At 41.2% G+C, this 57,671-nt stretch carries 49 protein-coding genes and 7 tRNA genes (1 of these 56 running past the window's edge); 15 read left to right on the forward strand and 41 right to left on the reverse strand.

Annotated elements, in window-relative coordinates:
* Nucleotides 1–46: 46 nt before the first annotated feature.
* From ACIPUA_RS10790 to ACIPUA_RS10810, 5 genes are all read right to left on the reverse strand, one after another.
* A tRNA-Lys gene (locus tag ACIPUA_RS10790) sits at nucleotides 47–122 on the reverse strand.
* A 34-nt stretch (nucleotides 123–156) separates the two neighbouring features.
* Nucleotides 157–232: transfer RNA gene (locus ACIPUA_RS10795), tRNA-Lys, on the reverse strand.
* A 38-nt stretch (nucleotides 233–270) separates the two neighbouring features.
* Nucleotides 271–346: transfer RNA gene (locus ACIPUA_RS10800), tRNA-Val, on the reverse strand.
* A 34-nt stretch (nucleotides 347–380) separates the two neighbouring features.
* A tRNA-Val gene (locus tag ACIPUA_RS10805) sits at nucleotides 381–456 on the reverse strand.
* A 25-nt stretch (nucleotides 457–481) separates the two neighbouring features.
* A tRNA-Val gene (locus ACIPUA_RS10810) sits at nucleotides 482–557 on the reverse strand.
* A gap of 428 nt (nucleotides 558–985) precedes the next feature.
* On the opposite strand from ACIPUA_RS10810, the gene gltX reads away from it, so the two are divergent.
* The 3 genes from gltX (at nucleotide 986) to ACIPUA_RS10825 (ending at nucleotide 2,972) form a co-directional block, all read left to right on the forward strand.
* A complete protein-coding gene (gene gltX / locus ACIPUA_RS10815; protein ID WP_042844589.1) occupies nucleotides 986–2,407 on the forward strand; it encodes a glutamate--tRNA ligase in 1,422 nt (473 codons plus the stop codon).
* A 364-nt stretch (nucleotides 2,408–2,771) separates the two neighbouring features.
* Nucleotides 2,772–2,847 (forward strand) — tRNA-Ala (locus ACIPUA_RS10820).
* Nucleotides 2,848–2,896: 49 nt separating this feature from the next.
* A tRNA-Ala gene (locus ACIPUA_RS10825) sits at nucleotides 2,897–2,972 on the forward strand.
* 119 nt (nucleotides 2,973–3,091) lie between these two features.
* Here ACIPUA_RS10825 and ACIPUA_RS10830 read toward each other — a convergent pair.
* Entirely contained in the window at nucleotides 3,092–3,844 is a 753-nt protein-coding gene (locus ACIPUA_RS10830) for an SDR family NAD(P)-dependent oxidoreductase (RefSeq protein WP_129466120.1), read from the reverse strand.
* A 123-nt stretch (nucleotides 3,845–3,967) separates the two neighbouring features.
* Here ACIPUA_RS10830 and ACIPUA_RS10835 point away from each other — a divergent pair, with 123 nt between their 5' ends.
* The gene (locus tag ACIPUA_RS10835) at nucleotides 3,968–4,384 is read left to right on the forward strand and encodes a MarR family winged helix-turn-helix transcriptional regulator (protein ID WP_042844593.1); all 417 of its coding nucleotides are present in this window, start codon (nucleotides 3,968–3,970) and stop codon (nucleotides 4,382–4,384) included.
* A gap of 10 nt (nucleotides 4,385–4,394) precedes the next feature.
* Here ACIPUA_RS10835 and ACIPUA_RS10840 read toward each other — a convergent pair whose 3' ends face one another.
* From ACIPUA_RS10840 to zipA, 4 genes are all read right to left on the reverse strand, one after another.
* Nucleotides 4,395–4,610 carry a DUF3820 family protein gene (locus ACIPUA_RS10840; RefSeq protein WP_042844595.1) on the reverse strand — a complete coding sequence of 72 codons (216 nt, stop codon included), beginning with the start codon at nucleotides 4,608–4,610 and terminating at the stop codon, nucleotides 4,395–4,397.
* Between the two features lie 133 nt (nucleotides 4,611–4,743).
* Complete coding sequence (locus ACIPUA_RS10845) at nucleotides 4,744–5,928, reverse strand: NupC/NupG family nucleoside CNT transporter (protein WP_042844596.1); 1,185 nt, start codon at nucleotides 5,926–5,928, stop codon at nucleotides 4,744–4,746.
* Between the two features lie 278 nt (nucleotides 5,929–6,206).
* Nucleotides 6,207–8,222: an NAD-dependent DNA ligase LigA gene (gene ligA, locus ACIPUA_RS10850; protein ID WP_048607826.1), complete on the reverse strand. Its 2,016-nt coding sequence runs from the start codon at nucleotides 8,220–8,222 to the stop codon at nucleotides 6,207–6,209.
* A gap of 59 nt (nucleotides 8,223–8,281) precedes the next feature.
* A complete protein-coding gene (zipA, locus tag ACIPUA_RS10855; protein WP_048607828.1) occupies nucleotides 8,282–9,277 on the reverse strand; it encodes a cell division protein ZipA in 996 nt (331 codons plus the stop codon).
* A gap of 218 nt (nucleotides 9,278–9,495) precedes the next feature.
* Here zipA and cysZ point away from each other — a divergent pair, with 218 nt between their 5' ends.
* From cysZ to crr, 5 genes are all read left to right on the forward strand, one after another.
* Nucleotides 9,496–10,260, forward strand: a complete 765-nt coding sequence (cysZ, locus tag ACIPUA_RS10860) for a sulfate transporter CysZ (RefSeq protein WP_042844599.1) — start codon at nucleotides 9,496–9,498, stop codon at nucleotides 10,258–10,260.
* 244 nt (nucleotides 10,261–10,504) lie between these two features.
* Entirely contained in the window at nucleotides 10,505–11,458 is a 954-nt protein-coding gene (cysK, locus tag ACIPUA_RS10865) for a cysteine synthase A (RefSeq protein WP_048607831.1), read from the forward strand.
* Nucleotides 11,459–11,811: 353 nt separating this feature from the next.
* Entirely contained in the window at nucleotides 11,812–12,069 is a 258-nt protein-coding gene (ptsH, locus tag ACIPUA_RS10870) for a phosphocarrier protein Hpr (protein WP_004264876.1), read from the forward strand.
* A gap of 142 nt (nucleotides 12,070–12,211) precedes the next feature.
* A complete protein-coding gene (gene ptsI / locus ACIPUA_RS10875) occupies nucleotides 12,212–13,939 on the forward strand; it encodes a phosphoenolpyruvate-protein phosphotransferase PtsI (RefSeq protein WP_042844601.1) in 1,728 nt (575 codons plus the stop codon).
* Between the two features lie 48 nt (nucleotides 13,940–13,987).
* Nucleotides 13,988–14,497 carry a PTS glucose transporter subunit IIA gene (crr, locus tag ACIPUA_RS10880; protein WP_004264878.1) on the forward strand — a complete coding sequence of 170 codons (510 nt, stop codon included), beginning with the start codon at nucleotides 13,988–13,990 and terminating at the stop codon, nucleotides 14,495–14,497.
* Between the two features lie 81 nt (nucleotides 14,498–14,578).
* Here the strand turns inward: crr and cysM are convergent, their stop codons facing one another.
* The 8 genes from cysM to ACIPUA_RS10920 all read right to left on the reverse strand — a co-directional run bounded on the left by cysM (nucleotide 14,579) and on the right by ACIPUA_RS10920 (nucleotide 22,245).
* Nucleotides 14,579–15,463: a cysteine synthase CysM gene (cysM, locus tag ACIPUA_RS10885; protein ID WP_042844602.1), complete on the reverse strand. Its 885-nt coding sequence runs from the start codon at nucleotides 15,461–15,463 to the stop codon at nucleotides 14,579–14,581.
* 375 nt (nucleotides 15,464–15,838) lie between these two features.
* A complete protein-coding gene (gene cysA / locus ACIPUA_RS10890; RefSeq protein ID WP_071548204.1) occupies nucleotides 15,839–16,927 on the reverse strand; it encodes a sulfate/thiosulfate ABC transporter ATP-binding protein CysA in 1,089 nt (362 codons plus the stop codon).
* 2 nt (nucleotides 16,928–16,929) lie between these two features.
* A complete protein-coding gene (gene cysW, locus ACIPUA_RS10895) occupies nucleotides 16,930–17,790 on the reverse strand; it encodes a sulfate/thiosulfate ABC transporter permease CysW (RefSeq protein ID WP_042844605.1) in 861 nt (286 codons plus the stop codon).
* Nucleotides 17,790–18,620, reverse strand: a complete 831-nt coding sequence (cysT, locus tag ACIPUA_RS10900) for a sulfate/thiosulfate ABC transporter permease CysT (protein ID WP_042844606.1) — start codon at nucleotides 18,618–18,620, stop codon at nucleotides 17,790–17,792. The genes cysW and cysT overlap by 1 nt, the downstream gene beginning before the upstream one ends.
* Entirely contained in the window at nucleotides 18,620–19,642 is a 1,023-nt protein-coding gene (locus tag ACIPUA_RS10905; protein ID WP_042844607.1) for a sulfate ABC transporter substrate-binding protein, read from the reverse strand. The genes cysT and ACIPUA_RS10905 overlap by 1 nt, the downstream gene beginning before the upstream one ends.
* 334 nt (nucleotides 19,643–19,976) lie before the next feature.
* Nucleotides 19,977–20,876, reverse strand: coding sequence for a Dyp-type peroxidase (locus ACIPUA_RS10910; protein WP_449059662.1), 900 nt, complete (start codon nucleotides 20,874–20,876; stop codon nucleotides 19,977–19,979).
* 240 nt (nucleotides 20,877–21,116) lie between these two features.
* The gene (locus ACIPUA_RS10915; RefSeq protein WP_042844609.1) at nucleotides 21,117–21,722 is read right to left on the reverse strand and encodes an RpoE-regulated lipoprotein; all 606 of its coding nucleotides are present in this window, start codon (nucleotides 21,720–21,722) and stop codon (nucleotides 21,117–21,119) included.
* Between the two features lie 91 nt (nucleotides 21,723–21,813).
* Nucleotides 21,814–22,245 (reverse strand): GNAT family acetyltransferase, encoded by a 432-nt coding sequence (locus ACIPUA_RS10920; RefSeq protein WP_042844611.1) that lies wholly within the window; start codon nucleotides 22,243–22,245, stop codon nucleotides 21,814–21,816.
* Between the two features lie 136 nt (nucleotides 22,246–22,381).
* Between ACIPUA_RS10920 and hemF the strand changes: the two genes are divergently transcribed.
* On the forward strand, nucleotides 22,382–23,299 hold the full coding sequence (hemF, locus tag ACIPUA_RS10925; RefSeq protein ID WP_129466125.1) for an oxygen-dependent coproporphyrinogen oxidase: 918 nt from the start codon (nucleotides 22,382–22,384) through the stop codon (nucleotides 23,297–23,299).
* 158 nt (nucleotides 23,300–23,457) lie between these two features.
* A complete protein-coding gene (locus tag ACIPUA_RS10930) occupies nucleotides 23,458–24,594 on the forward strand; it encodes a M4 family metallopeptidase (RefSeq protein ID WP_210855370.1) in 1,137 nt (378 codons plus the stop codon).
* Between the two features lie 143 nt (nucleotides 24,595–24,737).
* Here ACIPUA_RS10930 and rluF read toward each other — a convergent pair whose 3' ends face one another.
* The 22 genes from rluF to trmJ all read right to left on the reverse strand — a co-directional run bounded on the left by rluF (nucleotide 24,738) and on the right by trmJ (nucleotide 52,139).
* A complete protein-coding gene (gene rluF / locus ACIPUA_RS10935; protein ID WP_048607837.1) occupies nucleotides 24,738–25,613 on the reverse strand; it encodes a 23S rRNA pseudouridine(2604) synthase RluF in 876 nt (291 codons plus the stop codon).
* 180 nt (nucleotides 25,614–25,793) lie between these two features.
* Nucleotides 25,794–27,272, reverse strand: coding sequence for a ribosome biogenesis GTPase Der (gene der, locus ACIPUA_RS10940; protein WP_042844616.1), 1,479 nt, complete (start codon nucleotides 27,270–27,272; stop codon nucleotides 25,794–25,796).
* 128 nt (nucleotides 27,273–27,400) lie between these two features.
* Nucleotides 27,401–28,573: an outer membrane protein assembly factor BamB gene (bamB, locus tag ACIPUA_RS10945; protein WP_042844617.1), complete on the reverse strand. Its 1,173-nt coding sequence runs from the start codon at nucleotides 28,571–28,573 to the stop codon at nucleotides 27,401–27,403.
* Nucleotides 28,574–28,593: 20 nt separating this feature from the next.
* Nucleotides 28,594–29,217 carry a YfgM family protein gene (locus tag ACIPUA_RS10950; protein ID WP_042844619.1) on the reverse strand — a complete coding sequence of 208 codons (624 nt, stop codon included), beginning with the start codon at nucleotides 29,215–29,217 and terminating at the stop codon, nucleotides 28,594–28,596.
* 10 nt (nucleotides 29,218–29,227) lie between these two features.
* Complete coding sequence (gene hisS / locus ACIPUA_RS10955) at nucleotides 29,228–30,505, reverse strand: histidine--tRNA ligase (protein ID WP_042844621.1); 1,278 nt, start codon at nucleotides 30,503–30,505, stop codon at nucleotides 29,228–29,230.
* Between the two features lie 216 nt (nucleotides 30,506–30,721).
* Nucleotides 30,722–31,840, reverse strand: coding sequence for a flavodoxin-dependent (E)-4-hydroxy-3-methylbut-2-enyl-diphosphate synthase (ispG, locus tag ACIPUA_RS10960; RefSeq protein WP_042844622.1), 1,119 nt, complete (start codon nucleotides 31,838–31,840; stop codon nucleotides 30,722–30,724).
* 157 nt (nucleotides 31,841–31,997) lie between these two features.
* Nucleotides 31,998–32,954, reverse strand: coding sequence for a cytoskeleton protein RodZ (gene rodZ / locus ACIPUA_RS10965; RefSeq protein ID WP_042844624.1), 957 nt, complete (start codon nucleotides 32,952–32,954; stop codon nucleotides 31,998–32,000).
* A 201-nt stretch (nucleotides 32,955–33,155) separates the two neighbouring features.
* Nucleotides 33,156–34,337 (reverse strand): bifunctional tRNA (adenosine(37)-C2)-methyltransferase TrmG/ribosomal RNA large subunit methyltransferase RlmN, encoded by a 1,182-nt coding sequence (locus ACIPUA_RS10970; protein WP_042844625.1) that lies wholly within the window; start codon nucleotides 34,335–34,337, stop codon nucleotides 33,156–33,158.
* A gap of 159 nt (nucleotides 34,338–34,496) precedes the next feature.
* The gene (ndk, locus tag ACIPUA_RS10975) at nucleotides 34,497–34,922 is read right to left on the reverse strand and encodes a nucleoside-diphosphate kinase (protein WP_042844627.1); all 426 of its coding nucleotides are present in this window, start codon (nucleotides 34,920–34,922) and stop codon (nucleotides 34,497–34,499) included.
* A gap of 279 nt (nucleotides 34,923–35,201) precedes the next feature.
* Nucleotides 35,202–37,523: a peptidoglycan glycosyltransferase PbpC gene (pbpC, locus tag ACIPUA_RS10980; protein ID WP_449059663.1), complete on the reverse strand. Its 2,322-nt coding sequence runs from the start codon at nucleotides 37,521–37,523 to the stop codon at nucleotides 35,202–35,204.
* A 74-nt stretch (nucleotides 37,524–37,597) separates the two neighbouring features.
* Nucleotides 37,598–42,637, reverse strand: a complete 5,040-nt coding sequence (locus tag ACIPUA_RS10985; protein ID WP_048607844.1) for an alpha-2-macroglobulin family protein — start codon at nucleotides 42,635–42,637, stop codon at nucleotides 37,598–37,600.
* Nucleotides 42,638–42,947: 310 nt separating this feature from the next.
* Nucleotides 42,948–43,400, reverse strand: coding sequence for an enhanced serine sensitivity protein SseB C-terminal domain-containing protein (locus tag ACIPUA_RS10990; protein WP_042844633.1), 453 nt, complete (start codon nucleotides 43,398–43,400; stop codon nucleotides 42,948–42,950).
* 124 nt (nucleotides 43,401–43,524) lie between these two features.
* On the reverse strand, nucleotides 43,525–44,820 hold the full coding sequence (gene pepB / locus ACIPUA_RS10995; protein WP_042844635.1) for an aminopeptidase PepB: 1,296 nt from the start codon (nucleotides 44,818–44,820) through the stop codon (nucleotides 43,525–43,527).
* A 173-nt stretch (nucleotides 44,821–44,993) separates the two neighbouring features.
* Nucleotides 44,994–45,194: a Fe-S cluster assembly protein IscX gene (gene iscX, locus ACIPUA_RS11000; protein ID WP_449059664.1), complete on the reverse strand. Its 201-nt coding sequence runs from the start codon at nucleotides 45,192–45,194 to the stop codon at nucleotides 44,994–44,996.
* A gap of 509 nt (nucleotides 45,195–45,703) precedes the next feature.
* Nucleotides 45,704–46,039 (reverse strand): ISC system 2Fe-2S type ferredoxin, encoded by a 336-nt coding sequence (gene fdx / locus ACIPUA_RS11005; protein WP_042844637.1) that lies wholly within the window; start codon nucleotides 46,037–46,039, stop codon nucleotides 45,704–45,706.
* A 2-nt stretch (nucleotides 46,040–46,041) separates the two neighbouring features.
* The gene (gene hscA / locus ACIPUA_RS11010) at nucleotides 46,042–47,892 is read right to left on the reverse strand and encodes a Fe-S protein assembly chaperone HscA (RefSeq protein WP_449059665.1); all 1,851 of its coding nucleotides are present in this window, start codon (nucleotides 47,890–47,892) and stop codon (nucleotides 46,042–46,044) included.
* Nucleotides 47,893–47,904: 12 nt separating this feature from the next.
* Complete coding sequence (gene hscB / locus ACIPUA_RS11015; protein WP_042844640.1) at nucleotides 47,905–48,426, reverse strand: co-chaperone HscB; 522 nt, start codon at nucleotides 48,424–48,426, stop codon at nucleotides 47,905–47,907.
* A gap of 80 nt (nucleotides 48,427–48,506) precedes the next feature.
* A complete protein-coding gene (gene iscA / locus ACIPUA_RS11020) occupies nucleotides 48,507–48,830 on the reverse strand; it encodes an iron-sulfur cluster assembly protein IscA (RefSeq protein ID WP_004264913.1) in 324 nt (107 codons plus the stop codon).
* 211 nt (nucleotides 48,831–49,041) lie between these two features.
* Nucleotides 49,042–49,428, reverse strand: coding sequence for a Fe-S cluster assembly scaffold IscU (iscU, locus tag ACIPUA_RS11025; protein WP_004264914.1), 387 nt, complete (start codon nucleotides 49,426–49,428; stop codon nucleotides 49,042–49,044).
* Between the two features lie 25 nt (nucleotides 49,429–49,453).
* Nucleotides 49,454–50,668 (reverse strand): IscS subfamily cysteine desulfurase, encoded by a 1,215-nt coding sequence (locus ACIPUA_RS11030; RefSeq protein ID WP_042844645.1) that lies wholly within the window; start codon nucleotides 50,666–50,668, stop codon nucleotides 49,454–49,456.
* Nucleotides 50,669–50,790: 122 nt separating this feature from the next.
* A complete protein-coding gene (gene iscR / locus ACIPUA_RS11035) occupies nucleotides 50,791–51,288 on the reverse strand; it encodes a Fe-S cluster assembly transcriptional regulator IscR (RefSeq protein WP_004264917.1) in 498 nt (165 codons plus the stop codon).
* A 119-nt stretch (nucleotides 51,289–51,407) separates the two neighbouring features.
* Complete coding sequence (gene trmJ / locus ACIPUA_RS11040; RefSeq protein WP_042844647.1) at nucleotides 51,408–52,139, reverse strand: tRNA (cytosine(32)/uridine(32)-2'-O)-methyltransferase TrmJ; 732 nt, start codon at nucleotides 52,137–52,139, stop codon at nucleotides 51,408–51,410.
* 123 nt (nucleotides 52,140–52,262) lie between these two features.
* On the opposite strand from trmJ, the gene suhB reads away from it, so the two are divergent.
* Nucleotides 52,263–53,066, forward strand: a complete 804-nt coding sequence (suhB, locus tag ACIPUA_RS11045) for an inositol-1-monophosphatase (RefSeq protein ID WP_042844648.1) — start codon at nucleotides 52,263–52,265, stop codon at nucleotides 53,064–53,066.
* Between the two features lie 90 nt (nucleotides 53,067–53,156).
* Here the strand turns inward: suhB and ACIPUA_RS11050 are convergent, their stop codons facing one another.
* Entirely contained in the window at nucleotides 53,157–54,173 is a 1,017-nt protein-coding gene (locus ACIPUA_RS11050) for a zinc-binding alcohol dehydrogenase family protein (protein WP_048607851.1), read from the reverse strand.
* 143 nt (nucleotides 54,174–54,316) lie between these two features.
* On the opposite strand from ACIPUA_RS11050, the gene ACIPUA_RS11055 reads away from it, so the two are divergent.
* The 3 genes from ACIPUA_RS11055 to ACIPUA_RS11065 all read left to right on the forward strand — a co-directional run.
* Nucleotides 54,317–55,222, forward strand: a complete 906-nt coding sequence (locus ACIPUA_RS11055; RefSeq protein ID WP_042844651.1) for a GntR family transcriptional regulator — start codon at nucleotides 54,317–54,319, stop codon at nucleotides 55,220–55,222.
* Between the two features lie 369 nt (nucleotides 55,223–55,591).
* On the forward strand, nucleotides 55,592–57,046 hold the full coding sequence (locus ACIPUA_RS11060) for a tagaturonate reductase (protein WP_048607853.1): 1,455 nt from the start codon (nucleotides 55,592–55,594) through the stop codon (nucleotides 57,044–57,046).
* Nucleotides 57,047–57,077: 31 nt separating this feature from the next.
* Nucleotides 57,078–57,671 carry the 5' portion of a C4-dicarboxylate TRAP transporter substrate-binding protein gene (locus tag ACIPUA_RS11065; protein WP_071548209.1) on the forward strand. Its footprint extends 411 nt past the window's final position, so only the first 594 of its 1,005 coding nucleotides appear in the window; the start codon lies at nucleotides 57,078–57,080; its stop codon lies off the right edge, out of view.

Raw genomic sequence — 57,671 nt, forward strand, 5'->3', positions numbered from 1 at the left:
GAGCTAACGACCCATCTGAATTGCTTGAATTGTTTGTTTCTTTAGATGGTGGGTCGTGCAGGATTCGAACCTGCGACCAATTGATTAAAAGTCAACTGCTCTACCGACTGAGCTAACGACCCATCTGAACTGCTTGAATTGTTTGTTTCTTTTAGATGGTGGGTCGTGCAGGATTCGAACCTGCGACCAATTGATTAAAAGTCAACTGCTCTACCGACTGAGCTAACGACCCATCTAATTTCGTATTTTTAATGCGAGTAACAAATGAAGTGGTGGGCGATAGCGGGCTCGAACCACTGACCCCCTCCTTGTAAGGGAGGTGCTCTACCAACTGAGCTAATCGCCCACTTCATGACTTATTCCACATTTTCATAAATAATTGGTGGGCGATAGCGGGCTCGAACCACTGACCCCCTCCTTGTAAGGGAGGTGCTCTACCAACTGAGCTAATCGCCCAATTATTTATTTTCATCGTCAACGGTGGTGGGCGATAGCGGGCTCGAACCACTGACCCCCTCCTTGTAAGGGAGGTGCTCTACCAACTGAGCTAATCGCCCCGTCGTCGATGGAGGTGCATTATAGGGATACTGAGTTCTGAGTCAACGATTTTTCAATAGATTTTTTTCGTTCGTTGCAAAAATAATCAAGATGTTTCAATATTCGCCATAAAAGCTGCCTTTTTAATCAATTACCTATATATTTCACCCTTATTTTATCGCTCAAAAAAGTGAAAATTGTTTTCCTCCACATTTATTTTTATTTTTATCGGCAAAATAATCATTTTCTTTCCTTCTATTTTGATAACTTGATTGAGGAATCACTACAGGATGATAGAATAGAGTCACATTTTAGCAATGCTTATAAATATCACTAGCCAGAACGTCCTGCACAAACCCTATTTAATGATGTCTTGTTTCAGTTCTTCGATTGGCTAGCGAGCAAATAAGCAATTCAAAAACAATGTTTTGCAATTAAGGCAATCTCGATGAGTAAAATCAAAACCCGTTTTGCACCTAGCCCAACTGGCTATTTACACGTTGGTGGTGCTCGTACTGCTCTGTATTCCTGGTTATTTAGTCGCCACAATCAGGGCGAATTTGTCCTGCGTATTGAAGACACCGACTTAGAACGCTCAACTCAGGAAGCTATCGATGCCATTATGGACGGTATGAACTGGTTGAATTTAAATTGGGATGAGGGTCCTTATTATCAAACTAAGCGTTTCGACCGATACAATGCTGTCATTGACCAAATGTTAGATGCAGGTACTGCATATCGCTGTTACTGCTCAAAAGAGCGTTTAGAAGCGTTACGTGAACAGCAAATGGCAAACAATGAAAAACCTCGCTATGACGGTTGCTGCCGTGATCACGCTCATAACCACACTCCTGATGAACCTCACGTTGTTCGTTTCCGTAACCCACAAGAGGGTTCTGTAATTTTTGATGATAGGATTCGTGGGCCAATTGAATTTAGCAACCAAGAACTCGATGATTTAATCATTCGCCGTACAGATGGTTCACCAACTTATAACTTCTGTGTAGTTATTGATGACTGGGATATGGAAATCACTCACGTGATCCGCGGTGAAGACCATATCAATAACACGCCTCGCCAAATCAACATCCTAAAAGCATTAGGTGCACCAGTTCCAGAATATGCACACGTTTCAATGATTTTAGGTGATGACGGTAAAAAATTATCAAAACGCCATGGTGCAGTAAGTGTTATGCAATATCGTGATGATGGTTATTTACCTCAAGCACTATTAAATTACTTAGTTCGCCTAGGTTGGTCCCATGGGGATCAAGAAATTTTTACTGTTGATGAAATGAAAGAGTATTTTACTCTAGATGCGATCAGCAAATCAGCAAGTGCGTTTAATACAGATAAACTGCTGTGGTTAAACCATCACTATATCAACACACTACCTGCTGAAGAAGTAGCGACTTACCTTGCATGGCATATTGAACAGCAAAATATCGACACGAGTACAGGTCCTCAGTTAGTTGATTTAATTAAGCTATTGGGTGAACGTTGCAAGACCCTAAAAGAAATGGCCGAATCTTGTCATTATTTCTATCAAGATTTTGAAGAGTTTGATGCTGATGCGGCGAAAAAACACCTACGCCCTGTCGCTCGTCAACCATTAGAAGTAGTTAAAGACAAACTGGCTGCAATCACCGACTGGAATGCTGAAAATGTCCATAAAGCGATTGAAGCTACCGCTGAGCAACTTGAAGTCGGTATGGGGAAAGTGGGAATGCCTTTACGTGTCGCTGTAACAGGTGCAGGCCAATCACCAGGCCTTGATGTTACTGTTCATGCAATTGGCCAAGCACGCTCTATCGCTCGTATTGACAAAGCACTCTCCTTTATTAGTGAACGCGAAGCAAGCGCACAATAATAAAAACTAAAGTTTAAAAGCTCCATGTTATTTATTAGGCATGGGGCTTTTATTTAGATATGTATTCATGTCATATAAAAAATGACTTAACCCACCCATACCAATCAATTTAATCTAGGTGCTCTACCATTACGCTCAAAGCTCTTAAATAAAAAATTAGCCTAGCGGAAATAAGGAAAAGCAGCCTATCTCATCAAGCGCTTTAAATCATAACTGCAACCTAACCGTGCCAATTAGCCACTTCAATCATTTGAATTAACTGATGTTTGCTTTATATTTAAGCAGTCAGTGTCAAAACACCATTATTTGATTGACACTCCCCCTAGCCTTGAATATCATCCCAACGTCCAAAAGAATTGTATTTGGGGCTATAGCTCAGCTGGGAGAGCGCTTGCATGGCATGCAAGAGGTCAGCGGTTCGATCCCGCTTAGCTCCACCATCTAATTCCCTGTTAGGTGGCATTAATACAACATCAAAATTATTCTATTGGGGCTATAGCTCAGCTGGGAGAGCGCTTGCATGGCATGCAAGAGGTCAGCGGTTCGATCCCGCTTAGCTCCACCAATAATTTCCTCTGATTACTCGTTTCTTCTTACTAACATCGCTTGTTTTTTCATTAATGTCGTAAAACATCAATTTACTTTTACCTCATTTGCACTCCACTATATTTAATACTTACTACATTATTGTGCTGTATAACCGCCATCAATAGGAATAAATGCGCCTGTCATAAAGCTGCTTTCATCTGATAATAAAAAGGCGACCACATTAGCAATTTCTTCCCTTGTCGCCATCCTGCCCATTGGGTGTGTTGAAGACATCCATTCCTGAGTTGCTTGCGGTAACCTCTCAATATTAGGCGTTTGTACATAACCTGGGCCAACAGCATTAATACGAATACCTTTTTGCGCATTCTCTAACGCCACAGAGCGCGTAAGCCCTAACACTGCATGTTTTGCCGCCGTATAAGGTGCAATCCCTGCGATCCCTGTCACCCCATTACAAGCAGATAAATTGACAATCGCTCCGCCTCCACTACGCAAAATACTAGGGATGCTATATTTTAAACCATGGAACGTCCCCGTGATATCTGTTGCAACCACATCATGCCAAGCCTTTAATGGGTAATCCTCTACATTGACACCATGTGGGCCAGTGATACCCGCATTATTCACCAGATAATGCAAAGCACCGTACTGCTGCTCAATTTTTTCAATCGTTGCTTTGAAATCTTGCGCATTTGCAACATCCATTTTGATAGTGCTGATGCGTTGACCCGTTGGATCTATTTCTTTCGCAGCTTGTGTTAATGTAAGCTGATTGCGCCCTGTTATAACAACAGTCGCTCCGAGGGAATGTAATTTCTGAGCAATACCAAAGCCAACGCCTGTTGATGCGCCCGTTATAAGCGCTATTCGGTCGTTAAATTTCCCCATGATGTACCTCAATTATGATTAACTAAAGTTAACTATAAACAATTAACTTTAGTTAATCAATGTATCGTTTTATCTAAAAAGTCAATGTATACTTGAGTGATTGAATATTAAGGAACATTTTTTATGTCAGATGCTCTTGAAGATGCGCTTTCATTATTACAATGTACATTAGTGGCTCGCAGAGCGAGCTTTACCCCCGAGCAAATAACTTGGGGCCAATATGATGTACTAGAAATATTAAGGCTTAAAGGTGATTTGACGCCGAGCCAATTAAGCCAATCCCTTGGACTTTCCCGCCAAAATTTATCGAAATTTCTTCGAGTCCTAAAATCCTATGATTTTGTTGAACAGTATCAATCTGAAGAAGATAAGCGGGAACTGATCACCCACTTAACAAGAAAAGGGCATGATTTCTTACAACGTGCAGCCACTGGCCGTGCTGAAAATGCCTTAAAGGTTAAAACAGTATTAACTCAACAAGAGCAAGAACTGTTTATTAATTTGAGTAAGAAAATTACTGATTCCCTAAGCCACAAATAGCCTTAGCTGCTTAACTGCGTTTAAGTGGCTTCACAAGGCCTTCAAGCCCTTCAATTTTTAACCCTAAGGTCATTTCCATTAATTGCCCTAAACGCCCCGCAGGGAACTCTCCTTTCTTATAGAACCAAAGTAAATATTCCTCTGGCAAATCTATTAGCACACGCCCCTTGTACTTACCAAACGGCATATAGGTATTTGCTATGTCGATGAGATCTTGTTTTTCCATTTGTTCTCTTACATTTTTAGTGTTGTGTCTTTGACTGCGTTTTATCTGTTCTTTTAACAGTTTTCTTTTTTATATGAAAGCAAAACGGCGCTCATTTGAACGCCGTTTTGCCAATTTAACACTTTTTTATTGATTACAAAACTAAGCCAACAACAGCTGCCGATAGGAAGCTCACTAATGTTGAACCGTATAATAGTTTCAAACCAAAGCGTGCTACTGTATTACCTTGTTTTTCATCTAACCCTTTAATTGCACCAGCAATAATACCGATAGATGAAAAGTTAGCAAAAGAGACTAAGAACACCGATAAGATACCGACAGAACGTTCTGATAAGCCACCAGCAATCGCTTGTAAGCCATCCATTGCGACAAACTCATTCGTGACCATCTTAACTGCCATGATGCCGCCAACTTGTAAAGCTTCATCCGCAGGAATACCAAGGACCCAAGCAAATGGATAAAACACGTAACCTAACATCGTTTGGAAATCAACGCCGAATACTGCAGAGAAAATACCATTAACCATCGCAATTAGGGCAATAAAACCAATCAACATAGCTGATACTATAATTGCGACTTTAAACCCAGCAAGGATATATTCGCCTAACATTTCAAAAAAGCTTTGCCCTTCATGCAAATTGCTCATTTGGATGTCTTCTTCACCTTCTGGTGGGTACGGGTTAATTAATGATAAAACAACGAAAGTACCAAACATATTAAGCACTAATGCCGCGACCACAAAGCGAGGTTCCAACATGGTCATATAAGCACCAACGATAGACATTGATACAGTAGACATTGCGGTTGCCGCCATGGTGTACATTCTGCGCTCTGACATTCTATTGAGTTGGTCTTTATACGCGATAAAGTTCTCTGACTGCCCTAACAATAATGAGCTTACTGCGTTAAATGACTCTAATTTCCCCATACCGTTCACTTTCGATAATACAGTACCGATAATGCGGATCACGATAGGTAAAATTTTGACGTGTTGTAAAATACCAATTAATGCAGAAATAAAGATGATTGGACACAAGACTTGTAAGAAAAAGAACGCTAAATTGCCCTCAATCATGCCGCCAAAAATAAATTTCGTCCCTTCCGCTGCATAGCCTAGCAAGTGAGTAAACACCCCTGCTACACCCATTACAAAAGATTCGCCGATATTAGATTTTAAGAAAAGGTAAGCCAACGCAATTTGAATAACAAGGAGTTGAATAACATAGCGGGGGCGGATCGCGCTACGGTTACTACTTGCTAAAATTGCAAGAGCAGCAATTACTACTAAGGATAAAACGAAATGCAGGATCGAGGTCATATGCGACTCCAACAAATTTAAGAATCAGTCTATGTGCATATTCTATGTAATAGACAACATTTAAATGAGACGGTGGTCACATTAATATGAAAGCTTACTAGGTGTATTTTGCAAAAAGAAGAAGGCGGTCACGTTTCAACTATGACAAAACCCTGTAATCACTTTTTTTTGCACAGAAATCTTAATGAAAATTTAAGTTAAGGCTTACAACGACCTAAGTATTATTTTGTTGCTTACCACCTTGTAAGCAACAAAATTAGATTGAATATAGTTCACCATTAAATATTCAGCAAACGTATTAACTCATTTTCATCTATAACCTGAATACCCAACTCATTCGCTTTCACTAATTTAGAACCTGCCGCTTCCCCTGCAATCACCATATCCGTTTTCTTAGAAACACTTCCAGCCACCTTTGCACCTAAAGCGACCAGCTTGTCTTTTGCTTCATCGCGGGTTAATACACTCATTGACCCAGTTAATACCACTGTTTTGCCAGCAAATGGACTATCAATTTCAGCACTGTTCACGACCTTCACTTCTGGCCAGTGAATATTAGCCTTAGTAATCAGGTCGTTAATAACGGCTTGGTTATGTTCTTCGCGGAAGAAATTCACGACATGTTTCGCCACCACATGACCGATATCTTGAACAGTTTTCAGTGACTCTTCGTCTGCACACATTACCGCTTCTAATGTTGCATAATGCGCTGCAAGATTAGCCGCAGTAGCTTCTCCAACTTCGCGAATACCTAATGCATAAATAAAACGTGCCAGTGTTGTTTGTTTCGATTTTTCTAGTGCAGTGACTAAGTTTTGAGCTGATTTAGGCCCCATACGGTCTAAACCAGTTAAAATACCTGCACTCAATTGATAAAGGTCAGCTGGCGTTTTGACATATTCTTTTTCAACCAGTTGATCGATAATTTTATCCCCCATGCCATCAACATCCATGGCACGACGAGAAACAAAGTGTTTTAAAGCCTCTTTGCGCTGTGCGCCACAAATCAACCCCCCAGTACAACGCGCTACGGCTTCGCCTTCAATGCGTTCAATATCAGAGCCACAAACAGGGCAATGGGTTGGAAACACGATTTCACGGCTATTAACAGGACGTTTTTCAACCACGACACTGACAATTTGCGGGATCACATCCCCTGCACGGCGGATAATAACGGTATCACCAATGTGAACCCCAAGACGTTCAATTTCATCGGCATTATGTAGCGTCGCATTGCTCACGATCACCCCGGCAACTTGCACAGGTTCAAGACGCGCAACGGGCGTAATAGCCCCAGTACGCCCGACTTGGAACTCAACGTCTTTCAATTGAGTTATTTGTTCCTGAGCTGGAAATTTAAATGCCGTAGCCCAACGTGGCGCTCGTGAAACAAAGCCTAATTCCTCTTGAATAGCAATTGAGTTGACCTTGATAACGACGCCATCGATGTCAAAACCAAGACTTGGTCGAGCTTGTTCTATTTCGCGATAAAAATCTAATACAGCTTGCGAGCCAACACACAATTGAACATAGTCACTAACAGGCAAACCCCACGCTTTAAACTGCATCAAACGCCCATAATGAGTATCAGGTAATGTTTCTCCCTCAACAACCCCAACACCATAGCAATAGAAAGTTAATGGCCTTTTCGCTGTAATGCGTGGGTCAAGTTGACGTAAAGAGCCCGCTGCGGCATTACGCGGATTTGCGAATACTTTGCCATCTGTCCTACGCGCTTCTTCATTCAATGCTTCAAACCCTTTTTGTGGCATAAAGACTTCACCACGGATCTCCACTCGATCTGGGATATTATCCCCAGTCAAACGCAAGGGGATAGCTCGAATGGTCCGTACGTTGGCAGTAATATTTTCACCAACCGTCCCATCTCCACGCGTCGCAGCCTGTACTAGCTCACCATTTTCATACAATAAACTAACTGCTAGCCCATCAAGCTTTAATTCGCAACAGAATGTAAGCTCTTCATGGTTTTTTAAGCGGTCTCTAACACGTTTATCAAAAGCTAAATAACTCGCTTCATCAAAAACATTATCTAATGACAGCATTGGAATTTCATGGCGAACCGTTTCAAACGCCGATAAAGGCGCAGCACCAACCCGCTGAGTTGGCGAATCACTCGTAATAAGCTCTGGATGCGCCTCTTCTATACTTTTCAGACGTTGCATAAGTTTATCGTATTCAACATCTGGAATTTCGGGTGCGTCTAATACATGGTACTGATATTCATGATGACGTAACTGTTTTTTTAATTGGTCTATTTCTTGCTTGGTAGTCATGATCACACTCATTAAAGATAAAAAACCCCCAGTTAAGGGGGCCTTTATAAAACGATTATTTAGTTTAACGTGCTTCTGATCCGCGCGTGGTACACCTCTATTTTTTGAGGTGTGAGCATCTTGCGCTCATCATCAAGCACAACACCACCCGCATCGGATGCGATACGCTGAGCGGCTTGTAACATCAATTTGAAATTCTGCCCTGCATCACCATAAGATGGCACCATCATAAACATGGAAACACCCGGAGTTGTGAAATCAGACATCGTTTCAGGATCAAAGGAACCTGGTTTAACCATATTGGCTAAACTAAATAATACAGGCCCAGTACCCGACGGGTTGACATGACGGTGGAATATTTTCATTTCACCAAACTGGAACCCTGCTTGAAGGATGCTTTGCAATAATACTTCACCTTGTAGCTCTTGCCCATGATGAGCTGCTACATGAAGTACCAAAACTGTCTCCTTGCTATTTGTTGTAGCAGAATCTTCCTGCGGCTCAGCTTTCGTTTCAGTGTTCGCCGTTGTTTGTTCATGTTGTATCGACTGTGGCTCTTCTTTCAGGTTATTTGAATCAATGTGTGGCTCAATCGCAGTAGGCCGCACAGGTTGGGTGCTAACTTGTGGCTCAGTAACTGACTCATCATTCATATTGATAGTCAATTGCTCTGGAGCATGAGAGGGTTCAGTGCGTACAGCCACCACAGGTTCTTCATTAGCCAGATGTTCAGAAGCCGCCGCCAATTTAGGTTCAGGCTCAACCGGAGCTACTGGCCGTATGTTTGGCTCAACTTGAGATTCATTTTTTGCTGAATCAAGTGGGTCTGCTACTGCGGGTTGAATCGCCCCCTGCTGAGTGGGTTTGTCCTCAGTAAATAATACAGAATCATCATACTCAGATGATTTATCCTGCGTTTCGCTTTTTCGACGTTTTACCGGTCTGTCGCGAAATAACGTTGACCGCTCTTTACGGCTGGTCCATAAACCATGCAGTAATAAAGCGACAATGGCTATCGCACCTACGACCACTAATATCAGACGCAAATCCTGCATCGCTGTTATCTCTAGTTGATGAATGATTATGCCAACACGGCGGAAACTACCTTAAGATTATTTCTCAATTGCTCTAAGTGCAACCCTCAGAACGATTTTCTTACAAGAAAGAGAATATTCCGCTTTCGTTTGCTGCTTTTTTAAGCAAATAATGGCTAGTCAGCCTAGTTTCATACCTATATGATACATAGTCAACCGAAAAGGAGAGAACAAGAAGTATGACCCAATCGACATTTTCGCCACAAAAAGACCATTCTGGCTTTTATTATTTTACACAAGGGTGGCGACTAGTTACACGTCCTGGTATTAAACGCTTTGTCATTTTGCCCTTATTAGCAAATATTATTTTCTTAGGAGGTGCTTTTTGGTGGTTATACACTAAGCTTGGCGGCTGGATAGACCAAGTGATGAGTTATATTCCGAGTTGGCTACAATGGCTTGATTATGTGTTTTTTCCATTAGCGGTGATTTCTATCTTATTAGTTTTTACCTATTTTTTCAGTACCATTGCAAATATTATTGCAGCCCCATTTAATGGTTGGTTATCTGAAAAACTAGAAGCCGAACTGACAGGGAAACCCGCTCCTGACACAGGAATGGCGGAACTACTAAAAGATGTTCCACGCATGATAAAACGTGAGTTTGTGCGTATTGGTTATTATTTACCCCGCGCACTTGGTTTATTGATTTTATTTTTTATTCCGGGTATTGGCCAAACCATAGCACCTGTTTTGTGGTTCCTATTTGGGGCTTGGATGATGTCAATTCAATATTGTGATTACCCATTTGATAACCATCGCGTTGGCTTTAGTGAAATGAAACAAGCGCTTGCGAAAGAACGCATGAGAAATATTCAATTTGGTGGCGTCATCAGTTTACTCATGATGCTACCTTTCGTAAATTTAGTCATCATGCCTGTTGCTGTCTGCGGCGCGACACTCATGTGGGTTGATAGGTATCGCGGACGTTACGCCCGTTACTAAGTATTTTCTAACCGATAAGCGCAGGCTTCATCGCCTGCGCATGCCAACACACACATTCACACCATCAATTTTTTGCTTTAATTTCATTCTTAGAACAATTAGATCTAAAATAGCATTTTGTTATAAGCTTATATTCAAATCATATTTGCATTAATTCGTTGTTCACGTATGTTGAATTCATATTATTTTTTGTCTTGACTGAGTGACACAATTTTACTCGCTAACCGATTTTTAAGGATATCCCATGAGCAAAATCTATGAAGATAATTCGTTGACCATTGGACACACTCCTCTTGTGCGTTTAAAGCATTTTGGTAATGGTAATATTTTAGCAAAAGTGGAATCACGCAACCCAAGTTTCAGTGTAAAGTGCCGTATTGGCGCTAACATGATTTGGGATGCGGAGAAAAAAGGTATCCTAAATAAAGATAAAGAGTTAGTGGAACCAACGAGTGGTAATACTGGGATTGCTCTTGCTTATGTTGCCGCGGCTAGGGGGTATAAATTGACCCTTACAATGCCAGAAACCATGAGTATCGAGCGCCGTAAATTGCTCAAAGCCTTAGGGGCTAACCTTGTCCTTACTGAGGGTGCAAAAGGCATGAAAGGCGCCATTGCTAAAGCTGAAGAAATTGTCAATAGTAACCCTAAAAAGTACCTTTTACTTCAGCAATTTAACAACCCTGCCAACCCTGAAATTCACGAAAAAACAACCGGCCCTGAAATTTGGGAAGATACCGACGGTAATGTTGATGTCGTCGTTGCGGGCGTCGGAACAGGCGGTACTATCACAGGGATTGCAAAGTATCTAAAAAATACCAAAGGCAAAGAAGTTACCATCGTTGCTGTTGAGCCTGAAACTTCCCCAGTTATCACCCAAGCATTGGCAGGTGAAGAAATTAAGCCAGGGCCTCATAAAATTCAAGGTATTGGTGCTGGTTTCATCCCCGGTAACTTAGACCTAAAACTACTCGATAAAGTCATTCAAATCAGTGATGATGAGGCAGTTAAAACAGCCCGTGAATTAATGGAAAAAGAAGGTATCCTTGCGGGTATTTCATCAGGCGCTGCCATCGCAGCCGCAACAAAAATTGCTGCAGACCCTGCATATAAAGGCAAAAATATAGTCGTAATTTTACCTTCATCAGGTGAGCGTTATTTATCAACTGTTCTGTTTGCTGACATTTCTGCTGACTAACATAATTTCGTTGCAAATTCGTTAAAAAAGCACCTTAAAGGTGCTTTTTTTGTGGTGCAGATCAAAGTTTAGCACGGATGGAGATGATTTCTAATTCGGGGTTTAGTATTAAACATAGTAATTATTTTGCACCTCGAAATTAATCACTTTTTAGTCACCTCCACCGCAAACATCTGGTAGTTGCAAAGTGGCTAAAAAAACATAACTTCAGAGGCAAAAACTGAAAAAGGGTTGATACCGCACAAAGTAGGAAACCTTTTTGCAAGTTAATAATCTAACTATACGCAAACCTAGTCTATTTCATCTACAATAGGCTGGGTAATTAAAAAAACTAAAGTTATTGAGGAAATACTATGTTCCAGCAAGAAGTCACTATTACGGCACCAAATGGTCTACATACTCGTCCTGCAGCTCAATTTGTGAAAGAAGCAAAAGCATTCTCTTCTGATATTTCTTTGATTTCTGGCGGCAAATCCGCTAGCGCAAAAAGCCTGTTCAAATTACAAACTTTGGGTTTAACTCAAGGTACAGTGGTCACCATTTCCGCTGAAGGTGAAGATGAGAAAGAAGCCGTTGAACATTTAGTTAAACTGATGGGCGAATTAGAATAATTTCGCACGCAAGAGAAACGTCTTACCGATCTCATTCGCTGTCCCTGAATGATATCATTCGGGGATATTTATATAATCGGTATAACCATAGCGGTCTCTGCAATATCAGAACTCCTAGCACTAGCAGCAGTAAGGTAATATTATGATTTCAGGAATTTTAGTATCCCCGGGTTTTGCTTTTGGTCAGGCTTTAATCCTCAAAGAAGATCCTATCGTTGTTAGCACAAAAAAGATTGCTGACGATCAGGCAGATAAAGAAATTGCACGCTTTATTGAGGGTCGTAACAAATCAGCCGAACAACTCACTTTAATTAAAGAGAAAGCCGAAAAAAATCTTGGAGCCGAAAAAGCTGAGATTTTTGAAGGTCATATTATGCTGCTAGAAGATGAAGAGCTTGAACAAGAAATAATCTCTTTGATTAAAGGCGACAAAAAAACGGCTGATGCTGCCGCCTATTCCGTTATTGAAGACCAAGCCCAAGCACTTGAGTCCCTAGATGATGAGTATCTGAAAGAACGTGCTGCCGATGTACGCGATATCGGTAAGCGCCTACTAAAAAATATTTTAAATATTCCAATTGTTGATTTAAGCGCTATCGACAAAGAAGTGATTTTGGTTGCTGCTGATTTAACGCCTTCCGAAACCGCACAACTGAACTTAGATAAAGTTCTGGGTTTTATCACCGATTTAGGTGGTCGTACATCACACACCTCAATTATGGCTCGTTCTCTTGAGTTGCCTGCTATTGTCGGCACGAGTGATGCAACCAGTAAAATTAAAAATGGTGATTTTATCGTATTAGATGGTGTAAATAACACTATCTACTTAAACCCATCAGAAGCTGAAGTTGATAAGTTAAAAGCTTTCCGTGATGAATATCTGCAAGAAAAAGAAGAGCTCGCAAAATTAAAAGATTTGCCAGCAATCACACTTGATGGACATCAAGTTGAAGTCTGTGCAAATATTGGTACTGTACGTGATGTCGCAGGGGCTGAACGTAATGGTGCAGAAGGTGTTGGCCTCTATCGTACCGAATTTTTATTTATGGATAGGGATTCATTCCCAAGCGAAGAAGAACAATTCCAAGCATATAAAGCCGTTGCAGAGTCAATGGGCAGCCAAGCTGTTATTGTTCGTACAATGGATATTGGTGGTGATAAAGACCTGCCGTATATGAATTTGCCAAAAGAAGAAAACCCTTTCCTTGGTTGGCGTGCAATTCGTATTTGTCTTGACCGCAAAGAAATTCTACACTCACAATTAAGAGCTATTTTAAGAGCGTCTAAATTTGGTAAACTGCGTATTATGTTCCCAATGGTCATTTCCGTTGAAGAAGTTCGTGAACTAAAAGCAGAACTTGAGATACTAAAAGCTCAATTACGCGAAGAAGGCAAAGCCTTTGATGAAGCAATTGAAGTTGGTGTTATGGTGGAAACACCAGCAGCAGCAGTTATTGCTCGTCATTTGGCAAAAGAAGTTGATTTCTTTAGTATTGGGACGAACGATCTAACTCAATACACTTTAGCGGTTGACCGTGGTAATGAACTGATTTCTCATCTTTACAACCCAATGTCACCAGCTGTCCTAAACTTAATTAAGCAAGTGATTGATGCATCACATGCAGAAGGTAAATGGACAGGGATGTGCGGGGAACTCGCAGGAGATGAGCGTGCAACCTTATTGCTACTTGGCATGGGGCTGGATGAATTTAGTATGAGCGCAATATCAATTCCACGTATCAAAAAATTAATTCGCAATGCGAACTTTGTTGATACTCAGGCTCTGGCTGAACAAGCACTTGCTCAACCAACAGCAGATGAATTGATGAAACTTGTAGATACCTTTATCCAAGAAAAAACGTTATGCTAGGAACAGCACATTAGTTCGGTCCCATATAAAACGATTAGGAGAAGGTCCATGGGTCTGTTTGACAAACTGAAATCACTCGTTTCGGAAGACAAAAGTAGCAGTGGTAGTATTGAAATTATCGCCCCTTTATCTGGTGAGATTGTCAATATTGAAGATGTTCCAGATGTTGTATTCGCAGAAAAGATTGTTGGTGATGGTATTGCGATTAAACCAGCAGGGAATAAAATTGTCGCTCCTGTAGATGGTACAATTGGTAAAATCTTTGAAACTAACCATGCATTTTCTATTGAATCAGATGATGGTATAGAGCTATTTGTTCACTTCGGAATTGATACAGTTGAACTCAAAGGCGAAGGTTTCAAACGTATCGCTGAAGAAGGCCAAACCGTCAAGAAAGGTGATTTAATCATCGAATTCGATTTAGCACTGCTAGAAGAAAAAGCCAAATCGGTTCTCACTCCTGTTGTTATTTCTAACATGGATGAAATTAAAGAACTGAATAAACTAACGGGTTCAGTGACCGTTGGTGAAACAGTTATCATGCGTATAAAGAAATAGCCTAGCTATCCGCTCTATTCGCTAGACAAAGCCGTCAGGCCCTTGCCTGATGGCTTTACTCGTTCTTAGCCTGAGTTAACCTTACTGGTTAAATACCCCAGTCGATAAATAACGGTCTCCTCGGTCACAAATTACCGCAACAATCACCGCACCTGGGTTCTCTTTTGCTACTTTTAAAGCCCCTGCTACTGCTCCACCAGAACTGACACCACAGAATATCCCCTCAATTTTTGCCAAAGCCCTCATGGTTTCTTCGGCTTCTTGTTGGTTGATATCTAATACACTGTCAACTAATGAATCATCAAAAATACCGGGAAGATACCCCGGCGACCAACGTCTGATCCCTGGGATTTGGCTTTTTTCTGCGGGCTGCAACCCAACAATCTGTACATCGGTTGATTGGGATTTTAAATAACGGCTGACCCCTGTGATAGTCCCTGTTGTTCCCATGCTAGAGACAAAATGGGTGACCCTCCCCTGTGTCTGCCGCCAAATTTCTGGGCCGGTTGTTTTAAAATGAGCTAATGGGTTATCTGGGTTATTAAATTGGTCTAATACAGTCCCTTCCCCCCTGAGCGCCATTTCTTTAGCGAGATCTCGAGCACCTTCCATTCCCACTGCGGTACTCACTAAAATAAGCTCCGCACCATACGCTTGCATAGATGCTTGGCGCTCTTTACTCATGTTATCTGGCATCAGTAATTTTAGTTTATAGCCTTTTAGTGCAGCTATCATCGCTAGTGCTATCCCTGTATTGCCGCTCGTCGCTTCAATAAGCGTATCCCCAGGTTTAATTTCCCCTCGTTCTTCAGCTTCTTTGATCATCGAATAGGCAGCCCTATCTTTCACTGAACCCGCAGGGTTATTACCTTCTAGCTTAACCCAAATTTCAGCATTAACCCCTTGAACCAAGCGCTGAAGTTTTACTAAAGGTGTATTACCGATAAACTGTTCCAGAGTTGACACTTTACCATCCTTATAATTTTTATTTATAGATAGGAGCAAATAGAAATAAGATATTACTCCAATATTAGCGCGTGAAAAATGAAATCTATTCACATTAATATTAGAAAAATAGATTATCTTTATTACCATTATTGATATAGCTAATTGATATAATATATTACTATAAGTTTATATGATTACCAGTTATATTTAACAGAAAAAACAAAATAATACATATAAATATCAATGAATTACAAGAAAATCGACGTGATTGTTGGGCTAAATACTATTCATAAATAGCCCAACAACAGAAAAGAGAGATACTTAAGATGTCATAAAAATAAATAGCATTTATTATCTATTTATATAAATGCTATCAACAATAACAATTTATATTCATGCACTTTCCGCTAATTGAGGAAATAATAACTCCGTGTTTCCTTGGTAAATTTTAACCTGCTTGCTACCTAAAAAGTAACGTTCACCCCGTGTCGGTATTGTTGCTGCGGACTGCCAAACAACAGATATTGGGTCATTTCCCCACCCTAATGGTTGAACTGTTAATTGCCAAAAATGACCTCTTGGACCAGATTCTGTTACCCTAACAGGTAAACGGTGTTGTTCATCCACTTCAGGTTGTAATGATATTTCCCAAGGCCTAAGAAATACATCGACCTCTCCTTGATGAGCACTGCTATGATTAAGCGAAAATTCATAACCGCCGATATTGAGCATTGCCCCCCTGATTTGTGCTGAGATTTGGTTAACTTCCCCCATAAACTCAAGAACAAAGCGAGTCTCAGGGCTCTGCCAAATAGCACTTGGCGTCCCAACCTGCTCAATATGCCCTTCACTCATAACGACGACCCTATCTGCCACTTCCATGGCTTCTTCCTGATCATGAGTGACAAACACACTAGTAAATTTTAACTCGTCATGTAATTGACGTAGCCAGCGGCGTAGCTCAACACGAACTTGCGCATCAAGAGCTCCAAAAGGCTCATCAAGCAATAAAATTTGCGGGTCAACCGCCAGTGCACGTGCTAAAGCTACACGTTGCTTTTGCCCACCAGAGAGCTGTGCAGGATAACGGGAAGCCAAGTGAGATAATTGCACCATCTCCAATAGTTGCATGGCTTTTTGTTTGATAGCTTGTGTGGATGGTCGCTGCTTACGCGGTAGAACTGTTAAGCCAAAAGCGACATTATCAAATACCGTCATATGACGAAATAATGCATAATGCTGAAAAACAAAACCTACATGCCTATCCTTTGCATGTATTTTACTGACATCTTGGCCGTGGAAACGCAAAGTACCGTAACTTTGTTGCTCAAGCCCTGCGATTATCCTTAATAGCGTTGTTTTACCTGAACCAGAAGGCCCCAATAGCGCCACCATCTCACCCGATGCAATATCCAGTGAAATACCGTTGAGTACTTGGGTTTTCCCAAATAACTTACCGATTTTTTCAATTTCAATACTCATGATCAATGGACTCCTGATTCAGACTGCTGACGATTTAAATGCCATTGCAATGCGCTTTTAAGGATTAATGTAATGATGGCCATTACAGCGAGGACCCCTGCGGCAGTAAATGCACCGACAGTGTTATAATCCTGATGTAATAATTCAACTTGTAACGGTAAGGTATAGGTCTCACCACGAATAGCACCGGAAACCACGGATACCGCACCAAATTCCCCAATCGCCCGAGCATTGGTCAGTACAACACCGTATAGCAACGCCCAACGGATATTCGGTAATGTCACTCGCCAAAACATTTTCCACCCTGAAGCCCCCAGCAATACCGCGGCTTCATCTTCTTGGCTGCCTTGGCTTAACATCAATGGTACCAATTCACGCACAACAAATGGGCAAGTCACAAAAATCGTCACTAAAGCCATTCCAGGCCATGAAAACATAACTTGAATATCAAACCCTTCAAGCCAACCACCAAACCAGCTATTAGAACCATAAAACAACAAATACAATAAACCTGCGACGACGGGGGAAACCGCAAATGGGATATCAACTAATGTAAGCAGTAACTGCCGACCTGGAAAATGAAAACGCGTGACGAGCCATGCCATCATTGTGCCAAAAACCAAATTTACAGGTACGGTAATTAAGGCAATTAACACAGTTAGCCCAATCGCATGTAACATGTCAGGGTCTGCTAAATTCAGTAAAACGGTATCTAAGCCTTTTTGAAATGCTGTAATAAAAATCCAAATAATTGGGATAACCAATAGCAAAACTGAGAACAGAATACCAATGGCTATTAATAACCATTTCCCCCAGTTGATTTGGGAACGATTAGCAGCATGAATAGGTGTAACTTGTGCCATTACTTGCCCCCTAATCGTTTACCAAAACGGCTTTGTACTAAGTTAACACTAAATAAAAGCAGCAATGAAACCGCCAAAATAACGGATGCGACAGCACTCGCCGCAGGGTAATCAAATTGCTGTAATTGACTGAAAATCATTAATGAAACTACTTCTGTTTGCCAAGCAATGTTACCTGCAATAAAGATAATGGCACCAAATTCCCCCAAACTACGAGTAAAAGACAACACTGTACCCGCTAAAAGAGCTGGGGAAAGTTCAGGTAATACGACTCGTCTAAATGTTTGCCAGCGGCTAGCACCGAGCGTTTGCGCCGCTTCTTCATATTCAGGCCCTAACTCTTCTAAAACAGGCTGCACGGTACGCACTACAAATGGGATACTGGTAAACGCCATTGCTACCGCAATTCCTAACCATGTATTCACAACTTTAATGTCGAACTGGTGAAGGTATTGACCATACCAACCAGAAGTTGCAAACAATGTCGCGAGTGTCAAACCAGCGACGGCGGTAGGTAATGCAAAAGGCAAATCAACTAAACCATCTAAAAACAGACGTCCAGGAAAGCGATAGCGAGTCAAAATCCAAGCTAATAATAGGCCAAAGACGGCATTAAATAGACTGGCAACCAGCGCTGACAACAAAGTTACTTTGTAGGCGGCAACCACTTGCGGGTAACTAATCACCGCCCAATATTGCTGCCATGTCATATCTGACAGTTGTATTACCAATGCACTCATGGGTAGCAGCAAAATCAAACAGGTATAAAATAAGCTGCTCCCTAATGTCAGCCCAAAGCCTGGTAGAAAGCGCTTTCCTGAACGGCTCATTAACGGCGCCCTTGAGCCATTAGTTCGTCAAACTCGCCACCTGTTGCAAAATGCACATCCATCACTTTTGGCCAGCTTTCAAATTGAGACTCAACTGTAAAAAGTTTTGTCTCTGGGAATTTAGCCTTATTCGCTTCCATTACGGCTTTATCATTCACGCGATAATTAAAGCTAGTGATAATTTCTTGGGCTTGAGGGCTATATAAATAATTCAAATAAGCTTTAGCGACATCTTCTGAACCATTTTTTTGTACATTTTTATCAACCCAAGTCACTGGAAATTCAGCCAAAATATCAACTGGTGGTACAATCACTTCATAATCAGACTCACCATATTGACTACGAATGTTGTTCACTTCTGATTCGAAGCTAATCAATACATCACCTAGCTCTCTTTCAATAAAAGAGGTAGTTGCACCACGGCCACCAGTGTCGAATACTTCGACATTTTTTAGGAATTGCTTCATTTGCTCACGTGTTTTTGCTTGGTCACCATTGTTTTCTTGGTTAAAAGCCCCCCATGCAGCAAGATAGGTATAGCGGCCATTTCCAGATGTTTTTGGGTTTGGAAATATTAATTTTACGTCTTCACGTACCAAATCATCCCACGTCTTAATTCCCTTAGGGTTTCCTTTACGCACTAAAAACGCCATTGTGGAGTAATAAGGTGAACTATTATTTGGTAATCGAGCTTGCCAGTCAGCAGGGATCAATTTGCCTTTATCGTGCAAAATTTGCACATCTGTAACTTGATTATAAGTGACAACATCGGCTTTCAACCCCTGCAATATTGCTAGCGCTTGCTTCGATGAGCCCGCGTGGGATTGTTTAATCGTTAATTTGTCGTCTGGATGTGCTTCATTCCACTGTTTTTCAAATGAAGGGTTTAATGCCACAAATAACTCACGGGCAATGTCATAAGAGCTATTAAGGAGTTCTGCGGCAATTAATGGCGTGCTGCCGAATAACGATGCCGTCGCCAAGCTTGCTAATGCTGTTTTTTTCAAAAATGATTTTTTCATTCCACACCCATTCATAACTAAACCAAAACGACTAAGATTAAAAACACTGTATCTGTTTTGGTTATAACTGTGTAGCTATCAATCACCTTTTGATATATCAAATTAGAATAACAAAGAAAATATCGACATAAGAGTAAAAATACTGTTTTATTTTAATGAGTTAAGAAATGAATAGTTTTCATGAATAAACCAAATCGACAAATCTATATACCGTATTTACGGTTGTTGATGGCTTAATTCGTTTGGGGTGAGAAAAGATTGATATTCACTTAGGCAGGGCATCAGCATATTCATGATAACAAAAGAGCGCCGCATCCATGCGGCAAACAGTCATTTATAATGCGAGTAGTTTCTCAAGAGAAGGCGCATAGTAATAACTACCTGAAACGGCTTTCGTCATACGCAGTAAATCATCGTATTTACCGTCTTTTTCACCAAACATACTAAGCAATTGTTGTTCAATATTGTGTAGCCTTGCACAATAGGCGACAAAGAATAAACCATGTTTACCACTTGCTGTGCCATACGGCAGGCTGTGACGCATGATGGATAGCTCTTCACCCTCTTCTTCTACCACGACTCGTGAAACATGCGAAGTCACATTACGCACATCTTCATCAAGCTCAACGCTATCATGTTTAGTACGGCCAATCATTTTTTCCTGTTCATGTTCAGTAAAACGATCCCATTTCCTTAAGTCGTGTTCATAGCGTTGAACTAAAACATAACTACCACCCTTGTCATCGCCTTGTTCGACTAATGTCACTTCCGCAATTTCTTCACCTTGCGGATTTTCTGTACCATCAATAAAACCGCTTAAGTCCCTATCATCTACCCAGCGGAAACCATGAATTTCCTCAACAACATGAATAGATTTACCAAACACTTTTAGTGCCGCTTGCGCTAAAGAGAAATTAATATCGTGGCGAAGAGATTGAATATGAATAAACATATCTCTTTGTGTGGCAGGCGCAAGCCCCTTACCTAATGTATGGAATGGTTTCAATTCAGGTGCGCACTGAGCATGCCCCAATTGCTGCCAAATATCAGAGCCAAACGCAATTACTGCACCAAGACGGTCATCAGGATATTGCGCCTGTAATTTGGTCAAAGCATCGACAAAGCCTTTACATCCAGATTTAACTTCATCCAGAGATCCTTCTTGCACTTGTGCTTCAATAAAAATACCAAAACGGCTATTTTCTTTCAAAATACCACTTTGAGAATGAGACATACGGTAAACCTCGTAAAATGAGTATGTTATATAACCTATTTTTTATATAAAACGATATGATTATCCTATCTTATCGTGATGTTTTTCACCTTGTTTTAACGCAAGGGTTTATAGGTTTCGATGCCTATTATAGGAAAGAAAATTTAAGAAAGGGGAAATTTATTTGTGTACAATAACGAGGTTCAATAAAAGAGGGGATCGCCAGTATAACTAAACCTGACGATATACCTTAAAATCAGCTTACTTATGCCAAATTATCTGCGATATTGTCCATGATTGAAGGTCATTATCCGAAGGCATCATCCCTTCTGGCCCTTGCCATTTACCCGTAAAACGGTAAATAACTTTTGTTGATTGTGGCGAATTACATTCAATGCTTGGTACATCATTGATTCGCTCACCAAGGCTACATACACCAAATGCTTTTTGGTATATTTCACTAAATTCAGTGCCAACTTTTGGCCCCCACTCGGTAACAATATCAGGGTCATTGACTGTAATGCGCGACACATAGCCATGCTCAGGCCCCATTATCTCTAATTTTACCTCGTCATCATTAATGCCTTGGAAAATAGCGACCACATCACCATTGTCCATTTGCATTCCGCTACGGATGTTATAACGGTCATTAAGCTGCGTTTTAATAGTATCAGCTTGCATCCGGGTAAAATTGGTTACTTGACCAACCCCTGAGCTAGAGATCACTAGTGGGCTACTAAACCAAGTCGATGGCGAAAAAATTTTCGTGCCAGCACAACCTGACAATAGTGTTATTCCGCATAGCAGAGTAATTTTCAACAATGGCGTTAAGCCGCTATTGTTATTAAAAGTTGCATGTTGGGACATATCATCCTCTTTAATCCGTCGCATAATGCATATTGTGACAACCTATTTGCCAAAACATTCACATGAATGATTAAACAAATAGTCAATTAACCTAAAAATCCGTTTCGTGAGTTAATTTTTTCGAATAAATCAAACGTTCAGACTGTTCTTCTTCATAAAGCATTTTTTCAAACATACAAATAGCGGCATCTGATTCTTCGCTCACTAAAAGTTCAATTCTGCCACACCCTCTGGCAATTAGTTTTTTCTCTAGCCGGCTGACTAAAGCATTTGCTATACCGCGCGCACGATATTCAGGATGTACAGCAAGGTAAACGGCTGTGCCGCGGATACCATCGTACCCGCCCATAATGGTACCAACAACCTCACCTGCGACCTCAGCGACTAAGAATAAGTCTGCACCGCATTGTAATTTACGTTCGATGTCGAGTTCAGGGTCCCCCGAAAACTCATTGAGAGAACAACGTTCCCATAACGTCAGTACATCTTCATAATCACTTTGGCGAAAGATGCGTATTTCCATAACATTTGCCCGTTTAAACTAATCTTTCTGTCATTATCACTGCTTTTGCCACACAATCAATATTCAATATGCCTTTTTTACGACAAAAGGGTATACTTTGGTTATTATTTTTCATCTATGGTTCTATTAGAAAACAATGAATTACCCAGATATCGGTCGTGTAAAAGCTTTCTTGCAAAGCTTACAAGATACTATTTGTCAAAAAATCACTGAGCTAGATGGTAAGGAAACTTTTCTAGAACAAACATGGGAACGTTCTGAAGGTGGTGGGGGCCGTAGCCGAGTATTAACTAATGGGGCTATATTCGAACAAGCAGGGGTCAACTTCTCCCATATTCAGGGGGAAAAATTACCTGCATCTGCCACAGCACACCGCCCTGAACTCGCAGGTCGTAGCTACCAAGCTATGGGCGTCTCTCTGGTTATCCATCCACTCAACCCATATATCCCAACTACCCACGCGAATGTGCGCTTTTTTATCGCCGAAAAAGAGGGAGAAGCCCCTGTTTGGTGGTTTGGTGGTGGGTTTGATCTAACCCCCTTTTATGCCTTTAACGAAGACGTCATTCACTGGCATACTGTAGCTCGCGATTTATGCTTACCTTATGGCGATGATGTTTATCCTAAATATAAACATTGGTGTGACGAATACTTCTTTTTAAAACATCGTAATGAGCCTCGGGGTGTCGGTGGCCTGTTCTTTGATGACCTCAATCAATGGGGTTTCGATAACTGTTTTAACTTCACACAAGCCGTTGGACATGGTTTTTTACACGCTTATGTACCCATTGTTGAAAAACGCTGTGGCCATTCGTGGGGAGAACGCGAACGACAGTTTCAATTATATCGTCGTGGTCGCTATGTCGAGTTTAACTTAGTTTGGGATAGAGGCACCTTATTTGGTTTACAAAGCGGTGGACGAACTGAGTCTATTTTAATGTCAATGCCACCACTGGTGCGTTGGGAATATGACTATCATCCTGAGCCTAATAGCCCAGAAGCGACTCTCTATAGTGAATTTTTAGTCCCCGGTAAAGACTGGTTAACCCAATAATTACTGTTACAAGCTTATTCATTAAGGTAGAAATATTCCATTTCTACCTTTCTAATAAAATATAACAAAATCTAACCAAATTCGTTAAATATCAAAAGGTTACATAAAACAAAAAAACAATTATGATTCCATTTCATCCAATAGAATGGAGTTATAATATGAGTCAAATTTTAGGTCGTTCCTTATTATCGCCTTGTCTAATATCAAGTTTAATCTCCGAAACTGGAGTGACTAAGCTCAACCCTACACTCATTCATATCAATGATGTCATGAGCAGAATCTATTCAGATGAAGATGCACAATTACATCGTAATAGCCTATCTGCTTGTTCTATTGATCCTGTTAAAAATTACAGCCGCTTTATTCGAGATGCTCAGCGCCCTGTTCCCTATAAGATCCATCGACACTCAGATTTACCGATTTGCCAGCGTGACCAACTTTCCCTTAATGAGCATATGCCACATGATGATTATACTGTGATCATGAGTGAAGGTGATGATAAAGCCCCTTCAGCACCGGCAGGCTATGTCTTCGATTATATTGGGAAAGTACGTGCTTTCTTTAAGGAGAAATTAGATATTGACCAGATGTTTGGCTGTTCTGCAGACATCAATGCGGTTATTCATTATGGAACAAACTACGCTAATGCCTTTTGGAATTCTCAGGCTATTTTCTTTGGTGACGGAGATGGTAAAGTCTTTGGCCCCTTTTACAATGACATTGACATAATTGCCCATGAATTAGCCCATGGTTTCATTAGTTCAAAAGCTAACTTTAGATATGCATTTCAATCTGGTGCGCTAAATGAATCCGTTGCTGATGTTTTAGGCATTATGGTCAAACAATTTGTACAAAATGAGACAGCTTGTGAATCCAATTGGCTTATTGGTGAAAATTTATTTATCGACCAAATTAATGCCCCAGCCTTACGTTCCATGAGTGCCCCAGGCACTGCTTATGCATTGAATAACAAAAATGTTGACCCACAAGTTGGTCATATGTCTCAATATCGAGATTTACCTATGCGGATTGATAATGGTGGTGTCCATATTAATTCAGGTATCCCGAATAAAGCCTTTCATTTATTAGCAATTAGCCTAGGAGGATATACATGGGATGTTGCTGGTAAAATATGGATAGCGGCAGTATCAGACCCTATTGTTACCTCAATGGCGGATTTCAAGCAATTTGCCACAGCAACTGTGAGTAACGCCCAAAAATTATTTGGTGAACAAATCGCATCACAAACACAAAAAAGCTGGGAAAAAGTTGGATTAGTATTCGATAAACACTAATCTTTTATCATATGGCGACATCACCATGCCAAATAGCTGTTCTTAGTAGTTAGTCATTTTCATCTATAAAGGCCGATGTTAAGCAATTCAAATGCCTAATCGTTCAGCCTTATAAGCAAAGGATTTTTAACTAAACCCGCACGTTAACGTTTTTTCTTTTTACGACCCGGTTGGGTAAATTTTTTACGTGTAGGGTTTTCAGGTTTCGCCTTTGGCTTATTCCCTGTATTTTGTTTGGCTCCACCACCATTTTTACTGGTTGCTTGGGTCTTTGCCTGTTTTTTCGGTTTAATATCCGATTCTGATTTTTCCATCATATCAAATAATTCAATCAGTTCGTCTGCTGTTAAGTCACGCCACTCTCCAACTGGAAGCCCTGTTAACCGAACATTCATAATACGAATACGTTCAAGCTTAGTCACTTCAAAACCAAAGTGCTCACACATCCGCCTAATTTGACGATTCAGACCTTGCACCAAGGTAATACGGAACACAAAAGGCGCTTCTTTTTTCACCTTACATTTCTTAGTCATCGTACCTAAGATGGGGACTCCGGCTCCCATGCCTCGAATAAAATCATCTGTAACGGGTTTATTCACCGTAACTAAATATTCTTTCTCGTGAGAATTCCCGGCACGTAAAATTTTATTAACCAGATCACCGTGATTAGTCAAAAAAATCAGCCCTTGAGAGTCTTTATCTAGACGCCCAATAGGGAAAATTCGCGTGCTATGGTTAACATAGTCAACAATATTGTCTTTTTCGCCGCTTTCCGTGGTACTGACAATCCCCACTGGTTTATTCAACGCAATTAATACTAAATCATCTTCATTACGCGGTTCAATCAATTGGCCATTAACTTTAACCACATCACCTGCAAAAACTTGGTCACCGATGGCTGCACGTTTACCATTAATAAAGACATTGCCTTGCTCAATATAACGATCAGCTTCACGTCGTGAACAAATACCACTTTCACTAATATATTTGTTTAGACGTGTAGAAGAACGAGTGTCCATAATTTACCTCAATCATTTGTGCCCCACCGCGCCATCGTTGTTAGTTTTGGTTGTGTGAAAGCAACGTTTAATTATTAAACTATTTAAATCGATAATATAATAAAAAGCCGTAACACAATAATTTTGTTACGGCTTTTTATTCACTAAGGTTAGTAAACCCTTAGCTGATACTTTGACCCACTAACGTTTTTTAAGATGTTGCATCAAACGCTTACGTTTACGTAATTGGGTTGCAGTTAGTTTATTTTTCTTATCTGCATATGGGTTTTCACCCTCTTTAAACAGAATACGAATTGGCGTCCCCATCACTTGCAGTGAGCGACGGAAATAATTCATTAGGTAGCGTTTATAGCTATCAGGCAAATCCGACACTTGGTTACCATGGATCACCACTATCGGTGGGTTATGCCCCCCTGCGTGTGCATATTTCATTTTAACTCGACGGCCACGAATCAACGGCGGCTGGTGTTCGTCTTCCGCCATATTCATAATTCGAGTTAACAATGCCGTTCCCACACGACGCGTAGCGGATTCATAAGCCTCTTGCACCGATTCAAATAAATTACCTACACCGCTACCATGCAACGCTGAAATAAAGTGAATACGTGCAAAGTCAACAAAACCAAGACGTAACTCTAGCATGTCTTTTACATGTTCACGGTCTTCTGGTTTCATGCCATCCCATTTGTTAACCGCAATCACCAGTGAACGCCCAGCATTTAAAATAAAGCCAAGTAACGATAAATCTTGGTCTGAGATACCTTCTCTTGCGTCAATCACTAGCAACACAACGTTTGCATCTTCGATTGCTTGCAGTGTTTTAATTACAGAGAATTTTTCTACTGTTTCCGTTACTTTCCCACGTTTACGCACGCCCGCAGTATCAATCAGAATGTACTCACGGTCATCGCGTTCCATTGGAATATAAATACTGTCACGGGTTGTACCCGGCATATCAAACACAACAACGCGATCTTCACCTAGGATACGATTTGTGAGTGTTGATTTACCCACATTTGGGCGACCCACAATCGCTAATTTGATGGGTAATGTGGTTGGGTCAAAATCGTCTTCTTCATCTTCAGCAAGTTGGCCTTCTGCTTCTAACTCAGCCCAGTAAGCCGCATTTGCTTCTTCTTCCGTTAACTCAACTTGCTCTTCTTCTTCACCAATAAACGGTTTCAAAGATTGTTCAATTAATTGTGTTACACCACGACCGTGGGAGGCAGCAATGGGGTGTATTTCCCCTAACCCAAGCGAATAAAAATCACCAACTGCGGTATTTACATCAATACCATCAGTTTTATTTGCCACTAAGTAAGTTTTTTTCTTGCGGCTACGAAGATGTTTGGCAATTCCTTCATCTGCTGGCATCAACCCGGCTCTCGCATCGACCATGAACAATACAATGTCAGCTTCTTCAATGGCTTGTAAGGACTGTGCGGCCATATGCGTTTCTACGCCTTCCTCAGTCCCATCGATACCACCCGTGTCAATAATAATAAACTCATGCCCTTCCACTTCGGCACGACCATATTTGCGATCACGAGTCAGACCGGGAAAGTCCGCTACTAATGCGTCACGGGTACGGGTTAAACGGTTAAATAACGTGGATTTTCCTACGTTTGGACGCCCTACCAGCGCTACGACGGGTATCATTCTTAGATGCCTCACAACTTTTATTAACTAAAGGAATTCTGAAGCTTTCACTCAGAAAACAAAAAACGAACGGCTCCTGTCATCAGGAACCGTTGATTTTATCGATAAATTGTCGGTTTGTCAGAAAATTAACGCGTTAACAGATAAACTGTTCCGTTTTTCGTCTGAACCATTAGTTTATCACTTGCAACAACAGGGCGACTGTGAATACCGGAGCTGTTTAATTTATTTTGAGCAACAAACTCACCCGTATTCATATCTAACCAATGTAAGTAGCCTTCTTTGTCACCGACAACAATATAACCATTAAACATTTCAGGTGCTGACAAACCACGGTTTAGTAAGTCTTCTTGTGTCCACAATGTCACACCATCACTTTTACGGACGGACAACACGCGGTCATTTTGGTCAACGAGATACAGGTTTTCACCTGACATCACCATATCATTAATTGAACCTAGTTCGCGTTTCCATAAAATTTGGCCTGAGCGCATATCAAGTGATGCTAATGTGCCATTATAAGCAATCGCATAGACTTTGCCGTCATCAATAATCGGTGTCATATCGACATCATTCAAACGGCCGATCTCTGTTGAACTAGTGACTTGAGAAATGCGTTGTTGCCAAATCAGTTGCCCTTGTGATAATAAAACGGCGTTTACACGCCCGTTATCACCACCAACAATTGCGGCCCCAAATGCGACCGCTGGTGCAGATTCACCACGTAAAGACAGTGATGGCGTGTCCATGTTAACAGTCCACTTGATTTCACCACTATTTACATCTAACGCTTGCAATTGGCCATTGCTAGTATGAATAACGACTAAATCGTTACTAACAACCGGTTTAGAAAGGGCTTCACCAGCAACTTCAACATCCCAAATAACTTGACCATCTTCTTTGTTTAAGGCAATAACGGTACCACGCTCAGTACCAATAAAGATTTTATCGCCATCAACAGTTAAACCACCTGATAATAACGCGGATAAATTCGCAGAAAGGAAACCGGTACGCTTGGACAAGTCAACAGACCAAATCTCTTTACCACTGTCTAGCTCAAATGCTTTCACTAAACCTTTACGGTCTGCCGCATAAACAGCTGAGCCATCCCAAGCAGGCGATAACTCGGAGTAAAATTGTTCAACGCCATTACCAACAGATTTATCCCAAACAATTGATGGGGTAAATTGATTCTCAACCTGCGGAAGTGGCGCCATAATGATAGAATCAGTTTCGCTGGAACAACCGGCAAGTAAAGCTGAAGCGACTAGGCCAACCAAAAGAGTTTTGCGCAACTGCATGTTTGTCGTTTCCTTTCTTCTTATGAATTAGATACGTTGTTCAATTTCAGAGTTAAAATACCTCTAAGAGATTGAGAACCTTCACTTTCTAGCCCCTGAGTGTATGCGGCTTTTGCACCAGCTTTATCACCCTTATGGAGTAAAGCATCACCACGGACATCCTGTGCCGTCGCTTGCCATGACTTACCTTTGATATTCGTAATAGATGCTATCGCACCATCAGCATTACCTTGAGCCAATTGTACACGAGCCAAACGCAAGTTAATTAAATCTTGCATATCAACCGTTTTCGCTTTAGCTAATGCATTAGTTAGCGCAGTTTGTGCATTCGCTAAGTCGCCTTTATCAACGGCGATTTGCGCTAACTCTAGCCCCATCATTGCGCTGTAAACATCATCAGTTTCAGCAGCAAATTTTTGCGCGGCAACGATACTTTGTTCTGAGCCTGAACGCAGTTGAGTGCTCACTGTTTCAAATTTTTGGGCGCTTTCTTGCAATATATTGGTTTTATGTGACTGCCAGTAATTCCAACCAAATACACCACCAACACCAATAACAAGACCAACAACTAATGCAACACCGTTGTTAGCAAAAAAGCGTTTGATCGCATCAACTTGATCATTTTCGTTTGTATAGACTTCCACTTGTCTCTCCTTAACCTAATAGCTCAGCGATGCGAGATGCCATTAGTTGCTGTGAAATAGTTTCTTGTGCGCCTGTGCGCAAATCTTTCAAGGTTACTTGACCATTAGTCATTTCGTCTTCCCCCAAGATCAAAGCAATTTTAGCGCCTTGTTTATCTGCTCTTGCTAACTGTTTCTTGAAGTTCCCACCGCCGTGGTTAGCCATTAATCTCAAAGTAGGTAGTTCATCACGTACTTTTTCAGCCACCAATAAGGCAGCTTGTTGGCAATTTTCACCAAAAGACGCTAAATACACGTCAGCCACTGAAGTGTCTGCGGTAAATGCTGGATTCACTTCTTGGACTAGCAACACCATGCGTTCCATACCCATGGCAAAACCAACAGCTGGGGTAGCTCTGCCGCCTAATTGCTCGACAAGGCCATCGTAGCGGCCACCGGCACAGACTGTACCTTGAGAGCCTAGTGCCGTTGTAACCCATTCAAATACAGTACGGTTATAGTAATCAAGACCACGAACTAAACGCTGATTAACACGATATTTGATACCCGCAGTATCTAATAGTTTACACAAACCATCGAAGTGTTCACGTGATTCGACATCAAGGTAATCAAACAGTTCAGGTGCATCATTCAATAACGTTTGCACCCCTTGATTTTTAGAGTCCAAAACGCGAAGTGGGTTAGTGTACATCCGGCGTTTACAATCCTCATCCAGCTTATCTTTATGTTGCTCTAAAAATGCAACCAAAGCCTCACGATAATTTGCACGCGCGTCTAACGAACCAATTGAGTTTAGTTCTAGCGTCACATGTTCGCTTATACCTAATGCTTTCCACCAACGCGCTGTCATTAGGATCATTTCGGCATCGATGTCTGGCCCACTCAAACCAAATACCTCTGCACCTAATTGGTGAAACTGGCGGTAACGCCCTTTTTGAGGGCGCTCATAGCGAAACATTGGCCCTAAATACCACAAACGTTGTTCCTGATTGTACAGCAAACCATGCTCAATACCTGCGCGGACACAGCCTGCGGTATTTTCTGGGCGTAATGTCAGACTTTCTTCATTACGGTCATTGAAGGTATACATTTCTTTTTCAACGACATCCGTCACTTCACCAATCGCTCTACGAAATAGCGGGGTCTGCTCTACAATCGGGGTACGTATTTCACTAAAACCATAACCCTGTAAAATATTTTTCAATGTTGCTTCGATTTTTTGCCATACACGCGTGTCAGCTGGTAAGTAATCATTCATGCCGCGAATGGCTTGGATATTTTTTCCCACTTTATTTCTCTATTTTCAGAATTACATAAGTTTGATTATAAGAGCGAAATATCATCAGGTTCAATCAACAAACACCAATTACTGATACGAATCGGGAATTATCTGTTTATTTGCCCGATGAGTGTTCGATTTTAGAAAAAAACACGGATAATTAACACCATTAATAGCCTGATAAATGTAAAAACTGGCTCTATACGAGCCAGTTTATTTACCTAATTAATTTTTTAGGTTAATTTCGATCCGGTTACTCTCATCCATCATCGCCGCTTTAGCACGGATTTTCGCTTCAAGTTGGTCAATAATATTATCATTATCAAAGCGTTCTTTTTGCCGCTTACCATCTTCATAGAAACCGCTTTTAGTTTTCGCCCCTGCAACACCAAGTGTTGAAACTTCGGCTTCACCTGGGCCATTAACCACACAACCGATGATCGAGACATCCATTGGCGTAATAATGTCTTCTAGACGTTGTTCTAAAGCATTAACGGTCCCAATGACGTCAAACTCTTGACGTGAACAGGTTGGGCAAGCAATAAAGTTGATACCGCGAGAGCGAATTCGTAATGATTTTAGAATATCAAAACCGACTTTTACTTCTTCAATTGGGTCTGCGGCTAATGAAATTCGCAAGGTATCACCAATACCTTCCGACAATAACATACCTAAGCCAATTGCAGATTTAACCGAGCCTGAACGTGCGCCACCAGCTTCGGTGATCCCCAAATGTAAGGGTTGATCAATTTTATTTGCCAATAAGCGATAAGACCCCACGGCTAAAAAGACATCAGAGGCTTTCACGCTGATTTTGAACTGATCAAAGTTCAGTCTATCCAAAATATCCACATGGCGCATCGCTGATTCGACTAGCGCTTCTGGTGTAGGCTCGCCGTATTTTTCTTGAATGTCTTTCTCAAGGGAACCACCATTAACACCGATTCGAATGGGGATATTGTAGTGACGTGCACAATCAACAACTTGGCGTATTCTTTCTTCGCTACCAATATTACCTGGATTAATGCGCAAGCAATCAACGCCGTATTCTGCAACTTTAAGGGCAATGCGATAATCAAAATGAATATCTGCCACTAATGGCACATTGACCTGCTGCTTAATCAATTTAAATGCTTCAGCTGCATCCATAGTGGGGACTGAAACACGAACAATATCTACGCCAACGCGTTCAAGGGATTTAATTTGCTGTACCGTTGCATCAACATCCGTTGTGCGGGTATTCGTCATTGATTGAACTGCGATGGGTGCGCCATCGCCTATAGGCACATTGCCTACGTTAATTCGAGTGGATTTACGTCTTTTTATCGGTGATTCATTATGCATTTTTCTTTAATTCTCCGAACGTCCATGTGCTCTTTTATACCGTGTTATAGTGTTAACAATTTCGTCTTACTGGTTTCACTATACACAAGAAAGCAAACTATAAACTATCATAAAAGATGTTTTCGGATATAGTTTGCCTCTTTTTATTCGTCATACTTTAAGCTTCAGGTAATTTCAATTTAGCAGGGCGTTTCGCTTTGATGAAACGGCTTAAATCCACCGCATTACCTTGGAATTGTACTGTGACATTCGCAGGGGCACCAATATTTAAGCGATAAGGCTGTGCGCCATCGAGTTCGAGCTTATCACCATTATTTTTAGTACCACTAAATAAGATTTTATTATTCGCATCACGAATTTCTAACCAGCACTGCCCCGTGAAATTTAACACTAGCGCACTACTGCTAACAGGTGCAATTTCTGTATTTTCAGCCGAATGCGTTCGGTCTAACGCATTCGTTGTTTGGGCCGCATTCGGTAGTGGAATAGTCTTCACTGGCGCATTTTCTTCCACTGGATTAACCGATGAAGGAGCCGCAGTCGACGGTTGCTGAGCCAATGTTTCTGGGGTATTTTCTAATATTGCAGCCCCGATAGGTGCTTCACCTGTAGGACTTGGTAAGTCAACAGGGGTTGTATTGTTATCTTGCTGAGACAATATCAAATCGTTCTGACTCGCCATCGAGACTAACTCGTCTTTTTGCGCGTTGTGATCCTGCCACCACCAGATACCGACCATCGCAATCAGTACAATTACGATTAACCAAGTCAGTTTCATTAACCAGCCTTCACGTTTTTTACGTCGTTTGCCTAGTGAGTAGCTTTGCATTGGAGAAACTTTTGCTAACGGAACAGGCTCTTCCGTTTTCATTAAGTCTTTAATTTCGCTTTCAGCCACACCCACCATACGTGCGTATAGACGAATATAACCGCGTAAAAATGTAGGTTCCACGCCAGCGGGGGGAATATCTTGTTCTATCTCATTTACCGTACTTACTTTGAGACATAATCGTTCTGCGACAATATCTTGTGTTAACCCCATGCGCTCACGAGCTTGCACCAATAATTGTCCTACAGTCACAGTGGTTTGTTCGGTATTATTTTCGATAGTCATTTGCTGGCAACACTATTTCCAAGTTAAAAAAATATAAAGCAACTATTCAGTAGCTTTATTCGTCAGAATTTATCATAGTTTTGAAACAACAGTTAAATTTATCATATTGCTTCAACTATTGTAGGTGAACAAAGACGTTTTGCCTAACTGTAAAACGCCTCGAAACATAACCTAACTCACTGATTAGATAATATCTATAAATCAGACTGTTTTTACCTTGATAGGTTCCCCTGCTATACGTTTTTTCAAAGTCCTTTTTGTCCTATCGATCACATCACCCGCTAACTGGCCACATGCTGCGTCAATATCATCACCACGAGTCTTACGGACTATCGTTGTAAAACCATATTCCATCAGCACCTTAGAGAAACGGTCTATCCGGCTATTTGAGCTGCGACCATATGGTGCACCAGGGAATGGGTTCCATGGGATCAAGTTGATTTTACTTGGTGTGTTTTTTAAACATTCCGCCAGTTGATGTGCTTGTTCAACACTGTCATTAACGTGATCTAACATCACATACTCAACCGTAACCCGCCCAGCATTTGCATTCGATTTTGTTAAATAGCGGTTTACACTGTTGAGGAATGTTTCAATGTTATATTTCTTATTGATTGGAACAATATCATCACGAATATCGTCTGTCGGAGCATGTAATGAGATGGCTAAGGCAACATCTATCATATCGCCTAGTTTATCCAAAGCAGGTACAACACCCGATGTTGAAATCGTAACTCGGCGCTTAGATAAACCAAAACCGAAATCATCTAACATAATTTCCATGGCTGGGACCACATTGTTCAGATTCAGTAATGGCTCGCCCATTCCCATCATAACAACGTTAGTGATTGGACGACGACCACTGGATTTCAACGAACCAATAATTTTCGCCGCTCGCCATACTTGACCAATGATTTCTGAAACACGCAAGTTACGGTTGAACCCTTGCTGTGCCGTAGAACAAAATTTACATTCCAGCGCACAACCAACTTGTGAAGAAACACACAACGTTGCACGGTCTGCTTCTGGGATATAAACCGTCTCAACCAACTGATCTCCTACTTTTATCGCCCATTTAATGGTGCCATCAGATGAACGTTGTTCCTCAGATACTTCAGGAGCACGGATTTCCGCGACTTCTTTCAGTTTTGCTCTCAGGACTTTATTAATATCGGTCATTTGATCGAAATCATCATAGCAATAGTGATAAATCCACTTCATGACCTGATCCGCACGGAAAGGTTTCTCACCCATCTGTGCAAAAAATTCACGCATCTGTTTGCGATTTAAATCAAGTAAATTCGTTTTTGGGTTCGTTTTTTCTGGTGTGACAGAAATAGCGGAAGAAGTTGCACATTGTGCAGCTGTCGTCATATCAGACATGATGTATTGCCTCGTTATTACACTTTCGGCAGTGCTAACATTTATTATAGCACGACGTAATTTTGCAGTCTTAAAAAGATAATCGCCCCGCTAATAATAGCAGGGCGTCGCATTGTACAAACTTTACAACAATAATGCTAATGCATTATGTAAAGTGTATTAGCGTGGGCAAATTTCGTCAGCAGTGAAGAAATACGCGATTTCACGTGCAGCAGATTCTTCAGAGTCTGAACCGTGAGTTGCATTTTCAGTGAAGCTGTCAGCGTAGTCTGCACGTAAAGTCCCCGCTAATGCGTTATCTGGGTTAGTTGCGCCCATCAGGTCACGGTGACGTTGAATTGCATTTTCGCCTTCTAACACTTGCAGCATGATTGGGCCTGAAGTCATAAATTCAACCAGACCTTCAAAGAAAGGACGACCTTTGTGTTCAGCGTAGAAGCCTTCAGCTTGCTCACGAGTTAAATGCATCATTTTAGCAGCAACGATAGAAAAACCTGCGCTTTCGAAACGGTTGTAGATAGCACCGATGACGTTTTTCTTCACAGCGTTTGGTTTAATAATAGAAAATGTACGTTGAACAGTCATAAATAACCTCTTAGCGATTTATTAGGCCTTTATTCTTTGCTCTTCCCTGTAAGTTAGGATTCAAGAACGTGAAATAGGGGCATGTTGTAGTTTTTTATATTATTTCTATTTCTGATATTAGGTTTTTAGGCTTTAAAATTAAGCACACCTAGGAAAAAGAAAAATAAGGCGATGATTATAGGGGCTCTGATTACAATTTCCTACAGTCACATCAACATTTTGTTAAACTTTTTATAGCAAAAAACACTATTTTTTCGGGTAAGTCACGTTTTTCAACTATTATCGAACTCTAAAGTTAATTGCCGCCACTTGACCGCTTAGATCTAATACAGAAACTTGGTAGCTCCCTGCTTTATCAAGTGTCAGCAAAATTGAACCATTTTGCTCTGTCGTGTTAACTTGCTCGCCATTTAGGAACCACCATTTTTCACCCTGCCCACCTTGAGTGACGAGACGTAAATCCAAGCTCGTTTTCCCGGGTAAACGTTGTAAAACTTCGCTATCACGCACGCCTGAAATTAATAAGGGTGGCATTTCCAATTTGAGGGGTGGGCAAGTTAGGTCTACTTTTGGTAAACGATTAACTCGTTTCTCACTTGCTGGTAACCATGACTCTACCGTAATGGGCCATAAGTGGACTTCTTTTTCTTGCGAATTCGGGCAATCGGCTGCGACTTGTAACCCTTTGTCATTAACCCAGACTTTTTGTCTTAAACCTAATAACGATTCTTGGTCCCTCGCCATCAAGGTTGGCGGGATGGTATTATCCAAAATCCAACTTAACCGCCGTTGACGGCAATTACTGTCGTCTTTCAATAATGATGTCCCTCCCGGCCAACAAATCACAGCTTGGCTGACACTGGCGGGTTTAATATCTTTTGGCAACGGTTGATGGGATGAATATATTTTACTCAGCAACATGGCATTTACTTGGTTCATTATCGGAATCGCGGTCGCAAAACCCAACTGCCCCGCCACGGGTGTCGCATCAGGACGCCCAACCCAAACACCGATAGTATAACGTGGATTAACCCCTATCGCCCATGCATCACGATAGCCATAGCTAGTCCCTGTTTTCCAAGCTAAATTCAATTGTCCTGATAAATTCTCATCAGGCACTGGGCGTGCTTCTCCCCCCATAATGCGTCGCACTATCCATGCCGCCCCCGGTGACATTAGTACCCTATCTCGGATTTGATCTGACGGTTTAAACCGCAAAGGTGAGACATGACCTTTGCGGGCAAATGCACTATACGCAGAGACTAAATCTTCCATGCGAGTTGCAGTTCCGCCTAAGATCAACGATAAGTTAGGTTCGCTTCCCAATGGGAAACGTAACTCAGTTCCAACATTACATAATTGCGCTGTAAAACGTTTACTACCGTAGATATCCAATAACTGGACTACCGGTAAATTTAAGGAACGAACCAGCGCATCACTCACACTGACTGGGCCATTAAAACCACTGTCAAAATTTCCCGGTCGATAATCATTAAACCGCCTTGGAACATCTTGTAAGAGTGATTCTGCGTGAATTAAGCCTTCGTCCATCGCTAACCCATATAAAAAAGGTTTCAGCGTAGACCCCGGTGAACGCCATGCACTAATCATATCGACGTGACCAAAACGGCTATCATCTAAGAAATCGATTGACCCAATATAGGCTTTTACACTCATATCAGTATGATCAACCACCAAAATCCCCAGCGAAGTTTGCTTGGGCAATTGGTTTTTCCAATTCATAGCCATATCTTCCAATTGCCTTTGCAAACTGGCATCAATGGTAGTTTCAATAATTGGTTCTTGGGTGTCTTTAGTGACTCGTCGAGCCAATAGAGGAGCCAAATGCGGGTTTTTCCGCGGTGCTAACCAAATTTGTTCTTGTTTAATATCAGCAACTTTTTCCGCACTCCATACTTGGTATTCTTCTAGCCTATCCAGCACTTTATCACGAGCAGCTTGCGCTCTTTCTGGGTATCTGTCTGGTCGTAAACGGCTTGGAGCCTGAGGTAAAACCGCAAATAATGCAGCTTCACTTGCCGTTAATTTGGCAGGGGCTTTGTTTAAATAGACCCAGCTAGCAGCCCCAATACCTTCTATCGTCCCACCGTATGGTGCGCGATTTAAATACATCTCAAGAATTTCGTCTTTAGAATAATGATATTCAAGTTGAGTGGTACGCCAGAGTTGTTTTAATTTTCCGCCAAGCGTTCTTTCGTGAGGGTCGATTAGCCTAGCAACCTGCATGGAGATAGTACTCCCACCGGACACGATACGACCTGAACTCACCAACTGCCCCGCTGCTCTTACTAATGAAAACGGGTTTACCCCAGGGTGACGATAAAAATAACGGTCTTCATAGGTTAACAATGCTTCGATAAAATCCGGCGAAACCTCTTCCAACTGGACAGGAAAACGCCAAATCCCTTCTTTATCCGCAAAGCGCCATAAAGGCGTTCCGTCCGCCGCCACGACTGTTCGTGCCATTTCTATTTTTTTAATTGGCAAAGGCCAAATCTTGTCTGCAATAAAAAATAGTAATGGCAGAAAAATAACTAACAGTAACAGTGTAAAGGTGGTGCGACGTAACCATTTTTTCATTGATGGATGTACCAAGATGATGAAATAAAAAAGCCCTTATATCTTAACTCCAATATAAGGGCTTTAGGTGACAATTAACGAACGATTTCTAGTTGGCCATCAGAATAACCTGTCGCACGCCATTCAGGTACATACATTGATTCAACCTGTGGCACAGGGATGCTATACACACCCGGTGTCACTGCGCGCGCTAAATACACCAATGTTGTCGGCCGATATTTCTGAACTTCAACGGCAGCAACAAAGCGATCATCACGGTATTCCATATGGCGGATTTGTGATTGTTGCATATCATCAATTAATTCTTGAAGATTTGGTGCTGATTCACTTAAGTTAGCGCTGCTGTTTGCTAAGTTTTGGTTTTCCAATTCTAAGCCTGCTGGCAGTAAGTCAACCACCAACGCATCAGGCACACTTTGTGACGCTTGAACTTCAAGTTTAACCACCACCATTTCACCACTTCTGAGTCTATCTAATGAAATACGGTTACCTTTCATGTCGTAGTAACTGCGAGAGATACCTAACACATTTGAGCTTGGTTTTGGTGACTGCTGCGGATAACCCACTACATTTAAACGCGTATATAGGGTGTTAGTGCCACTATTTTCAATGCTATAACCAGTCTGTAGCTGATCTTTGCTCAAGAACTCACTTACGGGTTTATCTGAAACCATTGGTGGTTCCTGACCATTGACCGTCGCTTTCCACGGAGATTCGCTTTCATTTAAGTAGAAACGCCCTGCTAAATACAATGCATTGCTTTCTTGAGTTGAGAAGTAACGCTGAGATATCAGATTATTAGATAAAACCTGCAATTTTTGATCACGTGATTTTGGCATTAAATTATATTCATTTAATAACGCAACAATCATCGCATCATCGCGGATCACCGAACCATAATCACCAACATAACTATAACGGCTACGCTGTTTTTTCAACCCATCAATAACAGCGCTTTCGCCTCGTGCTTTATCGCCCATTAGATTCAAAGCAACACCAAGCTGAACTAACGGTAAACCACTTGCAGCATGGCTACTTTGGTTATAAAGCTGACGTAATGCGCCTAAAGGTGCTTTTTGTTGCGATGCCAACACTAAACCTGCGTAGGCCTGGGTCGCAAAACGAGCTCCCGCTTGATTCTCTGTATATGGGTAATTGATTTGATTACCATCTTGCAAATAACTTAACAAACGCGTATTAGCATTACTTAATGCTTCTTGAGGTACGGTAAACCCGCGCTGATTGGCTTTATTTAAGAAATCTGCAGCATAGGCCGTCAACCAATACTCTTCACGCCCATTTCTATCCCACAGTGAGAAACCGCCGTCATTACGTTGCATACTCAATAAGTGTGGAATACCAATTTCAATCGCTTTATGGCGGTCGGCATCGGTTTGTGTTTTGATCCCTAACTTATTCAATTCAGCTTGAGTTGAGAACAACGATGGATATAACCCACTAATCGTTTGTTCTAAACAGCCGTATGGATAAGCAAATAATTCCCTGATATAGCGGGAAATATCTAATGGAGGACGGCTGGTTAATAAGACTTGCCCTTCAATCGTATCCGGCTGTAGGCCTGCGATTTGGTTAGTCGGTAACGACCATACATTCCCCGGTTCAATCGATGTCGCGAAGGAAATAGTTTCAGCTGGCTGTGCTGGACGTACCCCCACTTTCCAACTATTGCTATATTCTTTATTGGCTTCACCATCAATCGTCATGCCATTGATGGTCATAGAAACCTCACCCTCACCAAAACCATAGTCAGCTTTTACTGGTAACGTTAGTGTTGTACGTTTCCCTTTAGGAAGTTGCAATTCACGGCTACTAGCACCATCAAGTTTCACCATTCCTGATGCCTTGAAATTGACCGTCACGTTTTGCGTGTTGTCAGTCATATTCGTCAAATCAAGGGCAAAGTAAGACTTATCGCCTCCGGCCATAAAGCGTGGCATCGACATCTGTGTCACTAAAGGCGCTGCAACCGTGACTTTACTATCTGCGTGCCCGAAATCCTTTTCATTCCACGCTTGCGCCATCACACGTAATTCACCGTTAAAATCAGGGATAGCCAAACTCACTTCCCCTTCTCCGTTTTTATCTAGGGTCACAGGTGTTGCTTGCTCAGCAATGATTTGTACTTCGGTTAGAGGCTTCATCCCACCGCGCTCTATCGCAGCGTCTTCGCTATCCCCACCAAAACGTAGGTTGGCAATTTTACCTTGCCCTTCAATCAAGTGGCCATAAACATCGTATTGGTCCACGCTATAACGTTTACGACCAAAAAAAGCATCGTATGGGTCTGGCGTTTTAAAATCAGTGATATTTAATACACCCGTATCAACCGCAGATAGCAACACATTCACTTTTTCAGGTAATGGCTTGCCGTCTTGTGCTGTCGCTTTGATTTTTACCGTTAAATCTTGATTTGGGCGCATTTTATTTGGTGCACTTAGTGCCAATGCAATCTTACGGTTTTCATCTGCAATAGGGAGATGAAGCACGCCTACCGCACGTTTCACGGTTGCTTCTTTAGAATCATCCCCAGGGCGCACGACAACCGCGGAGACATATAAATCATGGCGAGCCCACTCTTTATTGACTGGAATTTCAATATCTAAACCTTTTTCAGGCACGTCAATTTCTTGCCACCATAATGGGCCGTTGCTCGACTCCAACAATACATAGCCTTTCCCGGCTTTTGGTGATTCGATGCGCACTTTCGCCTTTTCACCCGGTAAATAAGCTGGTTTATTCAGACTTAGCTTCACTTGGTCAGGTCGAACGGAACCACTGCCGCCAGTGTTATCTTGCCATGAGTAACCGGCCCAAAACTGAAGGCTAGTGACCAATTTATTTTCTGGGTTAACGACCTCTAAACGGAAAGCACCCCAATCCACTGGAAATGATACTTTTGCAGTACCATCTTTAGCTATCGTGATGTTTTCATTCGCCATCACTAAATCTTTTTGATCATAATTTGATGACCAGCCACCACTTTCAGACCAACTCCAATAATAATCACGGCGCTCATACACTAAACGAGCTGTTAAGTTTTCTGCAGCCAATTTATTACCCGCCGCATCTGCCATGACTAATTCGAATTCTGCTAATGAGTTTTCATCCACATTATGGCGTTTTACATAGCGGTCAGTGCGGTAATCGTAAATTTCTTTTTTAGCAAATAATGGGCGTATACCCACCAGCTTGTCTGCTGGCCAAATAGCCTGCTCAGCGCGGCGCGTTACTGGGCGGCCGCCCGCTTCTAATAAGCTGGCTTGTAAAACAGCTGAAATCGGTGAACGAATTGAACTCCAATTACTGTTTGGAATTGAGATGACCGTTTCCCCATTGCTATCGAGTGTCAGGTCAAACTCATCCAGTTTACGCGGTAAACCTTCCTCATTGACGGCACCAAATTCAAAACCGGGGAGTTTAGCTACAGCTTCGCGATCCGCTTTTAATACAATTTGCCCTTGCAGTTGGTTATCTGCCGCTGGCGCACCGTATAAATAACGCCCTTGAATATCAAAATCTACTGACTGATCCGTTAAACGAGGAACATCACTACCTTCGATTTCTAATGCCATCCGTTCAGGCATAAAATCTTCAACATTGAATTTATAATAGCGTTGCGGTGAACCATCTCCTAAATCAAAGCGTAATGACCAACCACCTGTTTCTGCATTTTTAGGGATTTCAAATTGGTACTGATATAAGCCATTTTGCTTTTCATCCGGTTGCCAAACAAAGCTTCTTACAACTTGCCCATCCGTTTTTAATACGTCCACCTTGACGGGTTGGCTTTTAACGGGATTACCATCCCCATCACGTAATAACCCATTGACTAATAATAGTTCGCCTGGGCGGTATAAATCACGAGGCCCAAAGGTGAAAAATTGCTTTGCGTAGCCCTCTGGCCCTGAAATGTCGAATTCCGATAAATCAAGCGCAGGTTGTGTTAAATCAATCATACTGGTTTGCCCATCATGGGTTGCCAGTAATAATTTCCCACCCGCCAATTTGTCTAATTGCGCATGACCATCTCCATCCGTTGTCCCTTTTGTGACTAACTGGCCTTTGTCATCCAAAATACGTAACTCTACGCCTTTAATTGCAGAGCCTTTCGCTAATGATTGAGTGAAGATATCAACACGGTCTTGGTAGCTGTGTAATGACACTCCAATATCACTTAATGTGAATACCGTAGCTGGGAATTGGTAACTGTAGCTCCCCGCTTTTTGCATGATGGCTAAATAAACGCCATCTTGCTGTAGTTCTTTGATGTCTTTTAACGGCAATAAAATCGTTTGTCGTGTATTTTTATCCGGGTTTAAATCAAACCGACCGGTGTAAGCCAGTTCAACTTTGTCAAGAAACTCTTCTGAATACCAATATTCATAATTACTGCGGTATTGCCACTTCGCCAAAAATTGCGGTAGTTGTTTTTCGTCTACACGGAAAAAATTCACATCAACTTTATCAACATTCAATGCAATAACTGGCAAGCCTTGAGCAACCTTACTTGGCAATAAAGAACCTTTGCTCGCAAAGCCAACGGTTGGAATGATCTGGGCAGTTGTCAGCTTTTTATTAAAACTCTCAGAGAGTGTGCGTTCGTTAACCGCTTTAATACCTGGGTTAATCGATAAATTTAATTCTTTTGAAGGTGGAAGATGGCGAAAACGTAATTCCATCTGGTTATCAGATAGTTCCCAAGCACCATCCAGCTTACCTGTTTTCACATCAATTAAGTTTAAATACTGACCAAAGTCTTGGTCTGCTTGTAATGGTACTGAAAAAGTCACCACCATGGCGCTAGCACCATCAAGCTGTAATTCAGATGCATCCAATACTGTTAAGTCTTTCCCTGCGTATTTTTTTACCATTTCTTCAGTAGAAAGCTTTGGTGCTGACTTTTTTTGTTCTGCAACAGGTGCTGTTTTGGTTTGGTTTTCTGGTGCCGTAGATGACACATTTTGCTCATTTTTAGTGGTGTCTTCTGTATTATCGCACCCCACTAACGCCATGACTGATGCTAATGCTATTGCAAGATAACGTTTTTTCGTTTTTAGACCCGCCAATGAAGCCCAACCTGATTGTTGTTTCATTACCGCCCGCCCTTTAATAAGTTAATTTTTTCTGTTTTTTTATGGTTTTAACAGGAAGTTAAAACCCACTAGATACTAGGAAATGACTAAATTTATGTATTAGTGATGTTTTCCAATAATTATTTCTTTCATCAATATAATTTAACAGAGTGTTATAAAAACACCTATCAGACAAAACGGAAAAAACCATTAGGAAAAAATACCGTAAGAATGTGGAATGTTTATCAATAGAAAGCAGAAAAAAGTTTATTCAAGACTATTTTTTATTTATGAGTGAGAAAAAACTACTTTCCCACTCAGATATTATTTATCAGGTATTTTTGACAGGGATAGTATCTCGTAGAAAACTGCCTAAACGGCGTTGATAAAATGGCTGGACATGCTGCGTAATAAAATGACTAACCCCTTTTTCATGTTCATTAACGATACAAAAATCAATCGATTCGTTATCTGCTAAGAAATCACACGCTAATGTCCCAGCATCATGAATAATTGCATCAATATTTTCAGCACCCGCGGTAAATTCCAATGCAACCAACAAAATTGGGTTTTCTTCGCTAGCTTCATCCTCAACTGCCGATACTATAAACCCACGTCTTACGACTTTGTGTTGTTTAAAAAACTCAGATAGTGCATCGACAATTGCCTGTGGCTGTTCTTCTAAAGCACTTAGCTTAAGTGATGAGCCTTTTGGTACGGTTAACTCAGTATATTGGATCTCAGTTTCTTGGATAGAACTGTTATTATTCGATTGCTGCGACATTGCCATCCCCTGCTATTAAAAATAATTGCTGATTATACTCGCACTTTCATTGAGGTAAAAATCGCTTAGGTAAAAAATAGGCACGAAAAGTATTCTTCTCGTGCCCATTGTCAACCCGTGGGGGTTATTTTGATTTACTGATTAACAAGTTTGCCAGTGTTCTCACACCAATACCTGTTGCGCCTTCTGCCCATAAACTAACAGGAGACTTACGGTAAGTTGCCGAGCAATCAATATGTACCCAGTTTTGGCGATAGTTTTCAACAAAATGGGATAAAAATGCCGCTGCTGTACTTGCCCCAGCAGTATGAGATGGCGCAGCAATATTGTTGAGATCAGCAAAACCTGACGGTAGCTGCTGACGATGAAATTCAGCTAATGGTAAACGCCAAAATAATTCAAATTCCTCATTTGAAGCACTCATTAAATCAGCGACTAACTTGTCATCGAAACTTAAAACTGAATGGTAATCCCCACCTACTGCCATTTTTGCTGCACCAGTTAAGGTTGCTGCATCAATAATCAGTGTCGGGTTTTCTTTGCTCGCATCAATTAAGCCATCAGCTAACACTAAACGCCCTTCAGCATCTGTATTCATGATTTCTACGGATTTGCCATTACGGTAACGGATAATATCGCCTAACTTAAATGCGTTGCCACTCACCATGTTATCTGCAATACACAGGAACATTTTCACACGTTTTTGCAAACCGCGTGAAATCGCTAGAGCCAATGAACCTGCTAAAGTGGCAGCCCCGCCCATGTCCGCTTTCATTGAGTTCATCGAAGCAGATGGCTTGATACTATAGCCCCCCGAATCGAAGGTAATACCCTTACCAACTAGAGCTGCAAAAACTGGCGCGTTAGGGTTTGCACCTGGGTTGTAATCTAAAGCTAAGAATACTGGTGGGCGACTTGAGCCACGGCCAACAGTATGAATACCCGTATAACCTTGAGCTAATAAGTCATCACCTTTGATAATGCGATAGCTAATATCTTGAGCGCCCACGGTGCAAAGTAGGTCAATAGCGCGTTTTGCTAATTGCTCTGGCCCTAATTCTTCAGCCGGAGCATTAATGACGTCACGTACCCAATCAACAGTACGAATACGATTTTCTAATTCTTTACGGTCTTCTTCTGGTAACACAGGCCATTCAATAGTTCTAGCCCCTTTCGGTGCACGAAAACCTTGCCAAAATGCCCAACTTTTTTCTAAGTCCCAGCCCTCACCGGTTAAGGCAACATTGCGAATACCTTGCCCATCTAATTTACGGCCAGCACTTTGCACAGCACATAATTTCCCAGCGTGTTTCAGGTGGATTGTCATGCCGTTATCGCTAGAGCTTAACAATGCGCCTTCACCCCAACATGGTGCTGCTGGCTCACAAGAAATCATTACTGGCATAATTTGTTTTGTCATCGTTTTTCTCACTTTGTCTATTTTTGCGGACAGCAAAAGCCCAATAGATTGCCCGCACTTGCTGTTACCTTAACTGATAAATAATACTAGGGATATCATTATAGTGCTGATGCAAAATAAAAAAACCGAGCACTATTCTTAATAGCCACTCGGTTTTTAGATGAAAAAACCACTTATTCGAATTCATCCAGCCAAACTAACAAGATCGCTTCTAAAATTTTCTCATTCGATTTTTGCGGGCCATCATCAAACTCTTCTAAGTCGCAAATCCACTGGTGCATATCCGTAAAGCGCACGGTTTTCGGATCAACGTCAGGAAATGCATCATATAATGCTTCACCGATTTCACGGCTATTTGACCATTTTAAGCTCATACTCCCTCACTAATTTGATTATCAAGCTTTCATCTACACTTCAATGTGCAAAATAATTCGCTCGCTCTGCTACCTGTGATTGAAAGCATCAATACCGCGACAGCATGAAATATTAACAAATAGTCCAATGCTCTAAATAGTTCGCGTTGTCGCTAGGCGGCAATTGAAAGTATCTCGGGGAGCATACACAAGTATGTGACCCGAATACTTGAAAAAAGCCAATACCGTGACAGTGCGAAATATAACAAATAGTTCAATGCTCTAAATATTTCGCGTTGTCGCTAGGCGGCAATTGAAAGTATCTCGAGGAGCATACACAAGTATGTGACCCGAATACTTGAAAGAAGCCAATACCGTGACAGCGCGAAATATAACAAATAGTTCAATGCTCTAAATAGTTCGCGTTGTCGCTAGGCGGCAATTGAAAGTATCTCGGGGAGCATACACAAGTATGTGACCCGAATACTTGAAAGAAGCCAACACCGCGACAGCGCGAAATATGACGAGCATTAGTGTTCACGGGCGTGGTTGATCGTATATTTTGGGATCTCGACCACTAAATCTTCATCAGTCACCAGCGCCTGACAACTCAGTCGGCTCTCAGGTTCTAAGCCCCATGCTTTATCTAGCATATCGTCTTCTAACTCACTGCTTTCTTCCAATGAATCAAAACCTTCACGAACAATGCAATGGCAAGTCGTACAAGCACAGGATTTCTCACAGGCATGTTCGAGTTCGATACCACTGCGTAATGCAACATTTAAAATAGACTCGCCTTCTTGTGCTTCAACAACCGCACCGTCTGGGCATAAATCACTATGAGGTAAAAAAACTATTTTAGGCATAATTATATCTCATCCACAGAATGGCCTGACAGCGCTTGGCGTATAGAGCTATCCATACGACGCGCAGCAAAATCCTGCGATTGCTTATCCAGTTGTTTAATGGCATTTTCAATTACGGCCGGGTCAGTCCCCTCGACCGCTTTAATTAACTCATTGACTGCATTATCAATTTCCGACTCTTCTGTTGGCGTCAGTAAATTGGCATCTTGCGCTAATGCACTCGTTAAACTTTCAAGCACTCTTGCCGCTTCAACTTTTTGCTCCGCTAAGCGGCGCGCATTAAGATCATCTTGCGCGTTTGACATTGAATCTTTAATCATGCTTGAAATTTCATTATCCGTTAACCCATAAGATGGCTTAACTTGAATAGAAGCTTCTACACCCGTGGATTTTTCCATCGCACTGACACTTAATAACCCATCCGCGTCAACTTGGAAAGTTACCCGAATATGTGCGCCCCCCGCAGCCATTGCCGGGATATCACGCAAGGTAAAACGCGCTAATGAACGGCAATCGGCAACCATTTCACGCTCACCTTGTACTACGTGCACGCTCATTGCCGTTTGGCCATCTTTAAATGTAGTAAATTCTTGGGCACGAGCGACTGGGATAGTGGTATTGCGCGGAATCACTTTCTCTACAAGCCCCCCCATGGTTTCTAAACCAAGGGACAGGGGAATAACATCTAGCAATAACATATCACTGTCAGGCTTATTCCCAACTAGAATATCGGCTTGGATAGCCGCGCCAATGGCCACAACCTTGTCAGGGTCGATTGAGGTCAGTGGTTCTTTTCCAAAAAAATCACCCACTTTCTGGCGAACTAATGGCACACGCGTTGAGCCCCCGACCATCACCACATTCAACACTTCTTCTGCCTCAACTCCCGCATCTTTCAATGCTCGACGGCAGGCTAACAATGTCCGTTTAACATGATTTTCAATCAATGCATTAAATTGCTCACGGTGAATTTCACCATGCCAATTAGCGACATCAATGGTCGCAGTATTTGCATCACTCAACGCAATTTTTGTTTTGGTCGCAATATTCAATAATTGACGATTTAAATGATGATCACCTTGCAGTGAAACGCCAGCTTGATTGGCAATCCACTCGGCAAGAAGTTGGTCAAAATCATCACCGCCGAGCGCTGTATCACCGCCAGTCGCTAATACTTCAAACACACCACGACTTAAGCGCAAGATAGACACATCAAATGTACCACCGCCGAGGTCATAAACCGCTATTACCCCTTCTTGCCCAGAGTCTAACCCATAAGCAATCGCCGCAGCCGTCGGCTCATTGAGTAAACGTAGCACATGTAAACCAGCAAAACGTGCGGCATCTTTGGTACCTTGACGCTGTGCATCATCGAAATAGGCAGGAACGGTGATCACGACGCCATCCATTTCACCACCGAGAGTTTCTTGTGCGCGTTTAGCGAGTGTTTTTAAAATATCAGCAGAAACTTGGATTGGGTCAACTTGGCCCGCAGCAGTTTGAATAAATGGTAAACCATTTTCACTGGCACTCAATTGATAAGGTAAATCAGGATAGCGTTTTTGAATATCTGCTAATGACCGCCCCATCATACGTTTTACTGAAATAACCGTATTCACCGGGTCCTGCTCAGCTAGTTGTTTAGCTTCCCAACCAACTTGTTTGCTATTTGCTTGATAATTCACAATAGAAGGCAATAAAAAACGCCCTTGGTTGTCAGGTAATGCGGCGGCTTCACCACTTCGTACCGTTGCAATTAAAGAGTGAGTGGTTCCTAGGTCAATCCCCGCTGCTAATTTACGTTGGTGTGGAGCAGCAGTCATTCCCGGTTCACTGATTTGTAATAAAGCCATAGTCGTTTTCTCTTAAAATTCGCCTAGTAACCGTTCTTCGAGTTGCTCAGCCTGTTGCTGTAGCTTATCGAGAAAACGCAATTTACGTACGGTATCAGCGGCTTTTTCCCACTGCATGGCATCCAGTTCGGTTACCATCAACACACTTCTTGTTTGTTGCATTTGCTTGACGTTTTTCATAAACGTGCTCAGTAGTTCAAGTGCATCAGCATTATTTTCGATATTGTCTAATTCTTCACGTAATTCAAGCTGCTCCATCAAAAATGCAGTGTCATGCATGGTATGTTGTTCATTATTAATATCGAAACCATGCAATGAAAGCATATATTCCGCGCGCTTAAGCGGGTGACGAAGGGCTTGATAAGCCGCATTAATCGTTGCAGCCTTTTGAAGTGCTTGCATCTTTTCCTGTTCGGAACAAGTTGCAAAACGGTCAGGATGGTATTGACGCTGTAAATCTTGAAAGCGCTGCGTTAGCTGTTCGCTATCAATAGCGTAAACGGGAGTTAACCCGAAAAGAGTAAAATAATCCATAAGTGCTCAGTTTCTCGAACCGGTAACCAATGCCGCCAGTATTAGCAACATCGGTCGAAAATCATGCTTATATGAAGGAATTATACGTGAAAACTTTCACCGCATCCGCATTCACTGTTGACGTTAGGGTTATTAAATTTAAACCCTTCGTTTAAGCCTTCTTTTACAAAATCCAGCTCGGTACCATCAAGATAAACAATGCTTTTACCATCGACGATAACTTTAACACCTTTGTCTTCAAAAACCGTGTCTTCTTCATTGATTATATCAGCAAACTCAAGGACATAAGCCATTCCTGAACAACCAGAAGTTCTTACACCTAAACGCAAGCCTTCACCTTTCCCTCGGTTTTGTAGGAAAGATTGAATTCGCTGCGCCGCACTTTCTGTAAGAGAAATAGACATTGCAAACCTCACTTTAGAAACAAATAAGGCAGATGCTACCGATTAGTCGCATCCGCCTTCAAATTATTTTATATCCGTCATCATTGAGCTGATGAGTGTTAACTTCCCTCAGCGATATTCACCCCAAATGATTACGGATAATCTGTCAGATATAGGACGATAACTTTTGTTATTTATTAATATTGGTTGCCCTATACACTAACATTTATACCTATTTGCTTTGGCGTTTGCTTTTGTAATCAGCAATAGCAGCTTTAATGGCATCTTCAGCTAGAATTGAGCAGTGAATTTTCACTGGCGGTAATTCTAACTCTTCTGCGATTGCTGTATTTTTGATTGACTCAGCTTCATCCAAGCTTTTGCCTTTCATCCACTCTGTAACCAATGAACTTGAAGCAATAGCTGAACCGCAACCATACGTTTTAAAGCGTGCATCTTCAATAATGCCGTCATCATTTACTTTAATCTGTAATTTCATGACATCACCACAGGCAGGTGCACCTACCATACCACTGCCTACGCTTGGGTCGCTGTTGTCAAACGAACCAACGTTGCGTGGATTTTCATAATGATCGATAACTTTTTCACTGTAAGCCATTTTTTATACTCCTGAAACCGTCTGATTAATGGTGAGACCATTCGATGCTGTTAAGATCTACGCCGTCTTTAAACATTTCCCATAAAGGAGACAGCTCGCGTAAGTGGCCAATTGCGCCATGAATCATTTTGATTGCATAGTCAATTTCTTCTTCTGTCGTGAAACGACCTAAAGAGAAACGGATTGAGCTGTGTGCTAGCTCATCATTCATCCCTAAAGCACGTAGTACATAAGAAGGTTCTAGGCTTGCAGATGTACATGCAGAACCTGAAGAAACAGCCAAATCTTTCAAGGACATCATCAGTGATTCACCTTCAACATAGTTGAAGCTGACGTTCAGAATGTGCGGCGCACCGTGTTCTAAATCACCGTTGAGGTAAACTTCTTCGATATCTTTAATGCCATTCCATAAACGTAAGCGTAACCCGCGTAAACGCTCGGACTCAGATGCCATCTCTTCTTTTGCAATACGATACGCTTCGCCCATACCGACAATTTGGTGAACCGCTAATGTACCAGAACGCATACCACGCTCATGACCGCCACCGTGTTGTTGTGCCTCAAGACGCACACGCGGTTTACGACGAACGTATAGTGCACCGATGCCCATTGGGCCATACAGTTTGTGAGCAGAGAATGACATTAAATCGACTTTTAATGCGTTCAAGTCGATAGGTAATTTACCTACACTTTGAGTCGCATCAACGTGGAAGATAATCCCTTTGCTACGGCATAATTCACCGATTGCTTCGATATCCTGAATAACACCAATTTCATTATTAACATGCATAATTGAAATTAAAATTGTGTCTTCACGGATAGCATCTTTGAGATCTTGCATGGCAATTAAACCGTTGCTTTGTGGTGACAAATAAGTCACTTCAAAACCTTCGCGTTCTAATTGACGGCAAGTGTCTAAAACGGCTTTGTGTTCCGTTTTACACGTAATAATGTGATTACCTTTCTTTTTATAGAAATTGGCAGCGCCTTTAATCGCTAAGTTATCAGACTCTGTTGCACCTGATGTAAAGACGATTTCACGTGGGTCAGCACCCACTAATTCAGCTATTTGGTTACGAGCAATATCAACCGCTTCCTCGGCTTGCCAGCCAAAACGGTGAGAACGGGATGCTGGATTACCGAAGTTCCCATCCATTGTTAAACATTGCATCATTTTTTCAGCAACACGTGGATCGACGGGTGTTGTTGCTGAATAGTCAAGATAAATTGGTAATTTCATTGCTCACATACTCCAAAGGTCAATATAGCTTGCCTTTAATTTTTAAAGGTACAAATAGCGGGTGCTAGCTCTTCGTCTAAAACCTCACCAAAATGTACCGACTGCAATTTTTAATATATTTTTTAAGCACGTACATTGATAATAGATTCAGGTGTTATTCCATTTGGCATGGTTTTACGCTGTTCATTATCTTGTCTATCAGCAACAACCATGACTTCTTGGTTTTTAACCAATTCGTCAAGACTAATGCTGCTAAGGAAACTTGTGATTCTATCGCTTAAGTCACGCCACAATGCGTGGGTTAAGCAGCGGTCACCATTTTGGCAACCTTCTTTATTACCTTGACAACGAGTCGCGTCAACAGATTCATCAACCGCAGCAATGACTTCAGCAACAAAAATTTGGTCTGCGTCTCTGCCAAGCAAATAACCACCACCCGGACCGCGGACGCTGGAAACTAGCTCGTTTTTGCGTAAACGAGAGAAAAGTTGCTCAAGATAAGAGAGGGAAATTCCCTGACGTTCAGAGATATCAGCTAAAGGTACTGGACCTGACTGAGAATGTAACGCGACATCTAACATCGCTGTTACCGCGTAACGCCCTTTGGAAGTGAGTCTCATAACATATTACTCCGTGGTAAATTATAGCAAGATTGTGACATTCCTGACTAATTTAGTCAACTATTTACCTGACTATTTTACTCAAGTATTATTCACCTACTTTTACCACGAGTTTAGCCTCACTTTTTCGCCCATTTTTCCATCGACGTTAGGATACCCCTTAAGATATGTAACTCTTGAGTTTCAATGTGCGCACGGGTGAACAAGCGACGTAATTTATTCATAATTAAGCCTGGATGTGCCTTACGAATAAAACCTGACTCATGTAGAACACTCTCAAGATGGACATAAAAACGCTCAACATCTTCTGATGGCGGGTATTCTACCTCATCATCCGGCGATATTACCGCATTTTTTTCATCCATAGCCAGATAAGCCATACGAATTTCATAACTCACCAACTGAACAGCCATCGCTAAATTTAATGACCCATATTCAGGATTGGTGGGAATATATAAGTGATATTGGCATTTTTGTAACTCTTCGTTAGTCAAGCCAACACGTTCACGACCAAAAACAATCGCCACTGGCGACTCTTTTGATTGGTTTACTGATTTTACACCACACTCACGAGGCTCAACCATGGGCCACGACAATGTACGAGAGCGAGCACTAGTACCAATGACTAATTTACACCCTTCTAAGGCTTCATCGAGCGTTTTGACGATCGTGGCATTACCGATAACATCACTTGCCCCTGCGGAAAGTGCGATTGAGTGTGAATCAGGCTCAACAAGAGGATTAACAAGATAAAGATTTGAAAGCCCCATGGTTTTCATTGCACGGGCAGTCGAGCCCATATTACCAGTGTGTGAGGTCTCAACAAGAACAATACGGATATTATCTAACATGGTTTATACGTTTAATGAAAAAATTATCGGCACAGTTTAACACAAAATTGCTTATTGTGACGAACATCTATATAATTCGGCTCTCTTGTTTTTCGTTCTTTAACATTCCAGTGGAAAAAGCCCATGCATCCGATGCTTAACATCGCCATACGTGCCGCACGTAAGGCCGGTAATCACATAGCTAAAAACTATGAAATGCCTAGTAATATCAAAGTGACTCAAAAAGGCGCTAACGATTTTGTCACTAACGTTGATCAAGAATCTGAGCAGTTGATTATTGAAATCATCCGTAAGTCATATCCTGATCATACTATTATCACTGAAGAAAGCGGTGAGTTATTAGGTAAAGATAACGATATTCAATGGGTAATCGATCCACTGGATGGCACGACTAACTTCACAAAACGCCTTCCCCATTTTTCTGTTTCTATCGCTGTGCGCGTTAAAGGCCGTACTGAGGTTGCCGTTGTTTATGACCCAATGCGTAATGAACTGTTCAGCGCAGTTCGTGGTCAAGGCGCGCAACTTAATGGTTACCGCATTCGTATCGATGAAAAACGTGGCCTTGACGGAGCTATTGTCGCAACTGGCTTCCCTTTCAAACAAAAGCAACATGCTCCTGCCTATATGAAAATTATGACGGCTATGTTTGATAAATGTGCTGATTTTCGCCGCACAGGCTCCGCAGCGTTAGATTTATGCTATGTCGCATCAGGCCGTGTTGATGCATTCTTCGAAATTGGTTTAAAACCTTGGGATTTCTTAGGTGGCAAGCTGATCATGCGTGAAGCAGGCGGTATTGTGACTGATTTTGTCGGTGGCCATAACTATTTAGCTTCAGGTAACTTGGTTGCTGGTAGCCCACGAGTGGTTAAAGATATATTATCCGTTATGAAAGACGAATTATCAGAAGCCCTTAAACGCTAATTACCCCCCGTTCGAAAAAAGCCCACAACAAGTTACAGTTCAAGCTGTCTTAAGTGGGCATTTTTTTGCATGTAATTTAACGAATGTGACTTAAAATAAAATAACCCCTTTAATTAACTCACGATTATTAATAACATCTTTCTCATAGCGCTCACCAATGGTATTAAAATCAAATTGATGAGTTAACATCATCTCACTTGTTAGCTTACCTTCCGACATCAACTTCGCTACTTTATTGAAATCTTCAAGCGTTGCATTACGGCTTCCCATCATTGTGGTTTCTTTCTTATGAAAATCGGGATCTGAAAAAGATAAATTGCCTTTAAACAAGCCAACAAATACCACTATCCCACCGTGGCGAATTAAATTAACGGCGCTATTCATCGCATGCGGGTTCCCCGTCGCATCAATGACTTTTTCCGCTAACTGCCCTTGGAAATTTTCTTCAATGACAGATAAATACATTTCATCCGCTGGGTCACAGGTTGTGACTCCCAGCACCTTTTCTACGTGCTGGCGCCTTGCTGCACTGGTATCTGCAACTAACACGTTAGCACCATCTGCTTTAGCAATAGCAGCAACACCTAAACCAATTGGCCCTGCGCCCACGACCAAAACCGTATCTTGAGATTTCACTTGCGCACGCCTTACCGCGTGAGCACTAATAGAAAATGGCTCAATTAACGCCCCATCAATATCACTAACAGTATCGGCGATTGCCAATACATTATTCTCTGGGACATTTAAATACTCACAAAACCCCCCATCTTCATGTACACCTATAACTGAGATTTTTTCGCAGCAATTCGTTTTACCACTTTTACAAGCTCCACATTCGTAGCAAGCAACATAAGGCATTACCGCAACACGTTGCCCTACTTTCCACTGAGTTACATCAGAAGCGACTTCACAAATGGTCCCCGAAATCTCATGCCCTAATACGCGAGGATATTGGAAAAAAGGTTGATTTCCTCCCCATGCATGAATATCTGTGCCACAAATTCCAATAGCATGGATTTTAATTTTTACCTGACCGGCTTTGACCACTGGCTCTTCAACTTGCTGATAGACTAGCTTTTTAGGTTCCTGACAAATCAATTGCTTCATATCATCCTCCATCAATTTATCTGTCTTTTTTAATTTAAAAAACATAATCTAGATATTAAACAAGCAGGTTTTGTGATTAAATGTTTTAAAATCGGTTTTAAATCGGTTTTTTAAGAATAAAAATCAATTAGAGGGACCTCAAAATGGTGAGAAGTAAAAATTTGCGCTACGCTTCTATTAATGAATTTTTAGATGCTATTCATAAAAATTTGTTAACTTCGCCTTTTCCTTCTCAATCTTCCTTAGCGGAAATGTTTAATATCAGTCGTACAACTGTCAGGCACACGATTGAATATTTACTAGAGAAAAAAATTGTTGAAAAACAAGGTAATGAATATCACGTTATTCGATACCCAAACAAAACTGATTTCTTCCCAGTTGAATCAAGCCTGCCAGATCAGCAAATTGTGTTATTCGAAAAAGCGTTTTACCAAATGATTAAACGCAAAGAACTGATGCCTGGGGATACTTTTACAGAGTTACAACTCGCCAAGAAAAGCCATGTTAACTCCAGTGTGGTTAGGGAATTTTTGGTTGAATTTTCTCGATATGGGTTAATTAAAAATACCCATAGAGGCAACTGGCACATGATGAAATTTTCTCGCGAATATGCAGAGAAACTCTTTGAATTTAGGGAGTTGCTTGAAACAAATGCACTTACGCATTTTTTAAATTTACCCGCGGATGACCACCGTTGGATTTTAGCCAAAGAATTATTACTTAAACATAGGGCATTGCGCGAAACAGTCACGATTAATTATCGTGATTTTTCCCAGTTAGACTATGAATTACATAGCCTTATTTTATCGGGAGCCAACAATCCCTTTTTTAACCAATCACTTGAAATTATTACTGTTATATTCCACTTCCAATACCAGTGGGATGAGTCAGACTTAAAAGAAAGAAACGTCCTTGCTATCGAAGAACACATGACTATTTTAAGTGCTTTAATTAGCCGTAATGATATTGTCGCGATGAATGAACTTCGTCACCATTTAGATACTGCTAAACGGACTATGATCAATTCGATACAACAGACATATGAATAACCCTATTCAATCCAAGCGCTTGATTAAAAACTAATTGAGCGCCCTATGACTTACTATTATTATTCCCTCCTCCACGTTTAACCTGAATTTTTCACTAAAAAAACAATAGAATCATAAAAAACCAATCATCCTCACTTACCCAAAAAAATAATATATTTCTTAATTATCATATAATTATATAAAAAATAATAATAATCACCATTTTAACAAAGATAAAAACCATGTTTTTAATTGATAAAAAACACATTAAAAACACCAAAAAGCCATTGACCCCACAAAATTGATGCAATTAATAGTCCGTAAAAAAAAATACTTCTAGTCTGAACCCACACCAGATGAATAATACACATAATAACTCGAGGAATAGTCATGGATAATTACCTGAATCGGCAATCAATGGCTAATAAGCAGTACCCAGAAAAAATTCTTCAGTTTGGGGAAGGTAACTTTTTACGGGCATTTATTGACTGGATGGTTGATCAACTGAATGAAAAAACAGACTTTAATAGCGGCATAACAATTGTCAGGCCGATTGATTCAACACACCCGTCAATCAATGAGCAAGATGGTTTATATACCGCCATCACCAGGGGAATCAACGAACAACAACAAAGTGTTTCAAATGTCAGGATCATCAATTCCGTTAATCGCGAAATTCTTATTTATTCTGAATATGATAAATTTTTAAGTTGTGCGGAAAACCCAGACTTACAGTGGGTTTTTTCCAATACGACCGAAGCGGGTATTGTTTATAAACAAGATGTTTGCTTGGACGATAGGCCTGCAAGTAGTTTTCCTGCAAAATTGACTCAATTTCTTTTCCACCGTTATCAGCATTTCAATGGTGATAAAAGCAAAGGATTGATAATCATCCCTTGTGAATTAATCGATTATAATGGTGAAAAATTAAAAGAATTTATCAATAAACACGCAGAGGACTGGAATCTACCTAATGATTTCATCATGTGGCTGAATAACCACAATACCTTTTGCTCTACGTTAGTTGATAGAATAGTGACAGGTTATCCTAAAAATGAAATCGGTAAATTAGAAAAAGAGTTAGGTTATAAAGATAAGTTTTTAGTTACCGCTGAATATTTTTATCTATTTGTTATTCAAGGACCAAAAGAATTAGAGAAAAAACTGAAATTAAATGAATTGCCATTAAACATAAAGATTGTCGATGACATTAAACCTTACAAAGAGCGTAAAGTCGCTATCTTGAATGGCGCACATACCTCAATGGTACCTGTCGCTTATTTAGCAGGAATTAAAACTGTACGTGAGGCCACATCTAACCCCATTTTATTATCCTTCACTAAGGATTTAATCGGTAACGAAGTGATCCCTGTGTTATCTCAAGACCCTACGGAGTTAAATGCTTTCGCATCCGCAGTTATCGACCGTTTTAACAACCCATTTATAGAGCATGAATTACTCTCTATCGCTCTTAATTCATTAACCAAGTTTAAAACTCGGCTATTACCTCAATTAATCTCTTATTCTAACCAATACAATCAAATCCCTTATTGCATTGCATTTTCACTCGCGGCATTGATTGTTTTTTATCGCGGGCAGTTTAATCAATTATCAATACCATTGAATGATGATGATTATTTGCTCAAACGTTTTAAAGAATGGGATAGCCTCTATGATTCGGATACAAGGCAGTTAACCCAAAATGTCTTAGCAATGTCTGATTTATGGGGCTTAAATCTCAATGAAATTCCACAATTACAGGAAGATGTTTGCCAAAAAATAAATGCTATTCTGCATAATGGCACTGAATCCACTTTACGTGAAAGATATAAAAAAACTATTTAAAACAATAAATCCCCCTACAGGAGATACTTTTATGAAACTGAGCACATTGAACGGGAAGAAAATTCTTAGCTTAACACTCAGCACTATGATTTTAATGGGCAGTATGGCTGGTTCAGCTTTTGCTGATGCTAAATATAAATTAAAAGTTGCCTACGAAAATAATCCAGGCGAACCTTTTGACTTAGCAATCCATGAATGGGCAAAAAAATTCAATGAAAAAACAAATGGTGAAGGTGAATTAATCCCTTACCCAAGTTCACAATTAGGTTCTAAGAAAGATGTCATAGAACAAATGAAATTAGGTAGCCCATTAATTACTCTCGCTGATGGCGCTTTCTTCTCTGACTATGTCCCTGACTACGGCATTATGTTTGGTCCTTATTTAGGCCTTTCCTATCAGGATATTTTTAAATTAAATGCTTCACCTTGGTATGGCAATTTAGAACAGCAGTTGGATAAAAAAGGCCTGCATGTTGTATCTAAAGATTGGTTATATGGGTCACGTCATATTCTCGCGAATAAAATGATAAAAACGCCGGATGACTTAAAAGGTTTAAAAATCCGTGTACCAAATAATAAGATCCAAATTAAAGGCTTAGAAGCGATGGGAGCAACTCCAACACCA

Source organism: Providencia sp. AGC89 (genome assembly GCF_053543535.1).

Coding starts and splice junctions, on each gene's coding strand:
- gltX (WP_042844589.1), top strand. CDS start 986: ATGAGTAAAATCAAAACCCGTTTTGCACCTAGCCCAACTGGCTATTTA.
- ACIPUA_RS10830 (WP_129466120.1), bottom strand. CDS start 3,844: ATGGGGAAATTTAACGACCGAATAGCGCTTATAACGGGCGCATCAACA.
- ACIPUA_RS10835 (WP_042844593.1), top strand. CDS start 3,968: ATGTCAGATGCTCTTGAAGATGCGCTTTCATTATTACAATGTACATTA.
- ACIPUA_RS10840 (WP_042844595.1), bottom strand. CDS start 4,610: ATGGAAAAACAAGATCTCATCGACATAGCAAATACCTATATGCCGTTT.
- ACIPUA_RS10845 (WP_042844596.1), bottom strand. CDS start 5,928: ATGACCTCGATCCTGCATTTCGTTTTATCCTTAGTAGTAATTGCTGCT.
- ligA (WP_048607826.1), bottom strand. CDS start 8,222: ATGACTACCAAGCAAGAAATAGACCAATTAAAAAAACAGTTACGTCAT.
- zipA (WP_048607828.1), bottom strand. CDS start 9,277: ATGCAGGATTTGCGTCTGATATTAGTGGTCGTAGGTGCGATAGCCATT.
- cysZ (WP_042844599.1), top strand. CDS start 9,496: ATGACCCAATCGACATTTTCGCCACAAAAAGACCATTCTGGCTTTTAT.
- cysK (WP_048607831.1), top strand. CDS start 10,505: ATGAGCAAAATCTATGAAGATAATTCGTTGACCATTGGACACACTCCT.
- ptsH (WP_004264876.1), top strand. CDS start 11,812: ATGTTCCAGCAAGAAGTCACTATTACGGCACCAAATGGTCTACATACT.
- ptsI (WP_042844601.1), top strand. CDS start 12,212: ATGATTTCAGGAATTTTAGTATCCCCGGGTTTTGCTTTTGGTCAGGCT.
- crr (WP_004264878.1), top strand. CDS start 13,988: ATGGGTCTGTTTGACAAACTGAAATCACTCGTTTCGGAAGACAAAAGT.
- cysA (WP_071548204.1), bottom strand. CDS start 16,927: ATGAGTATTGAAATTGAAAAAATCGGTAAGTTATTTGGGAAAACCCAA.
- cysW (WP_042844605.1), bottom strand. CDS start 17,790: ATGGCACAAGTTACACCTATTCATGCTGCTAATCGTTCCCAAATCAAC.
- cysT (WP_042844606.1), bottom strand. CDS start 18,620: ATGAGCCGTTCAGGAAAGCGCTTTCTACCAGGCTTTGGGCTGACATTA.
- ACIPUA_RS10905 (WP_042844607.1), bottom strand. CDS start 19,642: ATGAAAAAATCATTTTTGAAAAAAACAGCATTAGCAAGCTTGGCGACG.
- ACIPUA_RS10910 (WP_449059662.1), bottom strand. CDS start 20,876: ATGTCTCATTCTCAAAGTGGTATTTTGAAAGAAAATAGCCGTTTTGGT.
- ACIPUA_RS10915 (WP_042844609.1), bottom strand. CDS start 21,722: ATGTCCCAACATGCAACTTTTAATAACAATAGCGGCTTAACGCCATTG.
- ACIPUA_RS10920 (WP_042844611.1), bottom strand. CDS start 22,245: ATGGAAATACGCATCTTTCGCCAAAGTGATTATGAAGATGTACTGACG.
- hemF (WP_129466125.1), top strand. CDS start 22,382: ATGAATTACCCAGATATCGGTCGTGTAAAAGCTTTCTTGCAAAGCTTA.
- ACIPUA_RS10930 (WP_210855370.1), top strand. CDS start 23,458: ATGAGTCAAATTTTAGGTCGTTCCTTATTATCGCCTTGTCTAATATCA.
- rluF (WP_048607837.1), bottom strand. CDS start 25,613: ATGGACACTCGTTCTTCTACACGTCTAAACAAATATATTAGTGAAAGT.
- der (WP_042844616.1), bottom strand. CDS start 27,272: ATGATACCCGTCGTAGCGCTGGTAGGGCGTCCAAACGTAGGAAAATCC.
- bamB (WP_042844617.1), bottom strand. CDS start 28,573: ATGCAGTTGCGCAAAACTCTTTTGGTTGGCCTAGTCGCTTCAGCTTTA.
- ispG (WP_042844622.1), bottom strand. CDS start 31,840: ATGCATAATGAATCACCGATAAAAAGACGTAAATCCACTCGAATTAAC.
- rodZ (WP_042844624.1), bottom strand. CDS start 32,954: ATGACTATCGAAAATAATACCGAACAAACCACTGTGACTGTAGGACAA.
- ACIPUA_RS10970 (WP_042844625.1), bottom strand. CDS start 34,337: ATGTCTGATATGACGACAGCTGCACAATGTGCAACTTCTTCCGCTATT.
- ndk (WP_042844627.1), bottom strand. CDS start 34,922: ATGACTGTTCAACGTACATTTTCTATTATTAAACCAAACGCTGTGAAG.
- pbpC (WP_449059663.1), bottom strand. CDS start 37,523: ATGAAAAAATGGTTACGTCGCACCACCTTTACACTGTTACTGTTAGTT.
- ACIPUA_RS10985 (WP_048607844.1), bottom strand. CDS start 42,637: ATGAAACAACAATCAGGTTGGGCTTCATTGGCGGGTCTAAAAACGAAA.
- ACIPUA_RS10990 (WP_042844633.1), bottom strand. CDS start 43,400: ATGTCGCAGCAATCGAATAATAACAGTTCTATCCAAGAAACTGAGATC.
- pepB (WP_042844635.1), bottom strand. CDS start 44,820: ATGACAAAACAAATTATGCCAGTAATGATTTCTTGTGAGCCAGCAGCA.
- iscX (WP_449059664.1), bottom strand. CDS start 45,194: ATGAGCTTAAAATGGTCAAATAGCCGTGAAATCGGTGAAGCATTATAT.
- fdx (WP_042844637.1), bottom strand. CDS start 46,039: ATGCCTAAAATAGTTTTTTTACCTCATAGTGATTTATGCCCAGACGGT.
- hscA (WP_449059665.1), bottom strand. CDS start 47,892: ATGGCTTTATTACAAATCAGTGAACCGGGAATGACTGCTGCTCCACAC.
- hscB (WP_042844640.1), bottom strand. CDS start 48,426: ATGGATTATTTTACTCTTTTCGGGTTAACTCCCGTTTACGCTATTGAT.
- iscA (WP_004264913.1), bottom strand. CDS start 48,830: ATGTCTATTTCTCTTACAGAAAGTGCGGCGCAGCGAATTCAATCTTTC.
- iscU (WP_004264914.1), bottom strand. CDS start 49,428: ATGGCTTACAGTGAAAAAGTTATCGATCATTATGAAAATCCACGCAAC.
- ACIPUA_RS11030 (WP_042844645.1), bottom strand. CDS start 50,668: ATGAAATTACCAATTTATCTTGACTATTCAGCAACAACACCCGTCGAT.
- iscR (WP_004264917.1), bottom strand. CDS start 51,288: ATGAGACTCACTTCCAAAGGGCGTTACGCGGTAACAGCGATGTTAGAT.
- trmJ (WP_042844647.1), bottom strand. CDS start 52,139: ATGTTAGATAATATCCGTATTGTTCTTGTTGAGACCTCACACACTGGT.
- suhB (WP_042844648.1), top strand. CDS start 52,263: ATGCATCCGATGCTTAACATCGCCATACGTGCCGCACGTAAGGCCGGT.
- ACIPUA_RS11050 (WP_048607851.1), bottom strand. CDS start 54,173: ATGAAGCAATTGATTTGTCAGGAACCTAAAAAGCTAGTCTATCAGCAA.
- ACIPUA_RS11055 (WP_042844651.1), top strand. CDS start 54,317: ATGGTGAGAAGTAAAAATTTGCGCTACGCTTCTATTAATGAATTTTTA.
- ACIPUA_RS11060 (WP_048607853.1), top strand. CDS start 55,592: ATGGATAATTACCTGAATCGGCAATCAATGGCTAATAAGCAGTACCCA.